Genomic DNA, 57,671 nt, shown 5'->3' on the forward strand with positions numbered 1-57,671 from the left:
CAATAGTATGTTTAGTTATTAATTATTAAAATCTTTTTAGCGCCGGCGCGTCCAGGGGCTAGGCGAAGCAATAAGACGGATGTTTTTCCCGGCTTATTGTGAGAGCCATGCCCAAAGCGGCCGAAGCGATTACAGAAAGCTCGATTATTTACTGCAACTACGACACAATGAAACTTTACCAACTAAATGGAGGGATTTTGATGCGAATATCGCAGCCAAAACCATTTTTCTTTAAAGCAGGGCCGCGTGCTGTTCTTTTGTTGCACGGGTTTACAGGAAATTCAGCGGACGTCCGGATGCTTGGACGCTATCTTGAAAAGCATGGGTACACAACACTCGCGCCTCATTATGCGGGCCATGGCGTGGCTCCGGAAGAATTGCTCGGCACTGGCCCGGCTGACTGGTGGAAAGATGCTGAAGCCGCTTACCACAAGTTAAAAGAAGAAGGATACGAAGAAATTGCAATCGCAGGATTGTCTTTAGGCGGCGTATTTACTTTGAAATTGGGGTATACATTCCCTGTAAAGGGGCTAATCACCATGTGCGCTCCGATGTATATGAAAACAACGGACCTGATGTACGAAGGCGTGTTGAAATATGCGCGTGAATACAAGAAATATGAAGGAAAAGACCCGCAAGTTATCGAAGAAGAAATGAAGAAATTCCAAGAAACCCCGATGGAATCTTTGGTTGATCTACGCAATTTGATTGCAGACGTTCGAGCGCATGTTGATCATGTGTACGCCCCGTTGTTTGTGGTCCAAGGTTCTTTGGACGATGTCATTAACCCAGATTCCGCCAATGTGATATATGAAGAAGCGGAGTCTTTTGATAAAAAAATTAAATGGTACGAGAAATCCGGGCATGTAATAACGCTCGACCAAGAAAAATCACAATTGCACCACGATGTTTTAGCATTTCTCGATTCGCTCGATTGGAGTGAATGAGACCGTCAGAAGGAGGAGTTTACATGGCTACAAATGAAATGACGCTTGATCAACGATTATTGACGTTTATGCGCGAAGACGCATACAAACCGTTGACTGTCCAAGAAATAGAAGAACAATTTGGTTTTGATGATGCAGATGAGTTCAAAGAATTGGTGAAAACCTTAGTACGGCTTGAAGAGAAGGGGCTGCTTGTCCGTTCACGATCGAACCGCTACGGCGTTCCGGAGCGCATGAACTTAATGCGCGGAAGATTTATCGGACATGCGAAAGGCTTTGGTTTTGTCGCACCTGAGGAAGCAGGAATGGACGATGTGTTCATTCCGCCGAATGAAGTGAACGGCGCTGTAAACGGGGATACGGTAATGATCCGTATTTCAGAAGGTTCTTCAGGCGACCGCCGTGAAGGCGCCATCATCCGTATACTTGAACGCGGAACGACAAAAGTGGTAGGAACATTCCAGGACAACCGAGGATTCGGTTTTGTGGTATCTGACGATAAGAAAATGAACATCGATATTTTCATTGCCAAAGAAAATACGTTAGGCGCTGTAGATGGCCACAAAGTGGTGGTCGAAATTACCGAATGGCCGAACGGACATAAATCAGCGACGGGCATGGTCACACAAATCTTAGGCCACAAAAACGATCCGGGCGTCGATATCCTGTCGATCATCCATAAATACGGCATCGAAACTGAATTTCCGGAAGATGTGCTAGAACAAGCAAATAACGTACCGGATACCATCGATCCGGCTGATTTAACCGACCGCCGCGATCTTCGCGACCAGCAGATCGTCACGATAGACGGTGCGGACGCAAAAGACTTGGATGATGCAGTCCAAGTGGTTAAACTGGAGGATGGCACGTACAAGCTGGGCGTCCATATCGCAGACGTAAGCCATTACGTGACGGAAGATTCGCCGATCGACCGCGAAGCATACGACCGGGCAACGAGTATTTACTTGACGGACCGGGTAATTCCGATGATTCCGCATCGTTTGTCAAACGGCATCTGCTCGCTGAATCCGCAAGTGGACCGCTTGACGCTTTCGTGCGACATGATTTTCAATGATATGGGAGAATTACTGGAACATGACATCTATCAAAGTGTCATCAGAACGTCAGCGCGCATGACATATACCGACGTCTATGAAATTTTGGATAATGACAACCAGGAACTGAAAGAAAAATACGCAGACCTAGTGCCGATGTTCGAACTGATGGGCGAGCTGGCCGCTATTTTGCGTGAGAAACGGGACCGCAGAGGCGCCATCGATTTCGACTTTAAAGAAGCAAAAGTGTTAGTGGACGAAGAAGGATATCCGGTCGATGTGGTTGTCCGTGAGCGAACTGTTTCAGAACGCTTGATCGAAGAATTTATGCTCGCCGCCAACGAAACAGTGGCCGAGCATTTCCACCGCATGGAAGTTCCGGCACTGTATCGGATCCACGAAGATCCAAAACCGGAAAAACTGCAGCGCTTCTTTGAATTCGTTACCAACTTCGGTATCGTTGTTAAAGGGACGAGCAACCAAGTGCATCCGGCTGCTTTGCAGAAAATTATCCGTTCGATTGAAGGGACTCCTGAAGAGCCCGTCATTTCAACAATGATGCTTCGTTCGATGCAGCAAGCGAAATATTCAGCGGAAAGCCTTGGGCACTTTGGTTTGTCTACTGAATTCTATACGCATTTCACATCGCCTATCCGGCGTTATCCGGATTTAATCGTCCACCGGTTGATCCGTACGTATTTGATCAATAAAGATCTATCCAGAGCGACAATCATGCATTGGGAAGCGAATATGGATGAGATTGCTGAACATACATCCGAACGCGAACGCCGTGCAGTTGACGCGGAACGCGATACCGATGCCTTGAAGAAATCGCAATACATGGCTGATAAGATTGGCGAGGAGTTTGACGGGGTCATTTCGTCTGTTACCAACTTCGGTTTGTTTATTGAATTGCCGAATACAATCGAAGGTTTGGTTCACGTCTCGAACATGACGGATGATTTCTACCGCTTCGATGACCGCTCGATGATGATGATCGGGGAGCGCACGAACAAGCAATTCCGTATCGGCGACGAGATCAAAATCAAAGTGATCGGCGTAAAACCGGAAGAGTCGTCCATCGACTTTGAAATTGCAGGAATGGTTCAAAGCCCGCGCCGCCCAAGAAGAGACGCACCGAAAGTAATCCGGGCTACGAAAAAAGAAGGCACGGGAACGAAGAAACAAGGTGAAGCCGGGCCTACGCGCAAGCCGAAGAACAAAAAGAAAAAGTTCTATGAAGGCGCTGCGAAAAAATCTGGCCGTAGAAAGAGAAAATAAGGGCGCGGCTTACGGGCCGCCCTTTTTAACCGTACATGGGGTGAAAACAGATGGCAAAAGGTGAAGGAAAAGTTATTGCGCAAAACAAAAAAGCCACTTTCGATTATTTTATTGAAGAAACAATCGAAGCGGGCATTGTTTTGCAGGGAACGGAAATCAAAGCGGCACGGAAAGGCAAAGTGCAGCTGGTGGACGCATTTGTGCGGATACGGAATGGCGAAGCCTGGATTTCGAATATGCACATTGCGCCTTATGAGCAAGGAAACCAGTTCAACCACGAGCCGACACGCGTGCGGAAACTGTTGCTGCATAAAAAGCAGATCAATGAACTGATCGGTGTATCCAAGGTGCAAGGCTCCAACATTATACCGCTGAAGATGTATTTGAAGGACGGCTACGCGAAAGTGCTGATTGGCATCGGTAAGGGTAAGAAAAACTACGACAAGCGCCAGGACTTGAAGCAAAAAGACGCGAAACGCGAAATCGACCGTGCGTTGAAAGACCGCAGCCGTTAATACTTGAAGTCTGACCATTATTGCCTTATAATATTTATATAACACAAGCATAGAAGCCTTGCTTCTTCCGTGTTCCTTTATAATGAGGGGACGTTACGGATTCGACAGGGATGATCTGGGCTTGGGTTGCGCGTCGGAGGATCGGCTTCGTTACCAACGTACCTATAATAACAGGCAAAACAAACCAAAACCTAGCATTCGCAGCGTAAGCTCGGATCTGCTTTATTCATCCATCGCCCATGTGGCTGGATAAAGCTCAACTTTAGTGGGATACGGTCGGCAGTGCCACTTGAGCTGACGGCAAGAGATTTTCAAGTTAGTGCCCAGGACGCCCGCTTATTGGCAGAATGGCGCACGAAACCCTAATAAGTAAGCTACACGCGTAGAGGCTCAAGTAGCGGAGTTTCTGGACGCGGGTTCGACTCCCGCCGTCTCCATAGATTAATTTCATGGAGTTTCATAGAACGTCAAAATCCTTGATATACCAAGGGTTTTGGCGTTTTTTGATATCATGGAGTTTCATATAATATCAAATAAACCTAGTCAAAAACCTAGTCAACCTAGTCAAAAACCTCGTCACGTTTTGGACTATCCTCTAAATAATTTTCGAACTTTTCGATGGTTCCTGCCCTCGCTTTTTCTGTTACATGAGTGTAGATATCCATCGTCGTTTTAACGTCTGTATGACCTAACCGTACTTGCACTTCTTTTAAGGTTGCTCCCGCTTCAAAAAGCAGGGAACAGTGGGTATGGCGTAAGCCGTGAGTAGTAATCATTTTTAGATTGTATTTTTTAATCACATGCATGAGCCATTTTCGAGTTTTCGTCGGCTGTAGAAAGTCGTTGAATTCATTGCTGAATGCAAGTTGTTTAGATTGCATTGTATTATAACCCAGACGAAGATAATCTTTCTTCTGTTGCTTTTTCCAGTTTTTGAGAAGATCCATTGTTTTTTGATCCATCTTTATAGTACGAACAACTCCGGTCTTCGTTGGTTTTACATAGAGTTTGTTATCTTTTCCTCGCGAAAGTGCCTTGTTGATACGAATCTCATTATTAACGAAATTTATATCCTTCCATGTAAGAGCCAAAGCTTCTCCTTTACGCATACCGGAAAAAGCGAGTAGACGGAAAAGGGTATAAACCTTGAAGTAATCTTCTTTTTCAAAGCATGCAAGCAATTCAACGAGCTGTTCACGATCGTAAAAGTTTTCTGCTTCGTCCTCATCTATACTGACTTTCTGTAGCTTATTAGGGGCCTCTACTAATGAAAAAGGATTGACTTGAAGGTAACCGCGCTTAATTGCAAAGTCGAGTACTTTTGCAGCATACGCTTTTACCATTCGAAAACGTTGAAGCTTCTTAGCCCACTCATCAACGTGCTTTTGACAAACGGTAACATCGATTTTTTCAATCTTATATGCGCCCATAGCTGGAAGAATATGATTATTGAAAATGCGAGTTGTTTTGACAAATGTACTTTCTTCCACTGTATTTTCATAGTGATTAACCCAGAGGTCATAAATATCTTGATATGTCTCCAACTGTTTTTTGCGGAACGTACCTTTACTGATTTCGACTTTTAATGCTGCTAAAGCATCCTTTGCCTCTTTTTTAGTTAGAAATCCTCTACGCGTGGTACTTAGCTCTTTACCGGTTAACGAGTCAACACCAATATAAAGATGGAACATATACCGTGTTGCGTTGCTCTTGAGTTTATAGCTTTTAATTGTTGTTTGCTTACTCATTCTGTTCCTCCTGAATGCTTACGGAGATAAGATTGGGAGGTGTAGTTGATACACTACAGTTATATTTTACCTTTAATATGAAAATCGAACAAACTAGATATGAATCAAAATTTTTTAAAGGAAAATGAAAAAAGAATCGCAAATTCGTCAACATTAACGATTTGCAATTCTTTACTATTCCTTTTTTAAAAAGTTCTCGAACTTTTTAATAGTTTCAATCTTACTCTTTTCGGATAAATGCGTATAAACATTAAGGGTAGTTTTTATGTCTTTGTGACCTAGACGTACCTGTACTTCTTTTACTGTAGCCCCAGCTTCAAATAAAAGCGAGCAGTGAGTATGTCTTAATCCATGTGTATTTAAGTATCTTAAATTACTTCTTGCACATATTTTTTTCATCCATTTAAAAGTGTAAGAAGGCTGCATAAAAGTGTTCTTAAGATTGCTGAATAGAAGTTGTTTTTCAGAAGAAGTATCAAAACCGAATGTTTTATAGTCTTGGGATTGTACCATCTTCCATTCTCGTAAAATTTCTATTGTTTCCTCATCAATGCTAAGAGTTCTTCTTACACCATTTTTTACATTTTTTATATAAAGCGAGTTATTCTCTCCTTGGCCAAGAGCTTTTGTAATCTTAATTTCATTATCAGTAAAATCAATATCACCCCAAGTAAGTGCAAAAGCTTCTCCTTTTCGCATACCTGTATAAACCAGCAATCGATAAAAAGTTTTGACTTTCATATTAGTTTCCATATCAAGTGCATTTAAAAAGATGGTAAGTTCTTCTTTAGAATAGAATTCTATGTTTTCCAAGTCTTCATTTGCATATCGATCTGTATTTTCAATTTTGCGAGGGACAGGCACATTACTAAACGGATTAGTTTTTAAGAAGTTATTAGTAACGGCAAAGTCTAAAACACTTGAAGCGTAATTTTTAATAGTTCTTGTATGTTTAACAATCGTCCATTCATTTATGACGGTTTTACATAAAGTAGGTGTAATTTTAGCAATTTTTGTATCTGCTAGTTTGGGCAGTATATGATTTTTGAATATAGATTCCGTTTTCTTTAATGTGCTATCTTCTATTCCATTTTTATAATCAACAAGCCACATTGTATAAACATCTTTAAAAGTGATAGGAGTTTGTTGAAAGTATTCACCTTCAGATGCTGCTAATTTTAGCCTCATTAAAGCTGTGTTTGCTTCTCCTTTTGTTTTAAAGTTGCGTCTCGTAGTACTAATTTCTTTTCCTGTAGTAGGGTTTTTTCCAAGATAAACTTTAAACATATAATATTTTTTTCCGTTTTTAATATACTCAGTAATTTTGGTCATTTTAAACTCCTTATTTTAAATTTTATTTAGTAACAATATTGATTAAGAAAGTTGTCAATTTCTTTTCTGGAGACTCTCTTTATTCTGCCGATTTCTACAATTTTTAAACCCATCAATTGAAATTTTATAAAGGTGTTATACGAAACCCCAACATATTCTGCTCCTTCTTTTAAATTCATCCACTCCCTAGAATTCCTTTGCTCAACTTTATTTAAGATATCTATTGATTCCTGTTGAATTTTCATTTTTTATTTCCTCCGTCATAAATTAAATAGTCATACACAAAAAATCTAATTGCCTCAAAGCGTAATACATAATAAATCACAAATCTTAATATTTTAAGAGATAATTAAAAATTATCAAAGTATATAAATTAATTTATGTTTAAGGCATAAACTAAATGGCATGGATTGAATACAAGCTCTATAGTTTTTCTGTTATTTGATATAAACTTTAACAATATACCAGCTGTTCTTATCCGTTTGAATACTTTTTTTAGTATCTTGAAATTAAATTTTTGAATATTAATTTTGTTAGTTAGATTAGAATTACAATGTGATCAATTCCATTCGAGAAATTTTCTTTTGTCTATACCTATTAAAAACTGTTCGTAGAAGTGTTTATAAAATAAAGAACGTTCGTAAAGTGTTTTGGTACCTTTACAAACGCTTTTATAGTACCTATATTTATTGACCTTAAAGTTACCTTCTAGATTATTAAAGTATTAATATTAGGAATAAATAATATATTCAATAGATTTCTATCAAACGAGAAGAGAAGGCAGGTTATCAAGAATCATGAAGATGATCAATCTAAACTTACAACATACAGAAATGGAAAAAGATACAGCAGAAAACATCTTAAATTGGAAATACGATTCCCCTTACGATTTTTATAATAACGAGTTAAACGAAGAAGAATTAGTTAAAATGCTGAATGGTTCTTACTTTGCCATTTATAACGATTTAAAAAAGTTAATTGGTTTTTTCAGTACGGGGATAGCGCTCAAGTTCTGACGGGCAAAAAGTGGGGAATGTATGAAGAAAACTTTATCTATATGAGATTAAGAATGAACCCTTATTTAGTAGGTAGAGGGAGTGGGTATGAGTTCTGTTCATATATTCTCAAATATTTTGAAGAAAACCATCCGAAAAATCTAATTTGTTTAACTGTCGTGGAATTTGACAGTAGGGCAATCCATCTATATAAGAAACTAGAGTTTGTGCCAGCGAAGGAGTTTGGTACAGGTTTTGCAGATTTCACTATAATGGTGAAAAGGCCCGGCATGTAAAAGAACACAGCCTATTACAAATAACTGCTCGGTTTGTAACACATTACTTATCAATATTTATTCGAATACAAAGGAAAAAATGGATAATGAATCTAGCTATTAAAAGAACCCAATAAACTGAAGCGGTACAATTATTAGAAATACAAAAGGAAGCTTTTTTAGAGGATTTGAAGTTATATGAAGATCATGAGACGAATCCCGTGAATGAACCATTTGAAAGCTTGTTGCAGAAAATCGAGATTTTCCTTCATTACACAATTTGGTTGGAAGATGAGATTATTGGCGGTGTGGATATCCGGAGTGTCTAGGAGAAAACATATACCGTCTAAATCGAATTTTCTTATCTAACAAGTATCAGAACCAGGGGTTAGGGAGCAAAATCATGCAGCTGATCGAAAAGGAGTTTCCAGCAGCGGTCGAATGGAATTTGGATACCCCTCATTTAAACAATAGAAATCACCATTTTTATGAGAAGCTGGGTTACCAAAAAGTTGGACAACTTCAAATTACTGAAAAGTTTTTTCTCTATGATTACGTGAAAAAGGTGGAGACTAAATAAATTTAAAGGAATATTGAACCGAAATAGAACTACTCCAAAAACAGTAGGTTTACATATCAACGCTTATCGGAAGGGAGGAAGCTACCAGAGCTTTTTCCTTTTTTTTGTTTGGAAAAGCATTCTTTAACGAACGCTTTTATATTAATGAATATCCACTTGGAGAAACAAGTTAGGCTTACTGGAACAAGAGAGGACAACGAGCGAAGAAGTTGTATCAATTCAAGAGTTTATTTTAATCCTTCTGATGGGGTGTTTTAGTAATATCTGCCGGCAGCGATATGAAAGTAAAGGAAACTCGATATAAAAACCATACAAAAGCAGGATTTCACTGATAAAAGTCAAAAAAAAAAACTGCCTTCTCACTTGAAGAGAGGGCAGTTTTTTTTGGAGTCTAGTCACTTAATGATGAGTGTTGCCAGTTGCTGCACGGCCGTCTTTTTCGGGGAACACGTTTCTGTCCAAATATTTATGGAAGAACCATTCTCCTGCGCCGATTACAACAGCGGAAATAAGAGAGGAGGCAATGATGTCCTCTGTGTTGGCGAACAACGCTTCACCCATCAACCAAATCACTAGGAACGAAAGGACGATATCGCCAATAGTGGCCATCGTATTTCTTTTCTTGTGGTCTGCTGTGTGCGTATTGCTTGTGCGGTCATGGGCATTACGGTCGCCGGTTTTTCTGAAGATCATTAGATCCCCTAATACATACGCGACTACAGTCAGCACAAGGCTAATCAATAGCGTGTCACTGAATTCCACGTCAAAGATTCCAGTTAAAATGATAGATAGTACAATTGCGATCATAATGAATTTCATTACAAGTGCTTTAACATGATTCATCTTGTTTCCTCCTCTTTCATCTTGTTCTTGCTATAGGTAGATTACCCTTAAAAATTATATTTAATCATTTTGTATGATTATGAAGACATTCTTTGAGTTAAAAAAACGTGAAGTTCCGCACTTTCATCAGTAGCTAGCTTTTCTGTTTTAAAATTAAAGGAGAAAAAGTATAACTTTTTGAGTATTTTGATGGGGAAATAGGATTGGCTTTTGATAAAACGGGAATTTGCTAAGAAACGAAGAAAATGAAGGAAGGCTAATTATGAACCCGACTATCAAAAACACCCAAGATAAGATCCTGCACATTATGGGCATTAGCGGATTGGACAATAGCTATAACGTACAAAAAACCATCATGGAGACCGGCCTTTATTCGGTATATCTCCTTTCCAAAAACAATCAGCCTCAGGCGCTGGACGAGGTGCTTTTGGTAGAACATCCCCCGGCCAAAGCACCTTCTGCCCAGTTTCTCACCTTACGAACAAGAAAGCCGCAGACAACCAGCGAATTGATGCATGAGATTGTCGAAGCTTTGGCTCTTTATTTCGGCCAAAAGGATTTGCATTGAAAAATTCATTCTATAAAAAAGTATTGCGGTTAGCCAAAGAGAGCCAGCCATCAAAAAATGACACCAATTAGGCGTCCTTTTTGTATGAGGTCCATCTCTACGCGACCTGTCGTAAAAAAACAAAGTTGCTTGTTTAAAGACAATCAGTCCGTTTTGTTGGCGTGAATTTTTTGATAAAGAGCTTCAGCTGCTTGGTCGATCGACGTATAGTAGTCGACCTGCTGATTTCTACTGGAGGTCACCTCCAATATGTAGGTCTCTTTCAGGCACTTGACCGTAATCGTGTCCCCCAACTTATTCGTGAAGGAATGGCTCATGGAAGAGAAATTGAAGGTACACGAAAGCTGCAAGAGACTTTTGATTTGTTCCAACTTCATGACCATCGCGCTCTTTCTTTTTGTGACGTAGTGGTCTCAGCTTCACGTAATCCCAAGTCAGTTTATAGATTTTTACCCAATTTTCAGGAAATTAATCAAAAATAACTCCTGAACATTCAGGAGTTAATGAATAAATTATGGGAAGCAATAAACGCCACAATGTATTGGGCTGTCTCTTTAACCAAATCCGTTTGAATAACCTCTTGCGTCTGAGAATTGGTCAGTTCAAACGTCTGTATAGTGAAGACCTGATTAATTTTCGTCGTAGTGTATTCGCACATTGCGTTCAGCAACGCCTTGATGTGATCGATTTTCATACGCACCTCTTGCCACGACATGGAAAGTGACTAAAAAAAGTTTGAAAGAGTCTAATTTTTTACGTGATGACTAGCCTAACAAGGTGGAAAGCCCTTCCTAACCATCCGACTTTTGATTTGGGTACTTTCAGTTTGTTATTCTGTAGGACTTTAAACCTTTTTTGAATAGATTTCAGTTTACATATCAGGATGTTGTTGGAAGGAAAGCTCTGCTTACAATTCCTCTAAAATATTGAAGAATCCATGACATTGCAATAGTGCGCTTGATTATAGAATGTTCATTCAATCTAAATCCTCTTCTTTTTAAAATAGGAAGAGATTCTTAAAGTATGAGAATTTCTAGTTTATCAAAAAATCGAAAGTGGCCTAAATACTCTGTACTGACAGTAGGATTGAAATTTGACAATGGTTATTTAAAGTTAATATAGAAAGGACTCTGACAAGCCAGTTTTATGCAAAAAATTTAATAAGCGTAGGTGGAAAATGTTGTTTAGATATAACCCCATTAAGTTCGAAATTAGATGTTTATAACGGAGGTTCAAAATGATTGTCAATCAACCAAGGATTTGTCAAATAATACTCTATATTTTCAGATAAATCCCTCGTTTTACTTTCTTGATCAAATCGAATGAAATCTCTATTCCATTTAAAATGTTCTTCTAGTATATATTGGGTGATTCGATTGTTTCTAAGCCATCGCTTAGCAGTCATATTATCTTTTCTGCTTATTAAATATTCTTGAACGTCGTTAATAGTTTTCATAGCGTATAATTTTCCTTATAAAATTTATTAATTTGCTTCTATTGAAAAAGCGAATCTTTCTTATATCCAAAATAGAAATGAATAGATCAGTAGCGGTTAACAGAAATGATGAACTGTAGTGAATTAAATTGGTCTTGTTTAGTAGCTTTTACTATCTTTACTTAAACCTCACCAAAAGCATTTCAAGCTTTTCCTAGGAGTTAATTTGATTTTAAAATTCTTTGATAGTTCACAAACGGTATAAAAAACATCCAAGTTTTGTCGAGTCAGTTCTCTAATCCGCTTTTCATCGTAATGAATGTTCGTTTTCTCTTTATTTTTAAGATATCGTCTGCTGATAAATAAAGGCTTATTACGGCTATTGATCGTCCGACCTGTCGTTGTATTAAACGTGGACCATTGATAAACAGCCCCTTTTATGAAATCGCCTTCCCAAGAAAAAACTAAAACAATGTCGTATTTTTCGAATACATTTAAAGTTACTTCTCTTGAACTCAACATGAGTTCCAGTGTTCGTGCAACGAAGTTTTTCAATTCCTTCATATGTCGAGTTTCTACTATTTCTTCTTTTTTTGCTAGAGCCATGGGCTTTCTCTCCATTCAATAAGAAATGTAAGGAACAGGAAAGTACTTCTTTTCTAGAATAGTTACTTGCATCGTTATGACGAAAAGTAAGCTTTGCCTTTCTTCACAATCTTAAAAAATACCTATAATTTATAGAAAAGTACTACATTTAAAAAGTAACCTTTTAGCTTTATAAAAAATTATTTTCATGTATTAGTGCATGTGATTAAACGTTAGTTAAAAAATGGTATTCATGCAATTAGCCGATAGATCTTGATTTTATTTTGTATTGATAATTTCAGTGCAACCGTTTATTGAATAAGGTAGAATAAAATTTTATGCTAGGTTTTCTTCGGGTATATGCAGTGTGCAAATATAGATAGCGAAGAAGCCGCCTGCTCTACATTTTTTATTTGTATAAACCCTTATTGGTATTCAAACGATGACTACTTGGTTTTTGCCCTTAGCTTTTGCTGAATACAACGCCTTATCTACCCATTTAGCCATGGAATTAAGACGGGAGCCGTCATCGAAACTTTTGCCGCCTATTGATACGGTGACATCAATCGGCTGACCCTGTTCCAGAATTTTCAGATGCCGAATCTCCTGCCTCACCCTGTTAGCTATTAGTTCCAATTCTGCTTTATTAGTATTGGGCATAAGTATGGCAAACTCATCTCCGCCAATACGGGCTGCTGTATCAGAGGATCTTGAGACAGCCGCAATTTGAAGGGCCAGTTCTTTTAGCACCTGGTCACCTGCAAGGTGACCATATGCATCATTAATTTCTTTGAAATTATCTGTATCGATGTATAACAAAGATAAGCACGTATTTCGTTTAAGAGCGAGATTCACTTCTTTTGTTAGTTGTTCTTCAAAATAGCGTCGATTGAATAGTGATGTCAAGGCGTCCTTTTCTGCATAGTCCTTAAGCTGAAGTTCCAAAAGCTTTTGTTTGGTAATATCTACGTGACGGATGACCACCCCTTCAATGAACTCATGATTTGTTTGAAGAGGGGTAGCCTGCATTAAAAACCACCTTTTTGTAGAGGGGGAATGGCATGGGTATTCAAAATTGAAACAGTCTGCATCACCTGCAAGGATTGCCTGCAATCCTTGATGAACGATAGGCTCTTTTTCGCACTGCTGAAGATAATCTGTACCGATTCCGCAACTGGATAATGCATTACCATTGCTTAATGCGAATCGGTTCCATTCTTCATTCACAAAACAAATAACTCCTGTTGTATCAATCAAACAGATCTGATCTTTTAAAGAGTTTAATATGGACTTGCTTGTTCCCGAATCAATTGACAGGAAAGTATCAACAGAAGCTTTCATTGCTATCATCATCTTTCTATACAGAGTGTGTGTTTTCTTGGTAGCTATTCCATTCTCTTTGTTGGTAATGACAACCTTTCAGGTATTTCAACTCAAATTCTTCTGGTGACAAAGGCTTATCGTGAAGATAGCCTTGGTGAATCGGACAACCATTCTCCTGAAGGAACAAGGATTCTTCTTCCGTTTCCACCCCTTCAGCGAGCAATTCGCAGTCAATGCCTTTTACAAACTGAATAAGAGATTTGAGGACCGCTTCTGATTTGGCATCATGACCAATTTTTCCGATAAAGGATTTGTCTAACTTAATTTTGTCGATAGGATAATTCACCAAATACGACAGCATGGAAAAACCCGTGCCAAAATCATCCATGGCGATTGAAATTCCCTTTGATCTGCAAACCATTAAGTTAGCGAGTGTAATTTCGGAAGAGGTTAATTCGACACTTTCTGTGAGTTCAAGTTCAATCTGTTCAGGAGCTATTTGATATTTTTCCATCTTGAGAAATAGCTCTTCAAAAAATTTCCTACTTGTGAGCAGGGATGACGTCACATTGATAGCTGTTTTAGGGAATTTTTCGAAACGTTGTTCTTTCTTGTTGATGAAGGAAAAGACCTCCTCCAACAGACAGTTGGTTAAATGTGAAATCGTTCCGGTCTCCTCAGCGATGTTAATGAATTCAACCGGAGATATCGGCCCAAGTGTTGGATGATTCCATCTCGCCAGCACCTCAATGCCGGTAAGGTCTCCGGTTTCACAGTTGATTTGCGGTTGCAAGGCAAAGTGGAAGCCCAGTTCTTGGAGATTTTCTGTCAGACTTTTTTCAATCACTAACCGGCGTGTTAATGCAGTCCCCATACCCGAATCGAAAAAGGAAAAGGAAGAGCCTGTCTGTTTTTTAGCTGTCCTCATGGCTGCTTCAGCAAAGGTGATTAATTCTTCTACGCTGTATGAATCATGTGGATAAGAAGAAACTCCAATGCTAGCAGTTACTGTAACTGGATCGGAATTCTTTAAAACAATGGGTGTAGTGAATATTTCTCTTATTTTTTCCCGGAAATTTTCACTTTGTTCTTCCCCTTGATGCACGTGAAGAAGAATTAGTTCGTCACCATCAAGACGACCGGCTACATCCTGCGAATGAAGAAGTTTGTCTACGTTTTTCGCTATGTTTTTGATGACTTCATCGCCTGTTTGGTGATTGTAAAGTGTATTGATGTATTTAAAGTTGTCCAAGTTCATATAAAGAAGGGAAAACGGAATTTCTTCCTGCAAGAACTGTTCTGCTTTTTCTATAAATGTTTTTCTCGTATTCCAGCCTGTTAAAAAGTCGTTGGTGGGAATCTCTGAAAGAGTAGCTTTTACTTCGTCTTCCTTCCTGATTTTCTGATAATAGACGGCCAGACCGCTGTCTGCAACCGGATATACCTTTACGCTGAACCAAGAATTTAAAGGGGCATAGTATTCCTCGAATTGGAGGGGAACGCGTTCCTGCATTGCACGATTATAATTTGAATAAAATTCGGTTCCAATAGTTTTCGGAAAACAGGCCCAAATATTACGCCCGATCAGATCTTCTTTTTTACGTTGAAGGATTTTCTCGGACTCAGAGTTTAAAAAATAAAACCGCATCTGGTTATCGAGAAGGTAAAAGGCATCTGTCATGCTTTCAAGGACGGTTTCTGTGTTTAAGGAATTTGCTAGCGGCAAGTTTGTCAGTAAATATTTATACAGGATGATTCCTTTTGTGTCCGTATTTAATGGAAACTGGCGGTATTTCACGGACATATAGTCTGTTGCTTCCTTGTTATAAAACAGCGACAAGTGAACTTCTTGCTTTGTTCTTCCATTTAACACCTCATCTATGCACTGCAACTCGTTAAATTTCCTCATTGCTTTTAAACAATTAAGGTAGTTCCCTCCAACTTTCCAGAGCGCACTAGGCAGTTGATGTTTCCGACAATAATTCATCCAATTTTGATTAGAGTGGACAATGACTCCTTCAGTATTTAGGAGAACAACAAAATCGTCTCGAGTTTCAATCAATTCGTGTACTTGTTTCTCTTTGATTTCCATATGTAGCCACTCTCCTCTCATTGATTCATCGCTTAGTTTGGTTATTAATGGCCATTTGGCCTCCTCTAGAATTATTGCAGCATTTCATTTAAGATGCTCTTCTTACTACCAAATGCATTCGTATTCATTAGCAGAAACTACATGAACTTCAAGTGTGTTTAGAAGATCACGAATATGATAAAAGGCTTGTAGATTTTCAACTGCCATCCCTTTTTCTTTATGTTCATCAAGATAGACAATGGTCTCCTTACTCTTATCGAAAGAACGCGCTGCAACGTAATATGGAATGTTATGCCTTCTTACATTCTTCCTATTAGATATCGCGAACTTTGAAAGTTGAAAAACATCCATCACTAGGTAGCTGCCTTCCCATGAACAAATTAACACCATGTCGTATCGCTTAAGGACATTTAAAGTTTCATCTTTTGTAGTCAACATTTTTTCGATGGTTCGACTAAAAAAATCCTTAATTTCTTTTAAGTCAGAAGTGCTTAACGATAAATTCCTTTTAAGTAAAAACATAAGTAGCACCTCCGATATAGTTAAGCAAACTTTTTCCAAATCAAATTATAAATATTGAATTATTAAAAATTTTAAATATAGTAGAAAGACCTATATATCAGAAAAACGTATAAAAAATTATATAGATGTATAAAAATAAAATATTATTCCTTTTTTCTGAAAAAATATAGTTTTCTCCCAAAATAAAGGATTAAAACAAAAATATTATTATTTAAATATAGACAATAAATAACTTGGCACAGAAGAAAAATAAAAATTAGGTATAAAAGCATGTTTTTTATTTTTGTTAAAATGAATTATAAATTCTTTTTTTAAAACTTTAAATAGGCACTAATACCTAATTGTTATTAAATTCACATAAAATAATTGGTCATTTTAACTCGAAGTAAAGTAGTCTTTGAATATATTGGAATAGCTAGAACCACTTCTATTCAGACATGTTGTGTGTTCAATTTCACTTCTCACTATCAAACTATTAAAGAAATTTTTCTGAATCAGAATTATGATAAAGATTTAGGCTATATGGTCTTTCTGCTGGTACTACCTGGCAAAGAGCAGAATAAAGGGAATAGTGAACAGGTTGATTATTAACTGTAGTTTACATATCATCAGTTTCTTTCTTTCCCTTTATTTGTATAGGTGTACTTTTACGGACGTTCATAAAAGGAAAAACCGATTCGAACGCTTAAAATTGTTCAGCGAATTAGGTGCATTAGACCGTAATATTTTGGCGATGAATTAATTAAAGGCATTTCGACTGAAGAAATTGGTCTCCATATGCATTTGGAGAAAGTACCAGTGAATTTTGCATTAATTACGCTTTAAAAATAGAATTTTATATAGTCGTGTTATTAAAAAGCGGAATAAATACCAAGCGAGAGAAAAAATGTTTAAAGGTCATTTTTCTGTCTTTTTTGTCCACAAAAGTGTACTTTTGTGAACGGTTTTATTTCAAAAAAGATAGTTATTCCTTCTGCATATTATGGGAATTAATGTTAATCTAAAAGAATTTAATGTTTGGGAATTTGAATGTAATAAAAGTGCAGTTAAAATATCTTTAGTCTTTAATGAACTGTCATATGCTACATTGATTTTATTTTGGAGGAGAACTACCATTCTTAAAATAATAATAATTATTTTAAATATAATCGTAGTTGTATTTGCAGCTTATGTGCTAGAGATCCAGAACTTTACGTTATTGCCTTACGTCATGCTCACACTGGGAATCTTGTTGCTAGTAGCAGGATTTAAAAAAATTCAAAAGGATAGAAAAGAGTTTTGGGGATACATGTTTGTCCTTATTTCTTTGTTTATTTTCTTTGTTTCGGCTCAAGGCTTCATAATAACCGCTTAAAATTTTTATTAGAGCGAAAGTAACTTACTAGTAATTATGTTACTTTTAGAACCGATATATTTAGGCGGTGTTTAGAAAAAATGGCTTAATCGAAAAAAGAGAAAAATGAACTTTGGGAATGGGGAAAAGCACTGTTTATGGCTTTTGTTGTGGCTGGAATCGTTCGGTTTTTCTTGTTTGCACCGATTGTGGTGAATGGTGAATCGATGATGCCAACACTTGAAAATGGCGATCGGATGGTTGTAAATAAAATCGGCTGTATCGTCGGAGAACCCGACCGATAAGACAAAGACTATATCAAACGGATAATTGGGGTTCCAGGTGACCAGATAGCCTGCGAGGACGATCAACTGTACATATATGGAAAAGTTCAAGATGAACCATATTTGTCCCCGATTAAGAAGCAAATAGACGTTAGCAGTGGTGAATTAACTAAGAACTTACCCTTGAACAACTAACGGGATATGAAGTAATTTCAGAAGGATACGTGTTTGTTGTAGGCGATAATTGTCAGAACAGCACCGATAGCCGAATTATCGGTCTTGTACCGATCGAAGACATAATTAGCAGTACCAATTACGTCTTCTGGCCATTGAAAGATATAAATTTTGTAGAGCAATTTAATCAAGAAACGAATCTAGCATAATGAAAATGAAGTTACATTCAAAACTTTTATTCTATTGGACTTTGAAGAGCAAAAAGAAAAAGCAGACTTTCTGGAAAAAATGATGTATTCAAATTTATTAGTCTATAAAGTTTTTAATTTTTAATTTTGAATAGACACTAGTTTATATATATAACTTTACCGGAAGGGAAGTAGCTAATAAGTTATTTCTCTTCTTTTGTTTGGTTAAGTGTACTTTTACGAACACTTTGAAATTAATAAAGACTCCTTGTTTCCTAAGTTGCCTCTGCAATTGGATAAGTTATAAATGATTTAACAAATATTTCGATTTATAGACAAGTTTATATTAATTAAGTATTTAATTTTTTTCATTTAAATTTATGGGGGGAACTTATGAGTACAAACTTATACTTACAAGACATGGAGAAACAGTTTGGAATACAAAAAATTCATGCAGGGCTGGAAGGACTCTCCCTTGACCGACAATGGAATCAAACAAGCAATTCAGTTATCGCAATAATTGTCTAATGTAACTTTACATGCGGTCTATTCAAGCACAAGTATAAGGGCTGCTCAAACAGCTGAAATTGCAAAGGGCGACAGAAACCTTAAAGTCGTTAAATATGAAGATTGAAGAGAAATATCTTTCGGAAAACTGAAGGGAGGACTGCAGAAGCGAATGAAAAAGAAAGTCCAGAAGAATGGATGGCTTTTTGGGAAACGCCAGATTTATTTTTTAATAAATCCATAGAGCCGTTTTTTAATGTTCAAGAAAGAATGATTAAGGTTATTATTTAAATAGTAGAACAGCCTCCTTTTGAAAATGTACTTATAGTTACTCACTCTATTGCACTTAAATTGCTAATGGATTACTTTGAAAAAAATGAGTTAAAAAACTTATGGTTTGCGTCAGCTATCCCTTCAGTAAGTTTAACTTTGGTAGAAATTCAAGAAAATAATCAGCAAAACATAATATGTAAGTACGATACTTCACTTTTTAGTCAAGGTACCCCTTAATGAACTACTTCAAATAAGGGCAGCAAGTTTACGTATCCCGAATTATCGAAAGCGGATAATAGCAATTATTAATATAACTGAGTTTGAGACCGTCAAAAATTATGAATATGAACAAAAAGGAGCGGAAAAATAAATCCCGCTCCTTTCTTCTATATAATTTATGCCTCATCTAGAAATCCAAATTCAAATTCAAATACATCGATAGCCTGATGTTCAATTAAATAGTCCTGAGCTTCTTCTGGACTAAATGCTTCTATATCCATACCCCCAAGTTTAGAAAGTCCGTTGCTTTTAGACATTTTAGACATAGCACCACCTTCTTTTAATAAAAAGTACGATCCTTTTTTTGTTTTATATAGAGTCTCGCTATAGTAATTTACATCAGTGGTATATAAGCCATTGTCGTAGTCATAAAGCTTCGTTGCAGTTTCGGTATTGTACAATTTGTCATTAATAATTTTTTTCATTTTTATTTTCTCCAGTCATTTTTATAGATTTTTATATAATAATAAAATTAACTCCTCAATTGCTTACTCAATCAAAGTTTCCTTTCTACAGCATTTTATTTTATTGTCGTAAGCATTAATATTATAGCTAGCATTTTGAGCTGTTCGAATACATTAAGAAAGGTTTTTTGTTACTTGTGTAAAAAGTTTTGTGAGTTAGAAAAAGAGTGCGGAAATTACGATTATCGCACTCTTTCTTTAACTCAAATATATAGGGATATAAAAAAGGTAATAAAAAGTAATTTGTAATGTAAAGAGTGGTTAAATATACTTAACTTAGATTAAAAGTGATTCTTCATTACTTATAGGAGGCAATAATTTGAGTTCTAAGGACATATTTGAAACAAAACTAAAAATGTACAATCATTTATTAAGTATCAGAAGTAGGTTATGGACAGAAGATGGGAAAAGTAGAGTATCTGTAATGGTTGGTGCTGGTTTTAGTTTAAATGCTGAAAAACTTAAGGATTCTTTCGAGAGTATGTCTGTATGGACTGATCTTAAAAATAAACTTTCTGAGGGATTTAAAAATGAAGAAATAGCTAAATTTGACGTTCTTGAATTAGGACAGAAGTATGCAGAAGAGTATGGACGAGCTAACTTAGACGAATTATTAAAACAAGCGATACCGGATCAAAATTACGAACCAAGTGAACTCCATGAAAAATTGTTAAAGTTACCTTGGACCGATGTTTATACAACTAATTATGATACTTTATTAGAGAGAACTTTACCTAACGTATATGAAAGAAGATATCAAATTATTTACGATAGCAGCGATATTTCAAGTTCAACCTCCCCGCGACTTGTAAAGCTTCATGGAAGTTTTCCTTCAAAACGTCCTTTTATATTTACTAAAAATGATTATAATTCATATGCACGAGAATTTGCCCCATTTGTTAATATGGTACAACAGTCTATTATGGAAACAACACTCGTATTAATAGGTTTTTCAGGAGATGATCCAAATTTCGAGAAGTGGATGAGCTGGGTACATGAAAACTTGGGAGATCATATGCCTAAGATATATATGTTGGCATACGGAGAACAAAAAAGAGAAGATGAACTGAAAAAAAAGGGAATAACACTTATTGATTTTAAAGATGTCTATGAAGAAAATGAAAATATAGATATCTATAAAAAAATGTTTCACGATGTTTTTGATTTCTTAGCGCATGAAAAAAGAATAGAAAAAAAAGAGTGGCCATATACAACCTATAATAAGTATTATTCTTCTATTGATTATGCGATAGAAGCATTTGAAAAAAATCGAAAAGAATATCCTGGTTGGTTAATTACTCCTGATATCATTAAAAAAAGACAGGTCAATAATATTCAGATGACCTGCAACAATGTCTTAGAAATGATAAACAAAGAAACTGAAGTTTTTAAGAAAATTAAGGGAATGAGAGAACTTATATGGTTATATGAGAGATTTCATATTCCTATCGATATATATTTTTATAAATCAATGCAACAAATAATAAAAGACAGTTTTGAAGATATAACATCGATAAATAATCCGAAAGAAATCGGTATTATACTCTTAAGGTTAATTAAAGAAGCACGACTTGATTTTGATGAATTTGAGTTTGATTCTAATATAAAATTACTTGAACAATTAAGTTTAAGTAACGAACAAAAAAACTCATTGATTTTTGAACAAGTTTTATTTAAATTAGCGAATTACGAATTTAAAGATGCTTCTGTAATAGTGAATGAATGGGAAATACCGAAAAGAGATATAGATACATTAATTAAGAAAGCAAACTTACTGGCTGTTATTGGAGAAAATAGTTCAGCGATAAAATTATTTGAGGAATGCTTAGACAGGGTTAGGAAATTATTAACTATTAAAAGTAGTGATTATCACTTATTGTCAGTGGAAGGTATTATTATAGTCAAACTTATTCAGTTGGATTCAAATAACAATTTTTTGTTGAAAGGAAGTCGTAATAGGTTATTGTATTTAGAATCAAAATTGAGTAATCCTTTTAAAGAATTAGACTTTTTGTACAGTAGGATTAGACCTTATCAAAGAGACTCAGGTATGTTTATTAAGAAAGCATTTGAGCCGAATCGTCTAATTAAGACTAATAAATTTAGTAATATAATTTCAGCAGAGTTAAACGATTCTTATAGTATGTTAATGATTTCAGAGGAGTATGGAATTCAACTTAAAGGAGGATCATCAATCGAGGGGATAACAAATATCGCTATTAATAATGTGGAAAATTTATATCCCTTTTATTCATGGATCAAGTATCTTCAAATTGGTAGTATAAAAGAAATTGATAGATTTTTTTCAAGAGAAATTATTTTTAAAGCAAATAGTTCAATATTGTCTGCATTTTTCAATATAGTAATGAAAGGAATAAATAATAGAGAAAATCCGAATTCTAGTCTTTTATTAGAAGTATTATCCCGTTTATATTCAGCTTTAATTAAAGAAGAAAAAATTAAAATAGACGAGTTGTTACTTAATCTATTTGTTGAGAAGGATTTCTATAAAAGACATGGTCGTTTAGTTAATAGAATATTTGGCCCTTTTTTTAGAAGAGTTATATATGATAAAACACTTCAAGAAAAAGCGGAATTCTTTAGTAAAATTCTTAAGTTGCCAATAATAGGAGATCCAGGTGGTGTACTTAAAGAGATAAATATGGATGAGTATGACTTTTTTGAACCTGCATTTGAATTTAATTTTGACATTCAAGATATGGATGGGATTTATATTGAAACTGATAAAAATGAGATAAACAGATTATTTAAGGTTATTTCAAAAAATGGAAGAAGTACTGTTAGGGATGCCGCTTTAGCAAGGCTTATTCGTCTTATAGAAACAAATAATCTAGATAATGAAGACAGCTTTAGATTAAGAGAATATGTAAAAAATATTATAGTTAAGGAAGAAGTTAATTTTAGTTACTATTTCTTAGAATCCTATCTTATAAGAATAAGTAATGATATTGAACTTCTAGAGTTTTATGTGAAACAAAAAGTCGAACAACCTATACCTGAATCATATAACAGTGGCGTTGTATTAATTGGTAATGGTTTAAACCATCTATTGCAAGATTTAGGAAATACATTCCCGAAGTTCGTGAAAGATAATTCCAATTACCAATCATTTATCAAAGACGAAATGTATAAAGAATGGTTATTAAGGTTTTTTAAGTGGTGGAATAGTCAAGAAAAAGGTTTATTATCAACTAACAATAGTAATTTGTTCGATGAAAATGACGATTTAATAAAAATGATAATTTTTTTAAAAAACTCCTTTTTAGCAAGTATACCTTTGTCAGTTTTATCAATTGGTGATAAAGAGAAATTGAAGGAAATATATAATAAGCTACTCGTTAGTAAACTTGATTCAGCCCTTTTGCTAATTCCTGCTTTAATAAGAATACATGTTTTGGACGATGTAGAAATGAAGAAGATAGCTGAAAATCTAATAACAAATGATAGAAATCTTTCTAAATCAGCCATTAGTACTGTTTATGATTTAACTATAATGTTAAAGCAAAATGATATTAAAGTAGATTTGACTGAATTGAAAAATGAACTATTAAATTTATACAAATATAGAAAAGAAGCTATGATTTTAGAGGTTACAAAAACTTTAAAGTTTATCTGTCATTATGCACCGGAAAGTTTAAATTTAGATGAGTATTTACTTATAAATAAAACCCTTAATTTAATTATGAAGGATTTTAATGGAGGGTATTACCAGGAAAGTTCTATATCAGATCAAGAATTCGAATTGTTGTCAGAATCTACTGGATTGGCTGGATATATTGTAAAGAATGGTTTTTTTAAAAGTTACTTAGATTTAAAAGAATGGAGTGAGTTATCGAGAAAATCTAAATTACCAGAAGTACGTAAATATGCCTCTTTATTTGAGTAATAATCAAACAAACACAATTGATTATATTAAGTATAATTTATTGCATGATGATAATCTCTGCTCAAAATAGTTCGGATTCTTAAAACTTAACTTATTAAAAAAAGAGTGCGAAAATAGCCATTATCGCGCTCTTATTTATTCTATTAATGATTTCAATAGAATAAATAATGCTTTCTAAACTAAATTTGCAGATATTCAAAATAAAATAGATATTTTTAATTTAGTGATTGAAATGTGGGTTCAGCAAGAGAATGGAGGTAAGAAGGACAACGTAATTAAGCGTTGTCCTTTTTGCATTTTCTAAAAATATCACATACCGCATTAAAATAGAATGAGCTAATTTAGGAACAATAGAGACTTATAAAAATATTTTTCTAATTAAGTAAAAAAAAAAATGAATAAAGGTTCAAAAGAGAATTTTTGAAGGTAAGATGTAGAACATAAAAAGCCTTGTTACCTTATTTTAAATGTTAACACTTCGTGAATAGTAGAGCCTCTAATGTAAAATGCTTTTCTGATTGAAGCAAGTTAATTTTTCTTACCAATATAATATATGAATTTTGTTAACAACAAAAAAAGATAAATGGAACTAAAAGCAAGCTTTTTATAAAAAATCTGAATGAAAAAGGAGAACAAGATGGAAAATAAAATCCTTAAAAAAGGAAAAGGCAGATCAAGAATTGAGGTGAAACCAAGTGAAGTTGAGATGTTAATTATTCTTGAAAGGCAGCATCTACTATCAACCAGCCAATTATTTCGATACTACACAGAATTATGTTTTGGTAAAAGTCATTCTTATGCATTTAAAAATAGAATGAGAAAATTTGAAGATTTTAAGCTCATTAAATCCGCTAAATTTGCGGAAGGATTTGATGGTGACAGGTTTAAGTATTACACATTGGGATCTGCGGGAATTGAACTATTGCAAGAAAAAGGACATTTATCGGATGACTATAACAAAAATAGAATGTACTCACATTTAAATAAGAAAAATGTCCAACATTTTCTCATGACCCAAGAAGTCGTTTTGAGAATTATGGCAGCCGGAATGGCTAGATTGTCTACATCTATGCATAAAACAAAAGGTCTATCGTTAAAAATGATTTCTTTATCACCTGCCGAACATCCTTACGAGAGATGGGTACCAAAAGCGAGTGGGACATTTAACAGAAATAACAAAGGAGCTGCACATGCAAGAGCAGCAAGCTATACGAGGAGTTCTAGTTCTAAAAGTGAAATGGGGTTTACCTCTACAATGATAAAACCCGACTGGATTATGAAAAGAACTTTTGAAGATACAAATAATACAAGAGTCATAAATATTGAGCTTGATACAGGAACAGAACAATGGCCACAAATAATAGATAAAATCTGGAGATACTGTTATGTTGCAGAGGAAAATAAAGATGCTTTTCATGTTGTGGCATTCGTAATGCCTGACGAAACCTATTCGTTGAGAAATAAGTATGGAGATAGAAGCCAAAGATTACAGAATATGAATATCAGTTTAAACAGTGACACAAAGCTTCAAGAAAGACTAAAAGAAGTTGGGTTAATAGTGGTTTTTGAATCTTTAAAAAATATTGGGTATTTACTTGCTAGCGCTTTAGAGCCAGAGATTTTTATGGAAGATTAAATAAATCTTAATAATAACAAGGGAAATCCCCAATTTTTTTCTGCAAATAAGCCGCTTATTGCTGTTTAGACTTGCTGATTAGAATTGGGGATTTTATGTATTAAAAAGGAGAGTTAATAATGAAAAAGAATAATCCAAAGAGAGCCATTATTAAAGAGGAATTAGTAAAACTTACTGGTAACCATGCTTTAGCAATTACATTGAACCAGTTATTATATTGGTCTTTAAGAATTAAAGATAAAGATAAGTTCATTCGAGAAGAAGTAGAACAAGAAGATTGTATGGTGAAAAGCATAAAGTATGGCTGGATTTATAAAACATCTGAAGAACTATCTCAAGAAATTATGCTTGGGAGTCAAACTACGGTCAGAAGGTATTTAAAAGAACTGACTAAATGTGAATTTATCTTCGAAAGAAGAAACCCTAAATACCGATACGATAAAACTTATCAGTATCGAGTTAATTTAAACAAAATCAGAATGGAACTAAAAATATTGGGATATGAGTTGAATGATTTTAACCATTACTACAGTGATAAAGAACATATTAATAAGATGGATCAACAAAATGACCCTCCGTATAAGCAAAATGAACATACGAGTAATGATTCTGTTTATATGGCAAATCAAAATGAAGCAGCAATACCAGAGATTACTTCAAAGAATACTTCAAAAAATATATCCATATTTTTAACTGATGAGGAGGATATCAGAAATAATAATGAAGAGGTTAATAAAATTGAAAAAATAACTAAATATTATTTAGAAAAAAGCAAGAAAATTCATCTCACAAGTAAAGAAGAAGATGCAGTAAAAAAAGTGGCCCTTCTTGATCTGCCTTTTTCAAAGACAAAAGATTTATTTGATACATGCTATGAGAACTTTAAAGAAAAGCATGCAGGTAAATCAATACACTCTTTTATTTATCTCGCAAATTACGTGCTTAAAGAGTACCAGGGTACTAAATCAAATTTAGATGCAAATAAAAAACAGGGGGTAAAAAAACGTGAAAGTTTTACAAGACGGACTAAACCAAATAATTGAGAATCTACGAGAAACATATGGGGAAAGTGGACCAGGCGTATATACTAAGCCGTCAAAAAAATGTGCTTATAATAGATGTGATGGTTCCGGCTTTATTCTATTTCTGGATGAAAATAAGAATTCAGCTATGCGAGAATGTAATTGTTTCAAGCAAAAGGAAGTAATCATTAAACTTAAATCGGCTAAAGTACCTGAGAAATTTTTGAACTGCACAGTAGCTGATTTTTCATTAGATTTATATGAGGAGGAAGAAAGAGAAGTAGCCAAATCTGCAAAACATATAGCTTCAAAGTTCGTTCAAAACTATGAAATGTGTAAGGAGCGAGGGAAAGGGCTTTATTTTTACAGTCAAATAACCGGTAGTGGGAAAAGTAGATTGGCAATAAGTATAGGTAATGATTTGGTAAAGCGATTAAACATAAGTTTTTTATATATCCCTTCTTCGAATGCAATAGATGAACTTAAGGAAACTTTTGGCGACAAAAGTGAGCATACAATGTTACAAGTTTTAGATGTATACAAAAAAGTAGAACTGCTTATTATCGACGACTTAGGAGTTGAAAATAACTCTGATTGGTCAGAGGGAATTTTTACACAAATATTGGAGGAGCGAATGAATAGTCGTAAATTAACGATAATTACTTCGAATATAAAAATTGAGGAATTATCGCATATATATAAGAGAGGAAGAATAAAAAGCAGAATCGATTACATGACTTTCCCAATCGACATGCCCGAGGAAGATATTCGTGAAAAGGAATCCATTCAAAAAAATAAAGATATTTTTAATGATTTATTTAATAATTAAAATGGATTTAATTATTTCTAGTGTAGGATTAGTCAGCCATTTTCAATTTTTCTGCTTCTATAATTAAATCATTAGAGGCATCTCTAAAGTTTTAGTTGTTGTGAAAATTTAATTTTGGCTGCCACAGATTTTTTAAGTGAACAAATATATGCTTTATTAAAGTTTGCTTTAAGAATCGATTGTACTTAAGAGAATAACTTATTATATTATCAAAAAGGTGGCTCTCTTTACATTGGAAATAACCTATGTAAAGAGAGTCACCATTTTTTTAAGGTTAATAGGGACATTTATATAGCAGGAAAATGCCATCAGGAAACCTTGAAGCTCTGTTGAAAGTCGCCCTTAATAAGATGTATTTAGTAATAGAAGGTGGCTTAGTTTAGCTTTAAAAGACCCTCTCTGGTTTGTTCTTTCCGTGCATGCCTTGTCTTTTATGTTAGAATAATAATCCTGTGAATATTAATTAAGGAGTGGGAACAATGCAGATTCAGCAACAATGGAGACAAGAAGACAGCGACTACATAAGAAAGAAGGTTATCGAACATAACCTTAAAAACCTTCCTGACAAAGTAAAACATCCCGTGAAAAACGTAAGTTTTATCCTTAGAGATGAAGATGGAAATATTTTAGGTGGGATAACCGGAACAATTTTTTGGTATCACCTACATATAGATTTTTTATGGGTTGATGAAGATTTGAGAGGAGAAGGTTATGGAGAAAAGCTATTACAGAGCATTGAGAAATTCGCTGTAGAAAATAAATGTAAGCTAATCCAACTAGATACTTTTAGTTTCCAAGCACCCAAATTCTATCAAAAGAACGGTTATGAAGTTGTTGGGATTATCGAAGATCATCCTATACAGGAGCATCAACAATACTATTTAATGAAAAGATTGACTTATTAAATGTCGATATTCAAGTTTACATTGTTACTTCTACTGATATTTTGCAGTGATTTTAACTGATATCCTGCACCTAAAGTGTATGTAGATAAACGAACGTTCGTAACAAGTTTTAGAACATTTAAGAATAGTTATCTAAACAGAGAAAAAAGAAGCAAAAACAGAACCAATCTGCCTTTGCTTCTTTTTTTAGCTGGGAAGAGTAATTCAAATAAGAAACAATACACTTTTTAGATTTTCAACTCTCATGTTTTTCTGGTATCAGGGTCTTTTTAGGTTGATAGGACGCAATCAAATAATATAAGCCGGGCAAGATAATGAGAGACCCGATTCCGATATAGACATGCCGAATATTCAATGCTAGGAAGGGCAGCGAAGCGAATAGAATACCGAGTGGCATGGTGACCCGGAGGAAGAACAACCGGACAGCACTCAATTGGGCCAGCCGATCCCTTGGGGCTTCCCGTTGGAAAATGGCGGCACTTTGGGCATTGAACAGAGGGAAGAGGATTCCGCCCATCAGTTCACACATCCATGCCAATGGAACCGAGTGGACAAAGAACAGCAGTACAAAGGAAAAGCCACCTCCGATCAAACCGAAGTACATCGTTTGAGGGTTTTTCGGCAATTTGGTCAGCAGCAGCATCCCCAGCACATAACCGATTGGAAAAGCCCCTTTGAAAATACCATACTCTCATGTTTCACCTCCCAGTTCTCCCCGAATGAACGGAACACTTAAAACGAGTGTTGCTCCCACTGCAAATTGGACGGTCGAAGATAGGAGCGTTAGTCGTAAGAGTTGCGGGTAACTGAAAAAACTCCGGTAGCCTTCTTTCAGTTCGGACCACCAGAACTTCTTGTTCCAAACTGCCGCCTTTTGCTTGCTGGATTGCGGGATACGTGAGAGTGCTAAGAAACTGATGAAGAACAAGAGGGACGAAATGCTATAAATCCACTGCATTGGCACCAGCAATAACAGGAGTGACGTGACACCGGGCGCAAGAAAGCCCATCAGCCGCAGTGTTCCATCTAGCAAGCCGTTGGCATCGGCCAGTTCTTCGTCAGTGCAGATTTCCGGTAACAGGGAAAAAGACAGGCTGGCGAAAATGGGCTGCAGCAGCCCCAGAATACATTGCAACACCACCAAACCGATGATGGTTCCGGTATCTGTTCCCATCCAGAATCCGACTAATGGCAACAGGTAAGCACCGGCTCGGATCAGTTGGATATTTTTCAGTACTTTTTCTTTGATGACATGGTTCAGAAACGGTGAACTGATGCCTTGCAGCACCAGCGAAGGAATAAAATAGACGAGCCAGAGGATGCCCATCCACTCCCGTGAACCGGTCAGTTCGTACAACAGCAACCCATTGATGATGGCACCGGCTGCACCGCCGAACTCCGAGACGATTTCCCCAATCCATAGCGAGTTAAAGGACTTGGAATACCTTTTCATAAGCCGGTTCCCATGTATCGAGCCAATTGACTGGAAAACGCTTCAAGTTTACCGGGATTGATTGAATAGATCCCTTTCTCCACCCGAATGAATTTCGCGGCTTTCAGCAAGGCAAGTTGGTGATGAAGTGTAGTTTTTGATGTGTTAAATTGACCACTCAATTCTTGAAGAGATAAGGGGTGCTTTTGAAGCTGGAACAGCAATTTCAATCGCAGTTCATCCCCTAATGCTTTATGACCGCGAATCAGCTCATTTGAAGGAACTCCCGGTTCAAGCAGATGTTCTTCTTTGACCGGATAGAAGAAGAGCTTGGTGTCTGCGGTACGGATGGTCAGCACCCACGGACGATAGGAAACCTGCGGAATCAGTTTGACCGACCAAACCGAGGGTTCTGGCAGGTACTCGACACCGTCCGTTACCCGTTCAATATCGGCTACCGGATTTTGGGCATCCAGTTGGCGGTGCTGTTTCTGTTCAAAAGCCAATGCCTGGAGCCATTTTTCCCATTCTTCTTTCTGTGAGATCCAATCCTCCCATTCGGTTAAGACCTGAATCATCATTTCACTTATTTCATATTGTGATAGCAAAAGAAGCTGGTGAACATACCCTTCTAAATAGTCATGTCCTTTGAATAGATCGGCATATTTCCCCCATACTTCCGGATAGCCAGGTTGTCTGACTGCTTCCATTCTTAGCGACTCCGATTGACGATTGTGATAAGGCAGAAGCCAGTCGTAGAAATCCATCGTTGAAGCATTGGAGAGTGAATTCGAAAATTCTTGAACAGAAGCTGTACTTAACTGATTCTGTAATAGAAGCATACCGTACCAAAGATTCGTTTCTTCAATCTCTTTTAACAGCTGGAGCAAAGAAGGAGGCATTAAGCTTTCGTTGGCTGCCCATTCTTCATCCAGTTCAAATGTATGACGCAACTGATTATGTGTATAACCTGCAATCCCGAGTATCAATTCCCAAACCGGAGATTGTTCCACTTCTAACTGAATAGTTTCGATAGGGGCAGCTGAATTTAAAATTTTCAAAGAAATTCCTCCTAAGTATATTTTATATTATTCTATATTAATTGAATTTATTATTCAATAATATTTGAATAAGGAATTTGATAAAAAGCTCATAAAAAAATTTTAATAGTGGATTTCAATATCATTTTTAAAATGGTTTACGTATTTAGATTCATTACAAAAATTAACCCCACCTTATTATTGTTTATTTCTATAATTCAAATTCGACTACTGGTAGTTTAATATTGCATTCAATTTTATTTAATCGATAGTGAATAGAATCTATCATCTATGTTCCAAAACTCGTCATATTCTGCACACATTATCGGTTGATTTGAAAAGGATCTTTTTTGAGGTGTTTCGTGTCATAAAAATCAGTACATTATTCTCTATTTATTATCCATAGCTTTTTTATCTAATAAGTTTTTAAATTATTTCGACTTCACTTACATCTTCAGATAAAATAAAGAGGAACATATGTTTCTATAGTGTGGAAATATTAGGAGGAGTTTTATTGAATAAAGAAGTTTATTTAGAAAATTGGAATTTAGACAGCATATTTGAAGGTGGCTCCGATTCTCCTGTACTTATTAAATTAATTGAACAGACGAAAATCGAAATAAAAGAGATTGCTCGTAAGGTAGATGCCCTACAGGTATCAAACGAACAGTTAGGTGAGAAGATTCTTGGTAGCCTTCTAAAGGATATGGGGAAAATTCAAACAGCACTGTCACAAATGACATCATTTGCTTCCTGTTTGCTCGCGGAGCATCCCGATAACAAAAAAGTGGTATTCCTCCAAGGGCAGACTTCTGTTGTGAACAACGAATACATAACTGTTCTTCAGCGTTTTCAAAAACTACTTTCACAACTGGATCAAACGCCTTGGACTAACCTGCTGGAAACAGAGAGCTTAAAGGAATATCGTTTTATCTTAAATGAATGGCGACAAAAAGCCGATTCAAAACTATCCAGTGAAGCAGAAAAGCTGATTTCCGATTTGATGTATGATGGGTACCATGGGTGGAACGATTTATATCGCTCTATCCTGAATAACCTCAAAGTATCTATAGATATGAACGGAACCAAAAAAGAACTTTCTGTTGGCCAAGCCAATAATTTGCGTTTCCATGTAGATCAACAGGTGCGTGAAGAAGCTTTCAAGGCGTTGGAACAGTTGTGGACAGCGCAGGAAGACATCATGGCAAGGATATTAAATCATATAACCGGCTTCCGGATACAGGTAAATCAAAAGCGAGGAACCATAAACTGCTTGGAACAACCGCTAAAAGACAACCGAATGAAAGAAGAAACATTACAGACGATGTGGCAAGTCGTTACCAGACACAAGCAATCGTTTGCTGATTACTTAGACCACAAGGCGAAATTGTCTGGGAATAACGAAATGCCCTCTTATGACTTTTGGGCGCCGTTTAAGGCAAGTAAAACATCAATCCCTTATCCCGAAGCTGCTGATTTTATTCTGCAGCAGTTTCAGCAATCTGGACCTGAATTGGAGAACTTTGCCCGTACGGCATTCGAAGAGGGATGGGTCGAAGCCGAAAGCAGACCTAGGAAATCGGCTATTGCTATTTGTGCCGGTTTTCCTCTTACGGGTGAATCCAGAGTCTTTTTAACCTATGAAGGGACCATGACCAATCTTTTGACGCTAACGCATGAACTAGGACACGCCTTTCATAACCATGCCATGAAACCAGTAAATCCACTTAACCGAAAATATGGCATGACCACAGCTGAAACGGCTTCTACTTTCGCTGAAATGATCGTGTTAGATGCAGCAATTAATCAGGCAGAAAATACAGAAGAGAAACTCTTTCTTTTGGACGAGAAAATCAAGCGCAGTGCTATGAACTTTATGAACCTCCATGCTCGATTTCTTTTTGAAGAAAGACTATACGAGGAACGAAAAAACGGGATGGTAGCTGCAGAACGTTTAAATGAAATGATGCGTGATGCCTTGGCCGAAGGGTATGGCGGTTCCATGAGCCATCTGCCTATCCATTCCTGGATTTCAACTCCGCATTTCTATATTACCTCTTCTCCGTTCTACAACTTTCCGTATACATTCGGCTATCTGTTTTCAGTCAGTATTTATGCCAAAGCGAAAGAAGAAGGAAAAGAATTTGAACAGAGTTACCTGTCACTGCTTCGGGATAGCGGAAGTATGACAGTAGAAGAATTGGCCATGAAACACTTAGGAGAAGATATTACGCAAGAGAGCTTTTGGGAAAAAGGAATGGCGCTTTGTGTCAATGATGTAGAAGAATTCATTAGACTTTCTTCGGTTGATCTAGTCAATCAAATCAATTAATAGGTACAGAGAATTTAGAGGAATTTAGCTTGAGTTCTTGCATAAAGGGATTTATAACTAGTTAATAATTAGAAGAGGAGAAGCACTTACATTAGCTTCTCCTCTTCTTAATTTTCCTCTATTCTTTGCATAATCAATTTTTAATACGTCATGTAATCGGCGAAATATTAGTGCAAGAGAACGCTTAAAATCAGTGCAAATTATAAGTAGAAGTAACAGTTTACAAACCAATCATTTCTCTAATTTGTAACTCAACTTTCGATTGATAAGCAAAGCCCCATTAATTTTCTGACATTGCTATTTGTATATGTTAAGACTCTACCTATGAGCTGATTTTGCAGATCCATGCTGTAGAAGCAGTAATCGTTGTCTTCTCTTTTTGAAAGTGAGACATGGCGGCATGGGCATGCTGTAATAAGTCTGCATTGGAACTGCCAGGATCAGATATAAACTGATGCTTATGATGAGGGATAGGTTGATTTCGTATGATAAAACTTGGAAGAATTTTTGAAAACTTTCTAAATGCTAATGGTGGTTAATGCGAAATTGATTTCGCTTGGATCCGAAAGGAAAATAACAAATTCATCTGTTTCGAGTTGATACATTAGTGTTTTCCATCCTTAGTATTCTTTAACCGTAAAAGGTACCAACATTAGTTACTAATATTAGACACTATAAAAAAGCCTTTTATGAAAGTCTTTTGATTAGATTTGTTAAGTATATAATTCGAAAAAGAGACGTAGTAACTAATAAAAGTACCAACATTAGTAATTAATATTAGTTACTAATAGAGGCATTAGTAGTGAATTTGGGAATAAAAGATACCGATACTAAATATATTTCACTTAAAGAGAACAATTACTTTGAAATTCTTAAATAGTAACTAATATAGGTGATTAATATTAGACACTATAAAAAAGCCTTCTATGAAAGGCTTTTGGCTAGAATTTTATATAGATAATTAGTGGAAAAACATAGTAACTAATAAAGGTACCAACATTAGTAACTAACTTTAATAACTAATGTAATTTCCAATAACGAACTTAAGAAGACAAGACAAGACACCACAAGTATAAGTATGAGAAGTTAAAGAAAACAATCCTATAGAAACTTGACTGGTGACTATTTTTCAGGATTCCAAAGAACTCGCTTTTGTTCAAATTTTCAATGCTGTAACGGCAAGCTTGAATTACAGACTTAATACTCTTAGTTTCCTTTAGTTGGGCTGGCAGCAACCCTGTACGAGTACGACATTCAATATGTAACGACAAAATTAATCCGCCCAAAAGATATTTCGATGTCACTTACTGTTAGTTTATATTTTAAAGTAAATATTTTGCCCAGTAGAATATACAACTAATGGCAGCTAGAGTAATTATTGATCGAGTTAAAAAACCACAGACTTTACTTTCGATATAAGTACTGCATTTACGGTCAGATAGCATTAATCAAGAATTCAAAAATATCAAAAGTTCTTATTAATTTTTCGTAAGGGATTCCATAGAATTAAACCTCTACTGTTTGTTACACTCCATGGTACTTATATTAGAAGAATAACTCACTGAAATAACCCCCAACCCCTAACTTCTTCAAATATTAAATTATCTAATGGAAGGTTCATAAATGTCATTTTGAAATATAAATACATTTCAAGAAAAGTGCTACTAACACTGAAAAACCTAAAATAATTTTTTTTGGAAAAGCAGTAAATTGTTCCGAAGTAATATAGTTTAAAAGCTCCTGAGTAATAGACTTAACAATGAAATAAAACCTATTACTTGCTGAATCTGTATTACTCAGGGTCTAAATAACCGAAGTAGTTGGTTACTTAGGACGCGAACAATATAACAAAAAAACAAGAGGAACATGCAGCAAGAAATTTTTAACACCTAAATTAAGAATGGGAGTTGAAAATGGAGAAAAAAACAACCTTAAAAGTGGAGATGTTTATGAAAAAAGTTGCCCAAAACTTGATAAGAATTATTAAGAGGCCAAAGGAATTTAAATGAATCCAATCTGAAATTATTAAGGAATTCGGAATTATCGAATCATATAAGAAACAAAAAAAGAACTTTTCAAGCAGTAAAGCAAGTCATATGAAAATACCTGATTCCTAGACCTAAAAGGATGGTTGAGGATATTAATAAAAATTTTTCATACATATCCATTAGTTCATTTGCAGTTACCTTAATTAAATTATTTAGAGTAAGGAAACAAAAGAATATAGAGACCTTTTTTTTGCTCAGTAGTTAGAGAAGCAATAGTCGAATGCAATAAAGAATCCAAGTCTTCATTAATTTCATTCGAACTTTCTTTTGAGAATTCAACTGAAGGTTCTAAAATTTCTTGTTTTCCTTCCAATTTTAAAAAGAATTCACTTAAGGAGATTCCTAATCCGTTACAAATATTGGTTAGAACAGATATAGATAACTCCCGGGTACCATTTTCTATTCTGGAAAGAGAAGACTGGGCCATGTTAATTTCCTTAGCAAACTCAATCAACTTAAAGTTTTTTTCTTTTCTATACTCTTTAATTAGCTGACCAGCAATAAGGTTTTTCATTGAACTTTCCTTTCTAATGTAAAAAAATTAGTATTTAACTTTAAGTATTTTTATTAGAAATAACTCCATTGATTTTAACGTATTATTTGTTGGTTTTACAAATATCCTAAATTAATATAAAATAAATTTATTCTCTATTCGTCAATTATGATGAAAAGAGAATTATAAGGAGGGGAAAAGATGGTTAGAGAATTTCAGAAAGTAATGAATGAGCTGGTGGAGAGAAGGATAGAAGAAGTCATCAATAGTAAAGAATTTGTTTCATATAATGAGATTCTCGATCATGACTTAGATGAGAAACTTAAACAGCTAAAACAATTCGACAGTGATGAAGCTAAGATGAATGCTTTAAGTGATTTAAAAGATAACATTTTCGAACAAGTATTTTCACAAACCAATATTGCATATAAAACTGGATTTAATGATGCTTTTATACTTGCAGTAGATATGTTTGTAATGCCAAAAAAAATATAGATTGGTCAGGGGGGAATCCAGTGGAAATTTATGATGGTAGATTATTTATAGATGTGTCAACGCTTGTAGAGCATTCAGAGGAAGAAGAAATGAAAAACAAAGCTCATGAAAACTTTACTTCTGAACTATTTAATGAATTAAGGATCCTGTTAGGGAATAAAGGGTATATGACCGGTGTTATAGGAGTAAATCTAGAGCATGTAGACTCACCAAAGGAACATGATATAAAACTTATTGAATCTCAGGTAACCGAGGCTAAACGTCAAATCAACAGTGTTTATAATAAGGCTAATGATTTTGAATGTGAGATAGAGTAAATACAGCAAGTAAATATAAAATCTGCCATTCAAGATTAGAAAACAGAAAGTTGTTTCTAAAAATGAATGGCTTTTTCTTATAGACGTATATTGAACTTAATTATTATAGTTTTGAGAGAATGCTTCTATCTTAATTATTTGAACAGTTTCATGTGGTTTATCGTTGACATAATTTTCTTTTGCTAACTCATCCAAGTAAATCTCACGTACAAGTATGGCTAATTCCATGATTTTTTCATACTTACTATTTAGGAATATATCGCTAAATGTATTGATAGCAGGATTGATACTAAGACTGACTATAAGTACTAAAACAGCTAATGCTATAACATCAGGCAAAGTATTAGGGGAACTCTGAACCGTTAAAGATAAAAGTAGAATGAATACTGGCAGAATCATATTAATTTGAGGGGTAAAATTAAAAGTTTTCTTGCTTTCATCAGCTTTTAGTTGCAACTGATTGGAAAGCTCTATAAAAGCTATGTTTTTCTTAAAGTTAAATTCAGTTTGTAAAAATTTTAGAATTAATTCTTTTGCTTTTGGCGTACCAGCTACAGCTGCTTTTTCTAAAATAATATCTGTTTTTCTCGAAATGATTTTCAAGATGATGAAAAGTAAAAGAAAAATAATACTTAGACTCCATTCTCCAGTAGTGATTAAAAATCCTCCAACAATTCCCATAGCAATTATTGTAGTTAGAAAAAGAATGATCCATTGCCAACCAATAACTTCATAACCTCTCTTTCTTTTAATACTGTAGTAATGATCAAACAGTGCATTTACTATCATTAATATCCTCCATATCGATATATTTTAAACAGGCAAATAAAATTCTTATAATTATTTAAACATGTCTGTTCACTTTTCCTTTGAGAGATTCAACCATGGTTCTAATCTGCTCGATGACAGCTTCGGGGCAATCAAGGTGAAGGCCATGTCCCGCTTCCTCGAGAATGATATGGCGACTGTGAGAACTTAGCTGCGCTAAATTCTTTTGAAACTCCATCCAATAAGCCCAGGATTCGACTGTATGATGAGGTTGCTTTCCACCTGTAATGACTGTAAGAGAGACATTTCCAAGCGACTTATGTTTTCGAACCTGCTCTAGGCTTTCTTCAAATTCAGCCAGAGTACCTTCTACTATAAATTGACCAAAATACTCTGCTCGGATTTGAGGAGAAAAGAGCGGAGCTATGAGTCTGTTCTGGTCCTCGTGGCAGGAGTCCAAAAGGATAAGGCCTGCGATTTCATCCGGGTATGTACTCGCGTATAAACGGACATTAACGCCTCCGAAAGAATGTCCGACTAAGACATACGGCGGCTTCACTTCGGCTTTTTGCAATAAGGCGCGTAGGTTCTCGACATTTTGCTGGCTATGGCGAGGGCGTCCGTCATAGCTGCTTCTCCCAAGTCCTGACCGGTCATAGATGATCATTCTAGAAAAGGCGGAAACTTCATTTTTAACGGAATTCCATTTTTCCGTGGTCCATCCATAACCAGAATCGAAAACAACAGTAGGATTTCCGCTGCTTTTACCTACGTCCTCATAGTAAAGTTGAACTCCTCCTATATCGATGCTTTGTTCTTCGATTTGCTTGTTCATCTACTTCCCCCGATTCTGTAATTAATGCTTTATTTATTGTAATGAATGACTTTCTCCAGCTCTTAATTTCATTAACTGGTAAGTATTTTAATTATACTATAATATTCTGGAAATTAATTGGATTTAAATATCGTAATTAGATATAGTAAGGAATAGGCAGTATTTCCTTTATCGGATATCGAAGATTAAAGAAGGGTGTTTTGCATAATGATTTTTAAATTTAATGTGGTGAATGAATGCTGACACTATACATAACAAGGCATGGAGAAACAGAATGGAATACACAAAAGAAGATGCAGGGATGGCAAGATTCGCCTTTGACAGAGAACGGGATTGAAAACGCTCTTTGTTTAAGAGATAGAATGAACCCCATTCCGCTAGATATTATATATGCCAGCCCCAGTGGAAGAACGCGGAAAACGGCTAATTTGATTCGTGGAAATCGGTCGATTCCCATTTTACTTAATGATAACTTGAAGGAAATCAATATGGGGACATGGGAAGGAAAGACGTTATTAGCTATACAAGAAGAGGAACCGGCAGCCTTTTATGCTTTTTGGAATGCGCCAAACGATTATGTGTCAAATGGAGGAGAATCTTTTTATGAAACAGTTGAAAGAGTAAGGGAAGTTTTAAAACAGATTGAACACAAATATCCATCAGGAAATGTGTTGATTGTAACGCATTCGGTTGTAATTAAATGCCTTTTTACCATTTTCAATAATAATGGAATTGAAAATTTGTGGGATCCTCCGTTTATCGAAGATACAAGTCTAACCATCGTCGAAAAAAGCGATGAAGGTTATCAATTGATATTAGAAGGTTGCACTGTACATAAAAACTTAGCAATGAAGGAATAAGGCATAATTCGAAGGACTGGAGTTGACAAGATGTTTATTGTAAATGTTGAAGCTGCAATTTATAAAGACGAAAAGTGGTTGATTGTACGGAGAAGTGAAAAAGAACATGCGGCTGGAGCATTGGCTCTAGTAGGCGGAAAAGTTGATGATGAAGGAAATTCATCTGATATCCTGGAGCGGACATTGATCAGAGAAGTTGAGGAAGAAGTTGGCGTTACAGTATCAAACCTTATGTATGTAAACAGTTCTTCATTTGTTACTGAGTCTGGTGTTTCAGTAGTAGACATCGTATTTCTTTGCTCTTATCAAGGGGGAAAACCATTTGTGAAAGACCCTGATGAAGTTGCAAGTGTGAGTTGGATGAGTACTCAGGAAATTTTAACCCATGCTGAGATTCCAAGCTATTTAAAGGAGAATATTCAACTTGCTGATAACCTGGTCAAAAGAAATGCAGATTCTTTATTGATCTGATAGACCGAGAGATGTTTAAACTTATCAAGAAAGAAATTTTTTCGGGAGCAAAAACCCTTTCTTCAGAAAACCAATGGCAGCCAATTTGAATTTTGTAAAAATGAAATTAGCTCTATTCCTTTAAGAATCAAAGTCACTAACTATGTTTATGGCAGGGGCGAAATGATGAAACAATTTGTTCGTATAAACAATAAAAAGCTCGAAATTTTACAAAAAGGAAGTAGCGGAACTCCAATTCTGATCTTAACGGGAATGGCTTGTTCGTTCGAGGAGTGGTATGAGGTAACCGAAGTTTTAAGTAAGACGAATCGAATCATCATGTTCCATCGCCCAGGACTTGGAGAAAGCGAAATCGGAAATGAAAATCGCACAACGTTCCAAACTGTTCAGGAGATCACGTGCTTATTGAGCGTATTGAAAATAACCGAACCGATCCTATTGATTGGCCATTCTTATGGTGGCTTATGCGCACAGCATTTTGCGAAGCTGCATTCACATAAAGTAAGGGCATTAATCTTGGTTGATTCGACTTCAGAAGACTTAGAGAAGCTGGATGCGCTGGAGCTGCCTATACTTAACGAGGACTCATCGGATGAAGAATGGATAGAAACATGCAAAACTTACGCTGGATTGCGTGAGACAGAGCTTAAGAAAATCATAAAGCCAATATTGACAGAACAGCAAAAGAAACTCCCTTATTTTATTCAGCAAAATTTAATTGAATTTCAGCAAAAACCTAATCTATACAAGGCGATGAAGTCAGAGGTGGAGCATTGGAAGATTGATGCCAAGATAATAAAGGTTCTTGGTAGAGTAGATGGTCTTCCGCTTCTGGTCATTGGAAGGGATAAAAAACATATGATCCGACAGGGAATTAGAGAAGGTTTGCCAGAAAGTGAATTAACACTGTTGGAAGAAACCTGGGAGCAGCTAATAATAGATCAGGCAAAGCTATCCAGAGACAGCAAGCTAATTTTTGCGGAGAATACGAGTCATTCTGTGTATCTTGACCGACCAGATTTAGTTGTCAAATCAGTCACTGAAATATTGCAGCATGAACTTGCCTAACGAACGGGTATCAATCGGAGGGATACAATGAAAGGACTAAAATCACCACTTGTCATAGCGATAGCCGGTGTCTCTGGTGGAGGTAAAACAACAATCGTTGCGCGTCTAACGGAACAGCTCCAAAAATCAAAAGCATTGTTTTTCGATGACTATGAATTAGAAGGGCCAGAGAATGTCTTAGAGTGGGTAGGTCGTGGTTCGAATTATGATGAATGGAACTTAAAACCATTCATTAAAGACCTAGAGGAGTTATTGACAGAACCTCTCGACTACATCCTGTTAGACTTTCCATTTGCCTATCAGCATTCCCAAACACGAGAGTTTATCGATTTCACTGTGTTCATTGACACTCCTTTAGATATCGCACTAGCGCGGCGGACGGTCAGAGATTTTAAGTATAGTTCTGTCGAAGAGATTATGGTACAGATGGAACATTATGCAATTCAAGGAAGACTTGCGTATCTGAAAATGCTTGAAACCATTAAACCCAATTCAGACTTGGTGATAGACGGTACTTTATCGATAGCAGAAATCACTAACTTGATAATTGAAAATTGTGAAAGAGTAAACTCTGGTGGGAGGACTGTATGAAAATCTATCAATTCAAAAAAGAGACAGGTAAGAAAATAACAAAATTCGACTCTAATTTTGTGATGTCACGCATCGCTCAGACTGAGAAAGCCGCTCATATAGGATGCATCCATTTAGATATGAATGGGCTAGTTGGTTATCATCAAGCGGTTATTCCTCAGCTGCTTTTGATTGTAAACGGAGAAGGTTGGGTTAGAGGTGAAACAGAAGAATACATCAAAGTTCACAGTGGTGAAGCAGTATTTTGGGATAAAGATGAGTGGCACGAAACCAAAACTGATACTGGGTTAACTGCAATTGTGATAGAAAGTGAAGAGCTAAACACGGCGGTATTGATGCCTTTATAAAGATTATTGTGTTAACGAAGTACTCTACATATTTGAAAGAGGGAACTCCTGTAATTAAGGAGTTTCTTTATATTAAAACCAACATAATCTCATCTCAGATTTATATAATTAAGGAGTTTAAAGCATGTATGATATTAACTTGTTTAAAAGGTTAAGTATCCATTCCAGACTCGGTGAAATAGAAGGGATTCCAGTACCGATATCGGGTGGTCTTTTGCATAAAATGTATTCGCTTGAAACAACCAAAGGGAAGTATGCGATAAATATATTAAATCCTCAAATTATGAAACGGCCTGAAGCAATGACAAATTATATCAATTCAGAAAGAATAGCCAACTTTGTATCGCAGAATTTACCGGTCGTTCCCGCAAAAGAAATTCAAGGTAGTTTTATTCAAAAAATCGATGCTCAATTTTACTTAGTTTACGATTGGGTAGAGGGCGAAACTTTAAATTTTAACACAATTACTGTCAGGCATAATGAGGAGATTGGGTCGCTACTTGCTGAAATCCATGGGACTGATTTTTCGGAACTTCGCATAAAAGAAGAAACGGACAACAACGACCAATCTATAGAGTGGCAATATTTTATTGAAAAAGGACAACAAGCTGGTGCTGCCTGGGTTGATTCATTAGCTGAAATAGTTGATGAACTATCTGAGTGGGGATCATTAGCAAACAGAGCGAAGCGAATGCTTTCGACAAATCGAGTCATTAGTCACAGGGACTTAGATCCGAAAAATGTTTTATGGAACGACCAGAATCCTATACTGATTGACTGGGAATCCTCTGGTTATATAAATCCAATGCATGATTTGATTGAAACGGCACTTTACTGGTCTGAAGTTGAAGCGGGAAACGTAGATAAGGAACGATTTTTTTCTTTTATCAATGGTTATAAAACGAGATACGGAGAAATTCAGGCAGACTGGACAACGGTATTAGCAATAGGTTTTTCAGGAAAATTGGAGTGGCTGGAATACAACTTAAAGCGTTCTTTGTGGATGGAATGCACGGATGAAGAAGAACAAAAGATGGGTACGGCACAAGTAATTGGAACAATAAAGGAAATTAAAGATTATGCCGAGAAAACTTCAGTAATTGCAGACTGGCTTAATGATAAAGATTAATCATTAATTCTTTAAATGGACAGTAAAGAAAGAGAGGGAGTTTTACTTGTTTGAAACAGAACGGTGTTTGATTGTTCCATTTCAACAATCGGATACTCAAGATGTGAAAAATCTTTACCTCGATTCAGAAGTAAGGAAGTATCTTGGTGGTATTCGTCCTTATGATTCAATAAAAGTACAATTAGACGTTATGCTTAACCCAAGTAAGGACTCCTATTATTGGGTCGTGAGAGAAAAATACACAGCTGATTTTATTGGCTTGGTTTCTCTGGATCCTCATCATGAAGGCATGTTTAAAGAAATTTCCTATCAATTTTTACCGAGCCAGTGGGGACAAGGGTATGCGACTGAAGCAGTTTCAGTAATAATTCATTTTGCTTTGAACGAATTAAATCTTTCAACAGTAGTGGCTGAAACTCAAATCGCGAATAAGCCTTCCTGTAAGCTCTTGAAGAAATTAGGCATGAAATTAGAGCGGACAGTTTTCAGATTTGGAACCGAGCAAGCAATTTATTCTATTAGATCCTCAAAATGATAACCATGAGTAGATGCTTGTTTTCTTTTAGTTTATGCCTTTTAAAAACGGAAAACATTAGATTCGAAAAGGGGTATGGAATGGATATTTCTAAAGTTATGAAGGAGTTAGAGGATAAGAAACTTATTCTAGGCGATAATCAAAAGTGCAAACCACTGACAGGTGGAACGGTAAGTGAGATATATCTTTTAAGTATTGAGAACGGATCGGATTTTGTAATTAAATCTAACAAGCCGGATATTGTGAAGTCTGAGGCAGAATTTCTTGATTTGTATCGAGACATCCCGCTTTTGCCTGAATTAATCTATACGGATCCTACAAATAAATACATTATATATACTTATATCCCAGGAGCAACAGTCAATGTATCGACTCCCAACAAAAAAGAGATTCTCCAAGCAATGGTTGTTGACTTACTAAACAATTATAAGACCGTTTCTTCTACTGAGGGATGGGGTTGGAGAGATAGTCCAATAAATTCTTGGGGAAATTTTCTTCTAACTGAGGTAAGGAGATCCAGTGAAGTTTTAACTGATCATCTACTAAAAGTAGATGTGGAATTGGTTATGGCCCTCACCATGAGAGCGGGAAGGTATGAGTCACTTGGAGACCCTTTTTTGATTCATGGGGATTGCGGCATTCATAATTTTATCATGGAAGATGGCCGATTGAGCGGCGTAATTGACCCAGCTCCGGTATATGGTCCTCCTCTTTACGATTTAATTTATGCGTTCTGTTCCTCTCCTGCAGATTTAACGAAAGAAACGTTAGATTCAGCAGCAAGCTTATTAGTGGTTCAGCCAATTGATAAGAAGTGGCTCTATGAAGAAGTGGCGATTGTCCTATACCTCCGATTGGCAACCTGCTTAAAACATCACCCAGCTGATTTTGCTTCATATTTAGCCGCATGGAACTATTGGAAAAACATCATCAATCCGCATTTTAGAAATCAGTTTTATTGATTAACATCAGCTAAATGAAATTTGTCATTAGATGGCGCGAGAAGTAATCCGAGATATTGTGCAGTATATCCATTTAAGTGGGCTTTTCCGACTTCAATCCAAAGAAAATTATATAAATAGTGATGAATAGGTGATTAAAATGAACGAACAGATGGAATTGGATAGTCTATTTAACAAGGTTGATGTGAATTTTGAAAAGATTAATGACAAAGAATTAACCCAATTGACAGAGCTAATCAATAATAAATTCAGTGGCTACGATTTAATATTATCCAATATGTCTAAGCATGAATTAATTAGAAATACAGATTACATCACAAGGGCTACATTTGAACTGACCAAAAGGAAAGGGCTATATGATACTTCTTCTAAACATTACGTCCTAAAGAAGCTTGGAGAAGGCAGACGCGGACTGGACTCACAGTCGAGAAAGAAGATTTTCCAAGAGAAACAGTTGACCATCGGGGATGAGATCACCTGCAGGGGCATCTATGTGAAGTTTAAGTTTTATGCTTTTGATAAGCCAATGTTGCTGATGAAGCATAGTTATGGTGGAAATAGCATTTCGAATATAGTAGAAGTGATATTAAAAGAAATTGAAGAGGTCTATCTCCTTAAACTTGGTTATAGTTTGGAAAAAGATAATGTAGCCATCCACTATAAGGACATACATATTGAGGGACTAGATTCCCATTATGAGCAAGTGACTTTTGACAAAGGTCTGAAAAATCCTAATTGGGAAACGATTGATGCGGATTGGTTTGAGGAAGAATGGGATTCGGTCATAACGGAACAAATCGAAGATGACGAACCTGTTTTTTGAAAAAAGGCCAAGAGTACACAGCCTATCGAAAAGTGAAGGAGATTTTCAATAGGGCGAAGAGAAAAGTTCAGATAATTGACCTTTATTTTGACAGCGTTTTTTTTTTCGTTGGTGGAAGACCTAAATTCGAAAGTTCAAATCCAAGGAATTGTTGGGGAACTGAAGGGTGATTTTGATACTTTTTATCAAAAAATGAAGAAAGAAAGAGGTAACATCGAAATCAAAAAATCAAACGGGCATCATGACCGATACATCATAATAGATCGGAAAAACGTATATATGACCGGGTCTTCGCTCAACAGGTTAGGAAATAAGCCAAGCCTGATTATCCCTATTGAGAATAAGCGTATTAAAGAAAGCATCCTAAACTATTTTGATGAAACGTGGCAAGGTAACTCTGGAGAGAATTGACTCAATCGCTGAAAGGAAGTAGAAAAACATGTTGCTAAAGACAAAATTAAATTCACAGTTTGATTCGGTAGTGACCCATGTCCGGGATACATCGAAATTGGTGGATTGTTCAGGGGCCGCGGTAGTCATCATCCAAAACGATGCCATTATTGTGGAAGAGTATTGGGGGAAACAGACCAAGGCAGATGGTGCGAGTCCGGTCCAAGAAGATACTCAGTTTCATGTTGCCTCCGTCCGAAAAAGTTATATCGGCTTCGCGATGGCGTATGCTGTAGAGAAAGGCGATATAAATTCAGTTGATGACCTGGTGTCCAGTTACCTTCCGGAATTGGATGTCAATGTATTAGCCCATACCACATTGCGCCATTTATTAACGCATACACATGGACTTACGAACAAAGAAGGGGAACTCGAAAGAGAATTTCCACCGGGACAGAGTTGGGCCTATCGTGGAATAGGGATTGATATGCTGACACAGATTGTGAAGAAAACGACTGGCAAAACGGTGGCTGCAATTCTAGAAGAACAGGTATTCATCCCCTTGAAGTTTAAGGAGACAGGCTGGTATGGCGAATCAAATGAGAAACTTGTGGAAGTCATCAGAAAACCACTGGATCGAAGTTGGTACACAAGTGAAAGTACCGATGGGGATAAGATGAATATGTACGTATCGGCTAGAGAATTGGCCCAGTGGGGATTGTTTCACCTCAAACAAGGAAAGATGGAAGGAAAACAAGTGGTTTCAAGTGATGTTTTAAGTTTAGCGACAAGCTTGCAAAGCCCCGATACCATTAATCCGGATCTGCCGCAAAACGGATTTTTATGGTTTGTGAAGGATTTGCCAGCGAGGAAGTCCGAGATTGGGGAACAAGTTCCGCGAGGTTCATATCAAATTCTCGGCTATACAGGTGTCACATTGCTCGTAATCCCTCAACATAATATCGTTGCAGTCCGTGCCTTCAATAGTTTTGGTTCTCCGGAAGGGTTCGATTATTTATCGGATGTCCGAGCATTTGGAGATTATATTATGCAATGCTTATAGTTCGTTCGTGTTTATTTCAGATTTGTAGTTTACACATTATGGCTTATCGAAATCGAAAGGGAAGACAAGATGCTCAACTATAAGCATTTGGTTTTCCTTTTTATATAAGTGTATTTAAAAATTATTTGATAGCATGGAACATCCTCTGAAAATTGATTAGGATGTTATTACTTCAACTATATATGCCATAACTCAAAAGATGTTTATAAAACTTTTATCTAAATTAATTTTATCTGAATAACAAATGATTGCTCGATAAGGAGAAGGGGTTAGTATTAGGTTTCTTCTCTTTTCTTGTTTAAGATATTCTCTTTATACGATAAATGATAGTTACGAAATAATATTTGTCCATAGTCGTCATTAGATAGCTAGCTTAGCAAATATGATAATGTACTTTTATTTTCTAATTAATTATATAATTAATAAATAACAAGCGAGAAAGGTGAAGCCATGAATTATGAACCTGAGAGAATTTATAAAGAGAATTTAAAAATGTATACACATCTTATAAAAATTAGAGATAAGTTATGGATTGAAGATTCTAAGAGTAGAGTTTCAGTAATGATCGGCTCAGGTTTTAGTAAAAATGCAACTAAAATAGAACCGTCGTTTGAAGGAATGTCCCTATGGGATGATTTAAAAAGAAAATTAGTAGAAGATTTAATGCATCACGAAAATATTGAAAATAAAGATGTTTTAAAAATAGCACAAATTTATTCGGATGAATATGGAAGATCAAGTCTCGATGAATTACTAAAATCTTCAATTCCTGATAATAACTTTGAGCCGGATACTCTCCATTTTAAATTACTAAATCTGCCCTGGACAGACATTTATACAACTAATTATGATACTTTGCTAGAACGTGCAAAAAGAAGTGTTTATGAAAAAAGTTACCAAGTTATATATGATGTGAATGATATTCCAAGTTCAGTACAACCTAGAATTGTTAAATTGCATGGTAGTTTCCCTGCAAATAGACCGTTTATTTTCACAAAGAGCGATTATGATAATTACCCTGAGAATTTTAGTCCATTTGTAAACATGGTTCAACAATCAATTATGGAAACTACATTCGTATTAATAGGTTTTTCTGGAGATGACCCTAACTTTATAAAATGGACTTCTTGGGTAAAGAGTAATCTGAAAGAACATATGCCTAAAATATATATGATTGGTTATGATCAAGAGTCTCGTCGTGATGACCTGGAGGAAAAAGGAATAACATTAATTGATTTCAAAGAAATATACAAAGGATATTCTCAACCATTTACCACAATGTTTAATGATCTATTTGAATTTTTGTCCTATAAAAATAAAGTAGAAAAAATGAAATGGCCTCATAAAAATAATATTAAAGTCATCGAAGATACTTATGATTATAATCGCAATATGTATCCAGGGTGGGCTGTTTTACCAGACGAAATAAGAAGATATAATTCTGAAGGATTTTGGAGAAATTCTGAGGGTTTTATTACTGAGATAAAAGTGGAAGAAATTAATAAAGATATTTTAAAGAAAATAAACGAGGTAATTTGGTATCTTGATAGACTCTATATTAATTTAAGTTATGACTTTTTTGAAAAGCTTAGAAAAATAGTAGAAGTTTATAACGGTGAAAAATTAGATTTAAAATTAATTCTGTTGAGGTTAATAAAAGAAGCTAGATTAGATTTTGATCAAGAAAGCTTTCAACGGTATTTAGAATTGGTTAAACCTCTGGAATTAAATGATGAGGAAAATCACGCTTTAACTTATGAGAAAATCTTATTTAACTTAGATTTAAATAAAGTTAATATTGTATTAACAACTCTCGAAAACTGGAAGATTGGATCGAAAGAATTAGAATGGGGAATTAAGAAAGCGTGTATTTATACTCGAGTAAATGAGGTTGAGAAAGCTGAGCCTTTGTTTAAGGACTATCTACAGACTATTAGAAGTCTTTTGGCTATAAAGATGGATGATTATCGCTTACTTTCTTTAGAAAGTATAATACTTCATCATTTAAGAGGATCTTATGGAAAAGATAGACTGCGTAATCTTAGTACTAAGTATTGTGATTCGGGCAAAGAATTCAAAAGTCTCTTAAGATCGATTAAAGAATATCGTCCAAAATATGGTACAAAAACAACTCCAGTTTTTGATCCTGGAAGAGAGACCGTTACCACAAATTTTGGAAGTGGTTTTGTAGCAGAATTAGCTGAATCATATGCATTAGTTCAAATTAAAGAAGAGTTTAATTTTCAGGTAGCAGATAAAAACCAATATGAATTGGCATTAAAAAATATAGATTCAATTTATCCCCAATATTCTTTAGCCAAGAGAATACTTAAAGCGAATAAGAAAGAAATAGAAAATTTATTTACACGAGAATATGTTTATAGCATGGATGAAAAAGACAAAAACGTTTTGATTAATATACTTGAAAATACTTTAACTAAAGACCGGTTATCAAACATCGAAAATGCAAATGCAATTGAAATTCTTTCGAGAATATATATGATTATGGATGCTGAAATACAAAATAATATCGATTTTAAAATTCTCTCCTTTATTGAAAGGATAGAATTAGATAAATTATTTGAAATACAAGCTTTAAAGAATGCTGTTAGACGTATTTTTTATGCCAAACATCCAGACAAAGCGAAGGAATTTGTAGAGAAGTTAATTGAATTAGATATAAGAAGTCAGAAATATGACGATAAAAGTGTTTACATTAGCTATTTTTTTGAGCCAGTACTAGAAATATTTAGCCAAGGTGCGAAGGTAGAAGGGATGAAAATTTCTCCTACTCAACCAGAAAGACTTTTAGAGATTATTAAAAATAATAATGATTATTCAATCAAAGAAAGCGCATTTTTAAGATTAGCGTTTTTATCTATGTCTGGAAGTCTTGATGAACATCACCGCGAGAGTTTCAAGCAGGCGATGTACAATATGGAAACTGATAAGAGATCTGGAATTAGTGACTTTTTAATTGTTGATAGCTTTGATAATATTGCAAATGGAAAAAATGAAATACAGCTGGAAGCTCTAGACGACTTTATTGTAAAAGATATACCCATCTTTTATAAAGAAAATTCAATGTCTGATGGAACTAGTGTTTTTGATTATTTTCAGATGACAAAAATGTATTTCAAAAGTATAACAGAGTCAGATGATACTAATAAACCGGACAAGAAATACTATCAGCAGTGGTTTGATAAATTTTATCCATGGTGGGAAAGTCAAAAGCCTGGATTTTTTCAACAAAAAAACAGGATTTTTGGATCTTTAGTGCGTACAGAAGAAATGCTTTTGCAAATAATAGTAGTGTTAAAAAACAATATATGGGGTGCTATACCTCTAGGCTACTTACGAGAAGAAGATAAATATAAAATATCGGCAATATTCAATGATATCTTAAATGGTAAATCTGAAATGGCGCAGCTCCTAATACCTTCCTTGATAAGGATAGGAGTTGGACGAGCTTATAATTTGAAATATATTCTTGAAAACCTTTCAGATAAAAATGAAGAAAAAAGTAAATTCTCGATAACCTCACTTTATGATTACACGATCTTCATAAGTAAAAATGAATTAGATGAAGATTTTAATTTAATTAAAAATGAGCTTTTTCAAATATTAAAATACGGTCATGGTGAAAGTTTAAATGAGGCAATACACGTATTTACTAAAATAGTGGAAATGGATTCTGATTTAGTCGATGATAGTCTTATTTCTTCAATAATCGATTACTTGAACAAATATTTAGTAGCATTGAAAGAAGATGAGACACTTATTAGAACTTATCATGATTTTAAATTGCTAGGAAATTATGCAAGACTAGTAGCTATTCTAATTAAATACAAATCAGATTATGTTGGTAAGCATTTCGACGAGTGGAAAAACTTTATCTTAAACCATAAGTTGCCTGAAGTTAGGTCAGCTATAATGCATTTTGAATAAAAATAGTATGAACTTTGATATTGCCTTGGAATTTAATAGAAGTATTTTAATTTAACTTCTTTCTTCCGTTCTTAACCATGATTTTCCTCCTTAAAAATATCTATATGCAAAATACTTAACTTATTAAAATGGTCAATTTTACTGAAGAAGAAATGTTGATTTTATAAACTTTCATTTACAAGAAAATAAAGTTTTCGTAGTTCGACATTATGTACAAGGAGGAATCATTCTTTGAAATTATCTAGGGGGGTGGAATAGAAGAGGAGGAAAATCCTAAACAGACTTGTATCAGAGGAGTAAAAGAGAAATTGGGTATGATGTAATCATAAAGAAACTACTATCTAAAAAATCACATAAATACTCTTACACTGCTACAATCGTTGATGGTAAACTTTAACTCAATTCTGTAAATGAAGTTACCAGTGATATTATTGAAATTGTATATATTGCAATCGATGATATAGAGAAGTTCAATCACTTTACTACACCTCTATTAAAACTATTAAATGATTAGAAATAGAATTTAGAAAGGTGAATGAAATGGAAAGAGGAATCGAAAAGTTTAAAAGACTTAATGATAAACAGGAAACAAGACGTCTTGTCGAATTAGGGAATAAACAGTTATCCGATATGAAAACAAACTTAGCGGGGGCAAAAGAAGAAGGATACAAAATAGGCATAGAAAGAGCCATTAAAAATATGTTGAAAAATAAACCAGATATGCCAGTGGAAAGTATTGCAGAATTACTGGAAGTTGATATTAGCCAAGTGGAAAGATTAAAAAATGAACGAACGAATTTAAAAGAAAACTAAAGGTATTAAGAGAATTCCAGATAGAAACGTCTCTAGACCTATAGTTTTCCACTATTCTATATACAATTATTTCATTAAAAAATGATTCGAGTTTCTTTTAAAATAATATAGAACAATTAAACTCTTATTATTATAGAAGGAACACTTTCAATTGAAATACTAAAATGCAGTTAATGTGATTAAGTTTAAGCACCTCTTTGAACAGATAGTTCTTATCTCCGTAAGCAATTTTTATAAACCTAGTCAAAACCGTGGTCAGTGTTTTAAAATGGTACCCAAAAACCCTTGAAAACACTGGTATAACTGTACTTTTAACGGGAGCGGGTTCGACTCCCGCCGTCTCCATAGTGAGATAACTGCTAAATGCAGTGGTATCAAGGTTTTAATGAGTTAGGGATATTGTACGGGAGTTGAACTCTTGTATGATATCCCTATTTTCATCCCTACATATTTTAGCGAGTTTATTTCATAGACCTTCTAATTCAAACAATGAATTGGGAGGTTTTTGTGTATTTAAAAGTAGAAAGCACGGAATTTTGCAGTAAGTGGGCACGGTTTAAGATTAATACTTATTTGAAGTCAATACTTTGTCATACTGATAACTGCAAGCAATGGACTAACTCAATAATATAACTGCCGAATCAAATTATATGTGCAGTTTTGTACTAACATGACTACTGAAGAGAACTGGGAATTTACCAAAATTTAAATTATATAGTAACATTTCCAATAAAATTGTATAATCAAAGGGTGACATTAACGAATTTTAAATGAATATGGCTCAATTATTATTAGCAGTATAAACTATTGTAAGGGTTATACTTTGATTGTAAGAAATTTCTCAACCTATAAGGTAATAACTACAATAACTACAAACAACATGTAATAACGAATTATTGGAATTAGTTTTTGGATAATCTTAATTAAACAGGTATCTTGCGGAAGTTAATGTTAAATGGGTAAGGGTTTTTAAAGTGTTGCACTTTTATACACATAAACCATTCAAAATGGAAGTACAGCTTTATAATTCTAAAATGTAGTAGAAATAAATTGTATGTTAGGATTATATAATTTTTAATTAAATTTTCAGTAGTGGAAATAAGGAGGATAAAAATGTTTAATGTATCAGCTACTAGATTAACTTTATATGCATTTATTACAGCTATAGAAACAGATATAAGAGAATTTATTAGAGAAAACACAAGTGGTCAAAATAAAGATATTTTATTTGATCAAAATCTTATAGAAAAATTGAAGAGTAGAGCTAAAAGACATGATAATTTTGAAGAGAATTTAAATAATTTAATAGAATATCTTGATTTTGGAGATTGTATAAGTATTTTAAATAAATTTAAACCAATTTTTCCAAAATCATTCATTAAAATACTTGAAAAATATTCAGCTGAATTAGAGAAGATAGTACCTATAAGAAATCGTGTGATGCATTCCAGACCTTTAGAATATAGTGATTTTCCAATAGTATCTGATTTTATGGATCAACTTAAAAATGATTTAATTAATTGGGTTAGCACTATTGATATTAAAAATAAGATTGCCAAAGATCCATCTACAATTTTTGGAATTAAAATTCCAGAATTCATTGATGTAACTGATGACAAAATTTTAAACAATTTGCCTGCTGCTGAATTTGATGATACAGGGTTTATTGGCAGGGAAAATGATTTGAATATGATTAAGAAGAAAATATTGGGTAATTACCCTGTTATTTCGATTATTGGTGATGGTGGAATTGGTAAAACTGCTTTAACATTGAAATGTTTATATGATATTATAGACGATGCAAATCAACCTTTTGATGCTATCATTTGGATTTCTTTAAAAACAAAAACCTTAAATAACGGTGAGTTTGTTAATATAAAAAATACAATTTCTAGCACTTTGGAATTGTATCAAGAAATTAAAAATGTATTAATTGGAAAGAGTATTACTATCAATGATAGTGATAAAATTGTAGAAGAAATTCTTGAATATATGAAAGAATTTAGAACATTATTAGTTTTAGATAATTTGGAAAGTATTAATTCAGAATTGTTACGGGAATTTTTATTTAATATACCATCTGGATCAAAAATATTAACTACTTCACGGATAGGTATTGGGGAATTTGAAGCTAGACATGTATTAGAAGGGTTAAATAAAAAAGAAAGAATCTTCTATATGAGAAGGTTAGCCCAAAATCATAAATTATATGACATTTTAAAGATGCAAGATGTACAATTGAATTCAATTTGTGAAAAATTACATTCTAATCCATTAGCAATAAAATGGCTAATTGCTAATTTAATGAAGGGAGCTCCAATTGAATCTATTCTTACAAATACAGAAAATTTAACATTTTACTGTATGTCTAATGTTTATGATAAATTATCGAAAAATGCAAAAATAGTGCTTGATACCTTATTAATTTATAATAAGGATTGTAGTGATGCTGAATTAGCTTATCTTTTAGAACTTGATTCTATTTTACATAGAAAAGCATTGAATGAATTAATGGCAACTAATATGATTCGAATGAGAACCATTGTCACTAATAATGAAAGGAAAAGCTTATTCTCAATTACAGATTTTGCTAAAGAGTATCTTTATCAACACTGTAGACCTTCAAATGATGCATTTAAAATAGTAAAAAAGAGAATTAAGGATTTAAAGCTACTGGGACAAAATTTATCAATTGATGTTGAAATAAATCCATTTAATCCTAAATCCATAACTTATAAAGCAAATACAGATCAAATTATTGCTGCTTATAATCTTAAACAAGCATTAGGTTATTCTGCAAAGCAGGAATATGAAAAGGCATTTTCTTTAATAGATCGTTCTAAAGATATTGATCCTAATTATTTTGAAGTTTATAAAATTTCAGCTTTTATCCATGCAAGTCATGGAGATTATTTTAAAGCAGATAATGAATATCAAACAGCTATTCAGTGTAATCCTGATCATGCATCTTTGTTATTTTTATATGCCGGTTTCAAAATGAGATATCTTGAGGATTTTGAGGAAGCACTTGAGTTAACTGTTCAAGCCGAAGAAATTGATACAGAGAACATAGATATTAAGATACAGAAAGCTCGTCTATATATGTTTTTAGGTAAATTTAAAGATTCTGAAGAAATTTTTAATAATCTTAGAGTATTATTAAGAGATATGCAAGGTAAAGAAAAAGTGATAACACTTGATTTATCAGCTGAGAATTTAAGGCGATGGTCAGAAATATTAATTAATGAAAATAGAGAAAATGAAGCTACTGATATTTTAAAAAAGGCTGTAGAAATCTTGGAAGATTATCCTGCTCATGATAGAAAAATGCTGAAAACATTAACGAAAATAATTAAAACTCTTAGTTATATGTGTGAAAACGATAATAATGCTACAAATTTATTGAAAAATATTCTTCAGAAATTCAGTAATGAACTAAGAAATAGTAATAACCATAAAGATGTAAAACAAGCAATCGAGGCCATTTATCCACAATTATCAATTTATAATAGAAAACAGTTCGAACCATTTTTACAAGAAAGTGTAAGAGATTTAGCTAAAAAAGTATTAAATGAAAATCAAGGATATATCGTGAGCAAAGCAAAATCATTTGCATTTATTTCAAACAATAAGTTTGAAAATGGTTTATTTGCTTTTTGGAAAGAATTTGTAGGTGAATTTGTCGACTTAAATATTGGTGATAAAGTGGAGTTTAAAGTAGGAGAAAGTGAGAAAGGGATATGTGCAATACAAGTAGAAAAAATTGAAAAATTTACTACCTAATTAAAAAAGATTTTCTATTAATAAAAACAACTTGTTCTTCCTATTTTTAGGAAAGGTTAGAGAACTATATGGTGTATTCTTAGGAGTTGTTTTTAATAATAGCTATAGTATCTTAAAAATATTAGTATTGCTGTGTTTCTTAAAGACTACTGTTCGACTCCCGCCGTCTCCATAATGAGATATCATAGAGTGTCATTGAACGTCAAAATCCTTGATATACCAAGGGTTTTGGCGTTTTTTGATGTCATGAAGTTTCATAGAATATCAAATAAACCTAGTCAAAAACCTAGTCAATATAGTCAAAGTATAGTCACGAATCGACTTATATCATAAAGTATTATTCAAATTTCTCTATGATTCCGGCCTTCGCTTTTTCGGTAACATGAGTGTAGATATCCATTGTCTTTCGATATAGCCAGTGCCAAATAAAACGCCGGCTACGATGAACAAAAATCCGATCAACTGATCAGCGGTAATGGTTTCATTCAGAAAGAGAGCCGCGAATAGGAGGCCGAAAAAAGGCACGAAGTTATTGAACAAGGCGGTTTGTCCTGCACCGATCTGCTGAATTGCAGCATTGAAAACCATATAGCCTGCCCCTGTAGCCACGATTCCTGACAGGAAAAACAGCACGTAGATAAATAACGGGGCAGAAGCCATTTTGCTGCCCCCGGTTGGCTCAGCTAGAAGGCTGACAATCAATAACCCAATCGATCCGGCCAGGTACATAATCGTTGTGACCTGTTTTGAATCCAGTGTCGCGGTCGCTTTTTTCACGAAGATGAAACTGATGGATTGAGCCAACATAGCACCGAATAAAATCCATTCTCCCAGGGAAAATTGCATGCTGCTGAAAGATCCGCCCTGGATAAAAAAGACGCCAGTTAACGCGAGGATGAAACCCATACTCCGTAATTTTGTTAAATGTTCCCCTAAAAAGAACATGCCTAGTATAGCCGTTGTAAGCGGCACTAAGGCGAGAATCAAAGATGCGCTCGAAGCATCAATCATGGTTAGCCCCGTTGCCATAAACGAGTGGTGCAGGATAACGCCAAACAGCATTCCGAGCAACGTATAGACCCATTCCCGTTTCGATAAACGACGAAGTGATTTTCCAATGATGATAACAAGTAAAGCCGTAATTCCAGCTAACATAATCCGGAATGCCGTCATGGTCTGAACCGGCAATTCCTCGACCAACACTTTGATCAATACAATATTAAGTCCCCAAATCGCCGTGACAGAAAACACCAACCCGTAGGTCAGTAATAATCGTTTTTGATGCATACACACACCTCCTTTGAATCTCCCGACGCAAAATCAGGAGTGGTCCATTCAGTCAGTCAAAGTTCTGTAAGTTTTACAACATTTTTTTATTTTTGAATTCTATAATTCCATAATCGTCGGAATGTGGTCCGCATAAGGAAGGAAGCTATCAGTAATATCTTTGGTTCTGAGCTTCAGATAGCCGGTTGTCGTCCCGTCGCTGCAGCCATACCACTCCTTCGCCACTACTTCCCGGTCAATGACAACCTGCACTTGTTTGTCCATATCCATCAATACGCTGAATACAGTGGCAGCCCCGATTTTGACGCCCAACATACTTTCCATCAGTTCAGCAGGGGCGAAGGACACGCGTGAGATGCCGAGCGCATTGCTGAAGTTCTTGGAGTTGAAAGGCTTCCCGGCATTTGTGATAAATAGATAAAATGCCGTCTTTTTGCTGTTGCAAAGGAAGAGAGTCTTCACCATTTCCATTTCCAGTTTCCGATTGATTTCTACACAGTCTTCCATCGAAATCGCTTCGTCTGTCTCCACTCGTTCATATGCAATCTGTAATTCGTCCAATGATTTATAAGCCTTTTCTTGCAGCGGGGATTTATATTTAGCTGGTGCCGTGGTCACTACATCGCTCACAAAAAACAATGTTTCTTCCCCTTCTTTCTTCAATTTGATTTTTTCCTAGTAATAACATAACATGTGTTCATGCATAACAATAACGAATATTTAGCATGCTATCCATGACAAAAATGGATGAAAGGAGGACGGCCATGAATATCCAAAAATACCTGGTATTTATGAAAGTAGTTGAGTTGGGGAGTTTTACAAAAGCTGCTGAAGCTTTGGACTATACGCAGTCGGGCATCAGCCGAATGATTCAAGATTTAGAAACGGAATGGAGGGTCTCACTTTTTGAAAGAAGCCGTACCGGTATCAGTTTGACTTCAGATGGAATGAAGCTGCTTCCACAGGTAAAGCGGATTTGTAACGAACACGAAATGTTGTTGGCGCAAATAGATGATCTACATCATATGCAGACCGGAATGATTCGTGTTGGGACTTTCTCCAGCGTAGCAAGCCATTGGTTGCCGAACATGATTCGGGCTTTCAAGAAGGACTTCCCAAAAATCGAATTTGAATTTTTACTTGGGGACTATACGGAAATCGAAAGCTGGATTCTAACTGGACGTGTTGATTTCGGATTTGTCCGGCTGCCGGTAAAAACAGAACTTGAAACTATTTTTTTGGAGAAGGACCGGTTGTTGGCCGTGATTCCGGAAGATCATCCGCTTGCTTCTGCTGAAAAGTTTCCGTTGCAGGATCTGCAAAATAGTCCATTTATGTTACTGGAAAAAGGAGCCAAGGCAGAAGTGGCTGAAATTTTTGAGAAGCACCGAATCGTACCCCAGATTAATTTTACAACGTGGGATGACTACGCCATCCTGTCCATGGTGGAAAATGGGCTTGGGATCAGCATTTTGCCGGAATTGATTTTGCGGCGTATCCCGCACAAAATCAAAGCAATTGAGCTTGAAGTTCCTGCTTATCGAAATATCGGCATTGCCATGAGAGAACAAAAGTCCCTTTCCTTGGCCTGCAAACGATTTTTAGACTATTTATCTTACCGGAATGAAGAAGGGTAATGAATTGCAGTAAAAGTGATTGATGAGAGTTTGTTATCAGTTTATATATGAAGGATTATAAGAAGTTGCTTAAATGCGGTAGGCTAGAAGAGGTTGTTCATAATATACGAGCCTTCCTTGGCCCTTTCTTTTCATTTGTAGAAGCTTTTTTGAGGTTTAGAGACTTTAAAATTCGAAAAAGATTTGGTACTATTTTTTATAGAGTATCAAACCAATAGAGTTGATGCTTCCTCTAGGATTGGATTGAATTGAATGGTTTTAGAGAGAAGGAATGGAGTCCGGAACAATGAAACCTAAGCCGTTGTAC

General features: G+C 35.1%; 50 protein-coding genes, 1 other RNA gene and 2 pseudogenes. 33 read left to right on the top strand and 20 right to left on the bottom strand.

All coding sequences use genetic code 11. The features are described 5' to 3' along the window. The first annotated feature begins 200 nt into the window (after window positions 1–200). The 4 genes from FQV28_RS18475 (at window position 201) to ssrA (ending at window position 4,238) form a co-directional block, all read left to right on the top strand. A complete protein-coding gene (locus FQV28_RS18475; RefSeq protein WP_146497999.1) occupies window positions 201–947 on the top strand; it encodes an alpha/beta hydrolase in 747 nt (248 codons plus the stop codon). A 23-nt stretch (window positions 948–970) separates the two neighbouring features. Continuing rightward, the gene (gene rnr, locus FQV28_RS18480) at window positions 971–3,283 is read left to right on the top strand and encodes a ribonuclease R (protein WP_186763937.1); all 2,313 of its coding nucleotides are present in this window, start codon (window positions 971–973) and stop codon (window positions 3,281–3,283) included. Between the two features lie 50 nt (window positions 3,284–3,333). Continuing rightward, window positions 3,334–3,798 (top strand): SsrA-binding protein SmpB, encoded by a 465-nt coding sequence (smpB, locus tag FQV28_RS18485; protein ID WP_146498000.1) that lies wholly within the window; start codon window positions 3,334–3,336, stop codon window positions 3,796–3,798. Window positions 3,799–3,884: 86 nt separating this feature from the next. After that, window positions 3,885–4,238: a transfer-messenger RNA gene (ssrA, locus tag FQV28_RS18490) on the top strand. A gap of 120 nt (window positions 4,239–4,358) precedes the next feature. Here ssrA and FQV28_RS18495 read toward each other — a convergent pair. The 3 genes from FQV28_RS18495 to FQV28_RS18505 all read right to left on the bottom strand — a co-directional run bounded on the left by FQV28_RS18495 (window position 4,359) and on the right by FQV28_RS18505 (window position 7,123). Further along, window positions 4,359–5,546, bottom strand: a complete 1,188-nt coding sequence (locus FQV28_RS18495; protein WP_146498001.1) for a site-specific integrase — start codon at window positions 5,544–5,546, stop codon at window positions 4,359–4,361. A gap of 174 nt (window positions 5,547–5,720) precedes the next feature. Further along, the gene (locus FQV28_RS18500) at window positions 5,721–6,878 is read right to left on the bottom strand and encodes a tyrosine-type recombinase/integrase (RefSeq protein WP_146498002.1); all 1,158 of its coding nucleotides are present in this window, start codon (window positions 6,876–6,878) and stop codon (window positions 5,721–5,723) included. Between the two features lie 26 nt (window positions 6,879–6,904). Then, window positions 6,905–7,123 (bottom strand): helix-turn-helix domain-containing protein, encoded by a 219-nt coding sequence (locus tag FQV28_RS18505; protein WP_146498003.1) that lies wholly within the window; start codon window positions 7,121–7,123, stop codon window positions 6,905–6,907. A 552-nt stretch (window positions 7,124–7,675) separates the two neighbouring features. Between FQV28_RS18505 and FQV28_RS19345 the strand changes: the two genes are divergently transcribed. Both FQV28_RS19345 and FQV28_RS18515 read left to right on the top strand, forming a co-directional pair. Continuing rightward, on the top strand, window positions 7,676–7,894 hold the full coding sequence (locus tag FQV28_RS19345) for a hypothetical protein (protein ID WP_186763938.1): 219 nt from the start codon (window positions 7,676–7,678) through the stop codon (window positions 7,892–7,894). 591 nt (window positions 7,895–8,485) lie between these two features. Next, a complete protein-coding gene (locus FQV28_RS18515; RefSeq protein ID WP_146498004.1) occupies window positions 8,486–8,728 on the top strand; it encodes a GNAT family N-acetyltransferase in 243 nt (80 codons plus the stop codon). A gap of 399 nt (window positions 8,729–9,127) precedes the next feature. Here FQV28_RS18515 and FQV28_RS18520 read toward each other — a convergent pair whose 3' ends face one another. After that, window positions 9,128–9,571 carry a YndM family protein gene (locus FQV28_RS18520; protein WP_146498005.1) on the bottom strand — a complete coding sequence of 148 codons (444 nt, stop codon included), beginning with the start codon at window positions 9,569–9,571 and terminating at the stop codon, window positions 9,128–9,130. Window positions 9,572–9,833: 262 nt separating this feature from the next. Between FQV28_RS18520 and FQV28_RS18525 the strand changes: the two genes are divergently transcribed. Further along, complete coding sequence (locus FQV28_RS18525; RefSeq protein ID WP_146498006.1) at window positions 9,834–10,139, top strand: hypothetical protein; 306 nt, start codon at window positions 9,834–9,836, stop codon at window positions 10,137–10,139. A gap of 143 nt (window positions 10,140–10,282) precedes the next feature. Here FQV28_RS18525 and FQV28_RS18530 read toward each other — a convergent pair whose 3' ends face one another. The 7 genes from FQV28_RS18530 to FQV28_RS18560 all read right to left on the bottom strand — a co-directional run bounded on the left by FQV28_RS18530 (window position 10,283) and on the right by FQV28_RS18560 (window position 16,096). Then, a complete protein-coding gene (locus tag FQV28_RS18530; RefSeq protein ID WP_146498007.1) occupies window positions 10,283–10,516 on the bottom strand; it encodes a hypothetical protein in 234 nt (77 codons plus the stop codon). 116 nt (window positions 10,517–10,632) lie between these two features. Next, the gene (locus FQV28_RS18535) at window positions 10,633–10,833 is read right to left on the bottom strand and encodes a hypothetical protein (protein WP_146498008.1); all 201 of its coding nucleotides are present in this window, start codon (window positions 10,831–10,833) and stop codon (window positions 10,633–10,635) included. Window positions 10,834–11,358: 525 nt separating this feature from the next. Further along, on the bottom strand, window positions 11,359–11,595 hold the full coding sequence (locus tag FQV28_RS18540) for a hypothetical protein (protein WP_146498009.1): 237 nt from the start codon (window positions 11,593–11,595) through the stop codon (window positions 11,359–11,361). A 168-nt stretch (window positions 11,596–11,763) separates the two neighbouring features. Further along, window positions 11,764–12,180, bottom strand: a complete 417-nt coding sequence (locus FQV28_RS18545; protein WP_146498010.1) for a hypothetical protein — start codon at window positions 12,178–12,180, stop codon at window positions 11,764–11,766. Between the two features lie 414 nt (window positions 12,181–12,594). After that, window positions 12,595–13,500 (bottom strand): sensor domain-containing diguanylate cyclase, encoded by a 906-nt coding sequence (locus tag FQV28_RS18550; RefSeq protein ID WP_146498011.1) that lies wholly within the window; start codon window positions 13,498–13,500, stop codon window positions 12,595–12,597. A gap of 16 nt (window positions 13,501–13,516) precedes the next feature. Next, a complete protein-coding gene (locus FQV28_RS18555; RefSeq protein WP_186763939.1) occupies window positions 13,517–15,574 on the bottom strand; it encodes an EAL domain-containing protein in 2,058 nt (685 codons plus the stop codon). 105 nt (window positions 15,575–15,679) lie between these two features. Continuing rightward, window positions 15,680–16,096: a hypothetical protein gene (locus FQV28_RS18560; RefSeq protein WP_146498013.1), complete on the bottom strand. Its 417-nt coding sequence runs from the start codon at window positions 16,094–16,096 to the stop codon at window positions 15,680–15,682. A 1,491-nt stretch (window positions 16,097–17,587) separates the two neighbouring features. Between FQV28_RS18560 and lepB the strand changes: the two are divergent. The 3 genes and pseudogenes from lepB (at window position 17,588) to FQV28_RS19615 (ending at window position 19,092) form a co-directional block, all read left to right on the top strand. Next, window positions 17,588–18,096, top strand: a pseudogene (lepB, locus tag FQV28_RS18570) (signal peptidase I). A 430-nt stretch (window positions 18,097–18,526) separates the two neighbouring features. Continuing rightward, a pseudogene (locus tag FQV28_RS19700) lies at window positions 18,527–18,709 on the top strand (histidine phosphatase family protein). Window positions 18,710–18,933: 224 nt separating this feature from the next. Further along, window positions 18,934–19,092, top strand: a complete 159-nt coding sequence (locus FQV28_RS19615; protein WP_304608789.1) for a hypothetical protein — start codon at window positions 18,934–18,936, stop codon at window positions 19,090–19,092. Window positions 19,093–19,250: 158 nt separating this feature from the next. Here the strand turns inward: FQV28_RS19615 and FQV28_RS18580 are convergent, their stop codons facing one another. Next, window positions 19,251–19,559, bottom strand: coding sequence for a hypothetical protein (locus FQV28_RS18580; protein ID WP_146498014.1), 309 nt, complete (start codon window positions 19,557–19,559; stop codon window positions 19,251–19,253). A gap of 358 nt (window positions 19,560–19,917) precedes the next feature. Between FQV28_RS18580 and FQV28_RS18585 the strand changes: the two genes are divergently transcribed. The 5 genes from FQV28_RS18585 to FQV28_RS18605 all read left to right on the top strand — a co-directional run bounded on the left by FQV28_RS18585 (window position 19,918) and on the right by FQV28_RS18605 (window position 27,897). Continuing rightward, window positions 19,918–23,505 carry an SIR2 family NAD-dependent protein deacylase gene (locus tag FQV28_RS18585; protein ID WP_146498015.1) on the top strand — a complete coding sequence of 1,196 codons (3,588 nt, stop codon included), beginning with the start codon at window positions 19,918–19,920 and terminating at the stop codon, window positions 23,503–23,505. 637 nt (window positions 23,506–24,142) lie between these two features. Then, a complete protein-coding gene (locus tag FQV28_RS18590) occupies window positions 24,143–25,141 on the top strand; it encodes a replication-relaxation family protein (RefSeq protein ID WP_186763940.1) in 999 nt (332 codons plus the stop codon). A gap of 119 nt (window positions 25,142–25,260) precedes the next feature. Then, the gene (locus FQV28_RS18595) at window positions 25,261–26,184 is read left to right on the top strand and encodes a hypothetical protein (protein ID WP_146498017.1); all 924 of its coding nucleotides are present in this window, start codon (window positions 25,261–25,263) and stop codon (window positions 26,182–26,184) included. After that, window positions 26,147–26,992: an ATP-binding protein gene (locus FQV28_RS18600; protein WP_146498018.1), complete on the top strand. Its 846-nt coding sequence runs from the start codon at window positions 26,147–26,149 to the stop codon at window positions 26,990–26,992. The genes FQV28_RS18595 and FQV28_RS18600 overlap by 38 nt, the downstream gene beginning before the upstream one ends. Window positions 26,993–27,471: 479 nt before the next feature. Further along, entirely contained in the window at window positions 27,472–27,897 is a 426-nt protein-coding gene (locus FQV28_RS18605; RefSeq protein ID WP_146498019.1) for a GNAT family N-acetyltransferase, read from the top strand. Between the two features lie 235 nt (window positions 27,898–28,132). Here the strand turns inward: FQV28_RS18605 and FQV28_RS19620 are convergent, their stop codons facing one another. The 3 genes from FQV28_RS19620 to FQV28_RS18615 are packed head-to-tail and all read right to left on the bottom strand — an operon-like array spanning window position 28,133 to window position 30,390. Further along, the gene (locus FQV28_RS19620; protein WP_255473007.1) at window positions 28,133–28,540 is read right to left on the bottom strand and encodes an MFS transporter; all 408 of its coding nucleotides are present in this window, start codon (window positions 28,538–28,540) and stop codon (window positions 28,133–28,135) included. Between the two features lie 48 nt (window positions 28,541–28,588). Then, window positions 28,589–29,350 carry an MFS transporter gene (locus FQV28_RS19625; protein WP_255473008.1) on the bottom strand — a complete coding sequence of 254 codons (762 nt, stop codon included), beginning with the start codon at window positions 29,348–29,350 and terminating at the stop codon, window positions 28,589–28,591. Further along, window positions 29,347–30,390, bottom strand: a complete 1,044-nt coding sequence (locus FQV28_RS18615) for an ArsR/SmtB family transcription factor (RefSeq protein ID WP_146498020.1) — start codon at window positions 30,388–30,390, stop codon at window positions 29,347–29,349. The genes FQV28_RS19625 and FQV28_RS18615 overlap by 4 nt, the downstream gene beginning before the upstream one ends. Window positions 30,391–30,883: 493 nt before the next feature. Here FQV28_RS18615 and FQV28_RS18620 point away from each other — a divergent pair, with 493 nt between their 5' ends. Continuing rightward, a complete protein-coding gene (locus FQV28_RS18620) occupies window positions 30,884–32,701 on the top strand; it encodes a M3 family oligoendopeptidase (protein WP_146498021.1) in 1,818 nt (605 codons plus the stop codon). Between the two features lie 2,196 nt (window positions 32,702–34,897). On the opposite strand, the gene FQV28_RS18625 is transcribed toward FQV28_RS18620, so the two are convergent. Continuing rightward, window positions 34,898–35,263: a helix-turn-helix domain-containing protein gene (locus FQV28_RS18625; protein WP_146498022.1), complete on the bottom strand. Its 366-nt coding sequence runs from the start codon at window positions 35,261–35,263 to the stop codon at window positions 34,898–34,900. A gap of 180 nt (window positions 35,264–35,443) precedes the next feature. Between FQV28_RS18625 and FQV28_RS18630 the strand changes: the two genes are divergently transcribed. Together FQV28_RS18630 and FQV28_RS18635 are read left to right on the top strand one after the other, a co-directional pair. Then, complete coding sequence (locus FQV28_RS18630; RefSeq protein WP_146498023.1) at window positions 35,444–35,737, top strand: hypothetical protein; 294 nt, start codon at window positions 35,444–35,446, stop codon at window positions 35,735–35,737. A gap of 20 nt (window positions 35,738–35,757) precedes the next feature. Continuing rightward, the gene (locus FQV28_RS18635; RefSeq protein WP_146498024.1) at window positions 35,758–36,054 is read left to right on the top strand and encodes a hypothetical protein; all 297 of its coding nucleotides are present in this window, start codon (window positions 35,758–35,760) and stop codon (window positions 36,052–36,054) included. Between the two features lie 96 nt (window positions 36,055–36,150). Here the strand turns inward: FQV28_RS18635 and FQV28_RS18640 are convergent, their stop codons facing one another. Beyond that, a complete protein-coding gene (locus FQV28_RS18640; protein ID WP_146498025.1) occupies window positions 36,151–36,843 on the bottom strand; it encodes a hypothetical protein in 693 nt (230 codons plus the stop codon). A gap of 55 nt (window positions 36,844–36,898) precedes the next feature. Then, the gene (locus FQV28_RS18645; protein WP_146498026.1) at window positions 36,899–37,657 is read right to left on the bottom strand and encodes an alpha/beta fold hydrolase; all 759 of its coding nucleotides are present in this window, start codon (window positions 37,655–37,657) and stop codon (window positions 36,899–36,901) included. Between the two features lie 236 nt (window positions 37,658–37,893). Here FQV28_RS18645 and FQV28_RS18650 point away from each other — a divergent pair, with 236 nt between their 5' ends. The 14 genes from FQV28_RS18650 to FQV28_RS18715 all read left to right on the top strand — a co-directional run bounded on the left by FQV28_RS18650 (window position 37,894) and on the right by FQV28_RS18715 (window position 54,440). Beyond that, window positions 37,894–38,517 (top strand): histidine phosphatase family protein, encoded by a 624-nt coding sequence (locus FQV28_RS18650; RefSeq protein WP_146498027.1) that lies wholly within the window; start codon window positions 37,894–37,896, stop codon window positions 38,515–38,517. A 30-nt stretch (window positions 38,518–38,547) separates the two neighbouring features. Beyond that, the gene (locus FQV28_RS18655) at window positions 38,548–38,988 is read left to right on the top strand and encodes an NUDIX domain-containing protein (protein WP_146498028.1); all 441 of its coding nucleotides are present in this window, start codon (window positions 38,548–38,550) and stop codon (window positions 38,986–38,988) included. 165 nt (window positions 38,989–39,153) lie between these two features. Next, on the top strand, window positions 39,154–40,056 hold the full coding sequence (locus FQV28_RS18660) for an alpha/beta fold hydrolase (protein ID WP_146498029.1): 903 nt from the start codon (window positions 39,154–39,156) through the stop codon (window positions 40,054–40,056). A gap of 27 nt (window positions 40,057–40,083) precedes the next feature. Beyond that, on the top strand, window positions 40,084–40,647 hold the full coding sequence (locus FQV28_RS18665; RefSeq protein ID WP_146498030.1) for a nucleoside/nucleotide kinase family protein: 564 nt from the start codon (window positions 40,084–40,086) through the stop codon (window positions 40,645–40,647). Further along, window positions 40,644–40,994: a cupin gene (locus tag FQV28_RS18670; RefSeq protein ID WP_146498031.1), complete on the top strand. Its 351-nt coding sequence runs from the start codon at window positions 40,644–40,646 to the stop codon at window positions 40,992–40,994. Before FQV28_RS18665 ends, FQV28_RS18670 begins: the two co-directional genes overlap by 4 nt. Window positions 40,995–41,118: 124 nt before the next feature. Then, window positions 41,119–42,123, top strand: coding sequence for a phosphotransferase (locus FQV28_RS18675; protein WP_146498032.1), 1,005 nt, complete (start codon window positions 41,119–41,121; stop codon window positions 42,121–42,123). A gap of 46 nt (window positions 42,124–42,169) precedes the next feature. Next, a complete protein-coding gene (locus tag FQV28_RS18680) occupies window positions 42,170–42,658 on the top strand; it encodes a GNAT family N-acetyltransferase (protein WP_146498033.1) in 489 nt (162 codons plus the stop codon). A gap of 80 nt (window positions 42,659–42,738) precedes the next feature. Next, window positions 42,739–43,620: an aminoglycoside phosphotransferase family protein gene (locus tag FQV28_RS18685; protein ID WP_186763941.1), complete on the top strand. Its 882-nt coding sequence runs from the start codon at window positions 42,739–42,741 to the stop codon at window positions 43,618–43,620. Window positions 43,621–43,759: 139 nt separating this feature from the next. After that, on the top strand, window positions 43,760–44,443 hold the full coding sequence (locus tag FQV28_RS18690) for a hypothetical protein (RefSeq protein ID WP_146498035.1): 684 nt from the start codon (window positions 43,760–43,762) through the stop codon (window positions 44,441–44,443). Window positions 44,444–44,518: 75 nt separating this feature from the next. Continuing rightward, window positions 44,519–44,854: a phospholipase D-like domain-containing protein gene (locus tag FQV28_RS18695; RefSeq protein ID WP_146498036.1), complete on the top strand. Its 336-nt coding sequence runs from the start codon at window positions 44,519–44,521 to the stop codon at window positions 44,852–44,854. A gap of 28 nt (window positions 44,855–44,882) precedes the next feature. Beyond that, window positions 44,883–45,896, top strand: a complete 1,014-nt coding sequence (locus FQV28_RS18700) for a serine hydrolase domain-containing protein (protein WP_146498037.1) — start codon at window positions 44,883–44,885, stop codon at window positions 45,894–45,896. A 450-nt stretch (window positions 45,897–46,346) separates the two neighbouring features. Next, window positions 46,347–49,844: an SIR2 family NAD-dependent protein deacylase gene (locus tag FQV28_RS18705; RefSeq protein WP_146498038.1), complete on the top strand. Its 3,498-nt coding sequence runs from the start codon at window positions 46,347–46,349 to the stop codon at window positions 49,842–49,844. Between the two features lie 540 nt (window positions 49,845–50,384). After that, a complete protein-coding gene (locus tag FQV28_RS18710; RefSeq protein ID WP_146498039.1) occupies window positions 50,385–50,657 on the top strand; it encodes a hypothetical protein in 273 nt (90 codons plus the stop codon). Between the two features lie 1,113 nt (window positions 50,658–51,770). Continuing rightward, complete coding sequence (locus tag FQV28_RS18715; RefSeq protein WP_146498040.1) at window positions 51,771–54,440, top strand: NB-ARC domain-containing protein; 2,670 nt, start codon at window positions 51,771–51,773, stop codon at window positions 54,438–54,440. A gap of 351 nt (window positions 54,441–54,791) precedes the next feature. Here the strand turns inward: FQV28_RS18715 and FQV28_RS18720 are convergent, their stop codons facing one another. Together FQV28_RS18720 and FQV28_RS18725 are read right to left on the bottom strand one after the other, a co-directional pair. Then, complete coding sequence (locus FQV28_RS18720; protein WP_146498041.1) at window positions 54,792–55,727, bottom strand: DMT family transporter; 936 nt, start codon at window positions 55,725–55,727, stop codon at window positions 54,792–54,794. Between the two features lie 99 nt (window positions 55,728–55,826). Beyond that, a complete protein-coding gene (locus FQV28_RS18725) occupies window positions 55,827–56,390 on the bottom strand; it encodes a prolyl-tRNA synthetase associated domain-containing protein (RefSeq protein WP_255473009.1) in 564 nt (187 codons plus the stop codon). Between the two features lie 101 nt (window positions 56,391–56,491). Here FQV28_RS18725 and FQV28_RS18730 point away from each other — a divergent pair, with 101 nt between their 5' ends. Further along, the gene (locus FQV28_RS18730; RefSeq protein WP_146498042.1) at window positions 56,492–57,364 is read left to right on the top strand and encodes a LysR family transcriptional regulator; all 873 of its coding nucleotides are present in this window, start codon (window positions 56,492–56,494) and stop codon (window positions 57,362–57,364) included. Window positions 57,365–57,671: the final 307 nt, after the last annotated feature.

It is taken from the genome of Planomicrobium sp. CPCC 101079, from assembly GCF_007859275.1.
In the GTDB taxonomy this organism is placed as follows: Bacteria; Bacillota; Bacilli; order Bacillales_A; family Planococcaceae; genus Planococcus.

What these genes read in the sequence shown, in the direction of transcription:
- FQV28_RS18525 (WP_146498006.1), top strand. Translation starts at nt 9,834, where the DNA reads ATGAACCCGACTATCAAAAACACCCAAGATAAGATCCTGCACATTATG.
- FQV28_RS18495 (WP_146498001.1), bottom strand. Translation starts at nt 5,546, where the DNA reads ATGAGTAAGCAAACAACAATTAAAAGCTATAAACTCAAGAGCAACGCA.
- FQV28_RS18655 (WP_146498028.1), top strand. Translation starts at nt 38,548, where the DNA reads ATGTTTATTGTAAATGTTGAAGCTGCAATTTATAAAGACGAAAAGTGG.
- FQV28_RS18645 (WP_146498026.1), bottom strand. Translation starts at nt 37,657, where the DNA reads ATGAACAAGCAAATCGAAGAACAAAGCATCGATATAGGAGGAGTTCAA.
- FQV28_RS18535 (WP_146498008.1), bottom strand. Translation starts at nt 10,833, where the DNA reads ATGAAAATCGATCACATCAAGGCGTTGCTGAACGCAATGTGCGAATAC.
- FQV28_RS18630 (WP_146498023.1), top strand. Translation starts at nt 35,444, where the DNA reads ATGGTTAGAGAATTTCAGAAAGTAATGAATGAGCTGGTGGAGAGAAGG.
- FQV28_RS18580 (WP_146498014.1), bottom strand. Translation starts at nt 19,559, where the DNA reads ATGAAAAAAATTATTAATGACAAATTGTACAATACCGAAACTGCAACG.
- FQV28_RS18660 (WP_146498029.1), top strand. Translation starts at nt 39,154, where the DNA reads ATGAAACAATTTGTTCGTATAAACAATAAAAAGCTCGAAATTTTACAA.
- FQV28_RS18715 (WP_146498040.1), top strand. Translation starts at nt 51,771, where the DNA reads ATGTTTAATGTATCAGCTACTAGATTAACTTTATATGCATTTATTACA.
- FQV28_RS18540 (WP_146498009.1), bottom strand. Translation starts at nt 11,595, where the DNA reads ATGAAAACTATTAACGACGTTCAAGAATATTTAATAAGCAGAAAAGAT.
- FQV28_RS18705 (WP_146498038.1), top strand. Translation starts at nt 46,347, where the DNA reads ATGAATTATGAACCTGAGAGAATTTATAAAGAGAATTTAAAAATGTAT.
- FQV28_RS18545 (WP_146498010.1), bottom strand. Translation starts at nt 12,180, where the DNA reads ATGGCTCTAGCAAAAAAAGAAGAAATAGTAGAAACTCGACATATGAAG.
- FQV28_RS18690 (WP_146498035.1), top strand. Translation starts at nt 43,760, where the DNA reads ATGAACGAACAGATGGAATTGGATAGTCTATTTAACAAGGTTGATGTG.
- FQV28_RS18500 (WP_146498002.1), bottom strand. Translation starts at nt 6,878, where the DNA reads ATGACCAAAATTACTGAGTATATTAAAAACGGAAAAAAATATTATATG.
- FQV28_RS18710 (WP_146498039.1), top strand. Translation starts at nt 50,385, where the DNA reads ATGGAAAGAGGAATCGAAAAGTTTAAAAGACTTAATGATAAACAGGAA.
- FQV28_RS18685 (WP_186763941.1), top strand. Translation starts at nt 42,739, where the DNA reads ATGGATATTTCTAAAGTTATGAAGGAGTTAGAGGATAAGAAACTTATT.
- FQV28_RS18560 (WP_146498013.1), bottom strand. Translation starts at nt 16,096, where the DNA reads ATGTTTTTACTTAAAAGGAATTTATCGTTAAGCACTTCTGACTTAAAA.
- FQV28_RS18475 (WP_146497999.1), top strand. Translation starts at nt 201, where the DNA reads ATGCGAATATCGCAGCCAAAACCATTTTTCTTTAAAGCAGGGCCGCGT.
- FQV28_RS18555 (WP_186763939.1), bottom strand. Translation starts at nt 15,574, where the DNA reads ATGGAAATCAAAGAGAAACAAGTACACGAATTGATTGAAACTCGAGAC.
- FQV28_RS18595 (WP_146498017.1), top strand. Translation starts at nt 25,261, where the DNA reads ATGAAAAAGAATAATCCAAAGAGAGCCATTATTAAAGAGGAATTAGTA.
- FQV28_RS18550 (WP_146498011.1), bottom strand. Translation starts at nt 13,500, where the DNA reads ATGAAAGCTTCTGTTGATACTTTCCTGTCAATTGATTCGGGAACAAGC.
- FQV28_RS18720 (WP_146498041.1), bottom strand. Translation starts at nt 55,727, where the DNA reads ATGCATCAAAAACGATTATTACTGACCTACGGGTTGGTGTTTTCTGTC.
- FQV28_RS18590 (WP_186763940.1), top strand. Translation starts at nt 24,143, where the DNA reads ATGGAAAATAAAATCCTTAAAAAAGGAAAAGGCAGATCAAGAATTGAG.
- FQV28_RS18625 (WP_146498022.1), bottom strand. Translation starts at nt 35,263, where the DNA reads ATGAAAAACCTTATTGCTGGTCAGCTAATTAAAGAGTATAGAAAAGAA.
- FQV28_RS18640 (WP_146498025.1), bottom strand. Translation starts at nt 36,843, where the DNA reads ATGATAGTAAATGCACTGTTTGATCATTACTACAGTATTAAAAGAAAG.
- FQV28_RS18520 (WP_146498005.1), bottom strand. Translation starts at nt 9,571, where the DNA reads ATGAATCATGTTAAAGCACTTGTAATGAAATTCATTATGATCGCAATT.
- FQV28_RS18670 (WP_146498031.1), top strand. Translation starts at nt 40,644, where the DNA reads ATGAAAATCTATCAATTCAAAAAAGAGACAGGTAAGAAAATAACAAAA.
- FQV28_RS19620 (WP_255473007.1), bottom strand. Translation starts at nt 28,540, where the DNA reads ATGCTGCTGCTGACCAAATTGCCGAAAAACCCTCAAACGATGTACTTC.
- smpB (WP_146498000.1), top strand. Translation starts at nt 3,334, where the DNA reads ATGGCAAAAGGTGAAGGAAAAGTTATTGCGCAAAACAAAAAAGCCACT.
- FQV28_RS18700 (WP_146498037.1), top strand. Translation starts at nt 44,883, where the DNA reads ATGTTGCTAAAGACAAAATTAAATTCACAGTTTGATTCGGTAGTGACC.
- FQV28_RS19625 (WP_255473008.1), bottom strand. Translation starts at nt 29,350, where the DNA reads ATGAAAAGGTATTCCAAGTCCTTTAACTCGCTATGGATTGGGGAAATC.
- FQV28_RS19345 (WP_186763938.1), top strand. Translation starts at nt 7,676, where the DNA reads ATGAAGATGATCAATCTAAACTTACAACATACAGAAATGGAAAAAGAT.
- FQV28_RS18665 (WP_146498030.1), top strand. Translation starts at nt 40,084, where the DNA reads ATGAAAGGACTAAAATCACCACTTGTCATAGCGATAGCCGGTGTCTCT.
- FQV28_RS18530 (WP_146498007.1), bottom strand. Translation starts at nt 10,516, where the DNA reads ATGAAGTTGGAACAAATCAAAAGTCTCTTGCAGCTTTCGTGTACCTTC.
- FQV28_RS18675 (WP_146498032.1), top strand. Translation starts at nt 41,119, where the DNA reads ATGTATGATATTAACTTGTTTAAAAGGTTAAGTATCCATTCCAGACTC.
- FQV28_RS18650 (WP_146498027.1), top strand. Translation starts at nt 37,894, where the DNA reads ATGCTGACACTATACATAACAAGGCATGGAGAAACAGAATGGAATACA.
- FQV28_RS18730 (WP_146498042.1), top strand. Translation starts at nt 56,492, where the DNA reads ATGAATATCCAAAAATACCTGGTATTTATGAAAGTAGTTGAGTTGGGG.
- rnr (WP_186763937.1), top strand. Translation starts at nt 971, where the DNA reads ATGGCTACAAATGAAATGACGCTTGATCAACGATTATTGACGTTTATG.
- FQV28_RS18605 (WP_146498019.1), top strand. Translation starts at nt 27,472, where the DNA reads ATGCAGATTCAGCAACAATGGAGACAAGAAGACAGCGACTACATAAGA.
- FQV28_RS18505 (WP_146498003.1), bottom strand. Translation starts at nt 7,123, where the DNA reads ATGAAAATTCAACAGGAATCAATAGATATCTTAAATAAAGTTGAGCAA.